At 64.6% G+C, this 46892-nt stretch carries 38 protein-coding genes; 17 read left to right on the plus strand and 21 right to left on the minus strand.

What is annotated here, in order from left to right:
* The first annotated feature begins 18 nt into the window (after positions 1-18).
* A complete protein-coding gene (tdh, locus tag FJ423_RS09170) occupies positions 19-1053 on the plus strand; it encodes an L-threonine 3-dehydrogenase (protein WP_140840991.1) in 1035 nt (344 codons plus the stop codon).
* 208 nt (positions 1054-1261) lie between these two features.
* On the opposite strand, the gene FJ423_RS09180 is transcribed toward tdh, so the two are convergent.
* Complete coding sequence (locus FJ423_RS09180; protein WP_140840993.1) at positions 1262-1705, minus strand: MarR family transcriptional regulator; 444 nt, start codon at positions 1703-1705, stop codon at positions 1262-1264.
* 132 nt (positions 1706-1837) lie between these two features.
* Between FJ423_RS09180 and hmgA the strand changes: the two genes are divergently transcribed.
* The 4 genes from hmgA to FJ423_RS09200 are packed head-to-tail and all read left to right on the plus strand — an operon-like array spanning position 1838 to position 5610.
* Entirely contained in the window at positions 1838-3151 is a 1314-nt protein-coding gene (gene hmgA / locus FJ423_RS09185) for a homogentisate 1,2-dioxygenase (protein ID WP_140840995.1), read from the plus strand.
* On the plus strand, positions 3148-4047 hold the full coding sequence (locus tag FJ423_RS09190; protein WP_140840997.1) for an MBL fold metallo-hydrolase: 900 nt from the start codon (positions 3148-3150) through the stop codon (positions 4045-4047). Before hmgA ends, FJ423_RS09190 begins: the two co-directional genes overlap by 4 nt.
* Positions 4044-5057 carry a fumarylacetoacetate hydrolase family protein gene (locus FJ423_RS09195; RefSeq protein ID WP_140840999.1) on the plus strand — a complete coding sequence of 338 codons (1014 nt, stop codon included), beginning with the start codon at positions 4044-4046 and terminating at the stop codon, positions 5055-5057. The genes FJ423_RS09190 and FJ423_RS09195 overlap by 4 nt, the downstream gene beginning before the upstream one ends.
* Positions 5058-5067: 10 nt before the next feature.
* Positions 5068-5610, plus strand: a complete 543-nt coding sequence (locus FJ423_RS09200; protein WP_140841001.1) for a DinB family protein — start codon at positions 5068-5070, stop codon at positions 5608-5610.
* On the opposite strand, the gene FJ423_RS09205 is transcribed toward FJ423_RS09200, so the two are convergent.
* The 3 genes from FJ423_RS09205 to hppD all read right to left on the minus strand — a co-directional run bounded on the left by FJ423_RS09205 (position 5607) and on the right by hppD (position 7391).
* The gene (locus tag FJ423_RS09205) at positions 5607-5984 is read right to left on the minus strand and encodes a type II toxin-antitoxin system VapC family toxin (RefSeq protein WP_140841003.1); all 378 of its coding nucleotides are present in this window, start codon (positions 5982-5984) and stop codon (positions 5607-5609) included. The genes FJ423_RS09200 and FJ423_RS09205 overlap by 4 nt on opposite strands.
* Complete coding sequence (locus tag FJ423_RS09210) at positions 5981-6205, minus strand: type II toxin-antitoxin system prevent-host-death family antitoxin (protein ID WP_128259409.1); 225 nt, start codon at positions 6203-6205, stop codon at positions 5981-5983. The genes FJ423_RS09205 and FJ423_RS09210 overlap by 4 nt, the downstream gene beginning before the upstream one ends.
* Positions 6206-6275: 70 nt before the next feature.
* Positions 6276-7391 (minus strand): 4-hydroxyphenylpyruvate dioxygenase, encoded by a 1116-nt coding sequence (gene hppD / locus FJ423_RS09215; protein WP_140841005.1) that lies wholly within the window; start codon positions 7389-7391, stop codon positions 6276-6278.
* A 137-nt stretch (positions 7392-7528) separates the two neighbouring features.
* Here hppD and FJ423_RS09220 point away from each other — a divergent pair, with 137 nt between their 5' ends.
* Positions 7529-7996, plus strand: coding sequence for an Lrp/AsnC family transcriptional regulator (locus FJ423_RS09220; RefSeq protein ID WP_140841007.1), 468 nt, complete (start codon positions 7529-7531; stop codon positions 7994-7996).
* A 154-nt stretch (positions 7997-8150) separates the two neighbouring features.
* On the opposite strand, the gene FJ423_RS09225 is transcribed toward FJ423_RS09220, so the two are convergent.
* The 4 genes from FJ423_RS09225 to aztA form a co-directional block, all read right to left on the minus strand.
* Entirely contained in the window at positions 8151-8489 is a 339-nt protein-coding gene (locus FJ423_RS09225) for a TIGR01244 family sulfur transferase (protein WP_042646282.1), read from the minus strand.
* 197 nt (positions 8490-8686) lie between these two features.
* Positions 8687-9628 (minus strand): zinc ABC transporter substrate-binding protein AztC, encoded by a 942-nt coding sequence (gene aztC, locus FJ423_RS09230; protein ID WP_140841009.1) that lies wholly within the window; start codon positions 9626-9628, stop codon positions 8687-8689.
* Between the two features lie 35 nt (positions 9629-9663).
* The gene (gene aztB, locus FJ423_RS09235; protein WP_140841086.1) at positions 9664-10539 is read right to left on the minus strand and encodes a zinc ABC transporter permease AztB; all 876 of its coding nucleotides are present in this window, start codon (positions 10537-10539) and stop codon (positions 9664-9666) included.
* Positions 10539-11366: a zinc ABC transporter ATP-binding protein AztA gene (gene aztA, locus FJ423_RS09240; protein WP_140841011.1), complete on the minus strand. Its 828-nt coding sequence runs from the start codon at positions 11364-11366 to the stop codon at positions 10539-10541. The genes aztB and aztA overlap by 1 nt, the downstream gene beginning before the upstream one ends.
* A gap of 220 nt (positions 11367-11586) precedes the next feature.
* Here aztA and FJ423_RS09245 point away from each other — a divergent pair, with 220 nt between their 5' ends.
* Positions 11587-11931 (plus strand): RidA family protein, encoded by a 345-nt coding sequence (locus FJ423_RS09245; protein ID WP_140697768.1) that lies wholly within the window; start codon positions 11587-11589, stop codon positions 11929-11931.
* A gap of 164 nt (positions 11932-12095) precedes the next feature.
* Here FJ423_RS09245 and hutC read toward each other — a convergent pair whose 3' ends face one another.
* Together hutC and FJ423_RS09255 are read right to left on the minus strand one after the other, a co-directional pair.
* On the minus strand, positions 12096-12842 hold the full coding sequence (gene hutC, locus FJ423_RS09250) for a histidine utilization repressor (RefSeq protein WP_140841013.1): 747 nt from the start codon (positions 12840-12842) through the stop codon (positions 12096-12098).
* Between the two features lie 13 nt (positions 12843-12855).
* Positions 12856-14211 (minus strand): formimidoylglutamate deiminase, encoded by a 1356-nt coding sequence (locus tag FJ423_RS09255; protein ID WP_140841015.1) that lies wholly within the window; start codon positions 14209-14211, stop codon positions 12856-12858.
* 97 nt (positions 14212-14308) lie between these two features.
* Here FJ423_RS09255 and hutI point away from each other — a divergent pair, with 97 nt between their 5' ends.
* The 8 genes from hutI to FJ423_RS09300 all read left to right on the plus strand — a co-directional run bounded on the left by hutI (position 14309) and on the right by FJ423_RS09300 (position 32291).
* Positions 14309-15538: an imidazolonepropionase gene (hutI, locus tag FJ423_RS09260; protein ID WP_181174757.1), complete on the plus strand. Its 1230-nt coding sequence runs from the start codon at positions 14309-14311 to the stop codon at positions 15536-15538.
* Positions 15535-17076: a histidine ammonia-lyase gene (gene hutH, locus FJ423_RS09265; protein ID WP_140841019.1), complete on the plus strand. Its 1542-nt coding sequence runs from the start codon at positions 15535-15537 to the stop codon at positions 17074-17076. The genes hutI and hutH overlap by 4 nt, the downstream gene beginning before the upstream one ends.
* A complete protein-coding gene (gene hutG / locus FJ423_RS09270) occupies positions 17073-17894 on the plus strand; it encodes an N-formylglutamate deformylase (RefSeq protein ID WP_181174758.1) in 822 nt (273 codons plus the stop codon). The genes hutH and hutG overlap by 4 nt, the downstream gene beginning before the upstream one ends.
* Before the next feature lie 31 nt (positions 17895-17925).
* On the plus strand, positions 17926-19599 hold the full coding sequence (hutU, locus tag FJ423_RS09275) for a urocanate hydratase (RefSeq protein ID WP_181174759.1): 1674 nt from the start codon (positions 17926-17928) through the stop codon (positions 19597-19599).
* A 115-nt stretch (positions 19600-19714) separates the two neighbouring features.
* Positions 19715-20302 carry a HutD family protein gene (locus FJ423_RS09280; RefSeq protein ID WP_140841023.1) on the plus strand — a complete coding sequence of 196 codons (588 nt, stop codon included), beginning with the start codon at positions 19715-19717 and terminating at the stop codon, positions 20300-20302.
* 270 nt (positions 20303-20572) lie between these two features.
* Positions 20573-29152, plus strand: a complete 8580-nt coding sequence (locus FJ423_RS09285) for a glucoamylase family protein (protein ID WP_140841025.1) — start codon at positions 20573-20575, stop codon at positions 29150-29152.
* A 374-nt stretch (positions 29153-29526) separates the two neighbouring features.
* A complete protein-coding gene (locus tag FJ423_RS09290; RefSeq protein ID WP_095767781.1) occupies positions 29527-31296 on the plus strand; it encodes a glucan ABC transporter ATP-binding protein/ permease in 1770 nt (589 codons plus the stop codon).
* A gap of 215 nt (positions 31297-31511) precedes the next feature.
* Entirely contained in the window at positions 31512-32291 is a 780-nt protein-coding gene (locus FJ423_RS09300; protein ID WP_140841026.1) for a heme ABC transporter permease, read from the plus strand.
* A 217-nt stretch (positions 32292-32508) separates the two neighbouring features.
* Here FJ423_RS09300 and FJ423_RS09305 read toward each other — a convergent pair whose 3' ends face one another.
* Entirely contained in the window at positions 32509-33567 is a 1059-nt protein-coding gene (locus tag FJ423_RS09305) for a D-TA family PLP-dependent enzyme (RefSeq protein ID WP_140841028.1), read from the minus strand.
* Between the two features lie 204 nt (positions 33568-33771).
* On the opposite strand from FJ423_RS09305, the gene FJ423_RS09310 reads away from it, so the two are divergent.
* On the plus strand, positions 33772-34458 hold the full coding sequence (locus tag FJ423_RS09310; protein WP_140841030.1) for a D-lyxose/D-mannose family sugar isomerase: 687 nt from the start codon (positions 33772-33774) through the stop codon (positions 34456-34458).
* 15 nt (positions 34459-34473) lie between these two features.
* On the opposite strand, the gene FJ423_RS09315 is transcribed toward FJ423_RS09310, so the two are convergent.
* From FJ423_RS09315 to FJ423_RS09340, 6 genes are read right to left on the minus strand one after another with little or no spacing between them, the layout of a single operon-like run.
* Complete coding sequence (locus FJ423_RS09315; RefSeq protein ID WP_140841033.1) at positions 34474-35352, minus strand: RDD family protein; 879 nt, start codon at positions 35350-35352, stop codon at positions 34474-34476.
* The gene (locus tag FJ423_RS09320) at positions 35339-36355 is read right to left on the minus strand and encodes a stage II sporulation protein M (protein WP_140841035.1); all 1017 of its coding nucleotides are present in this window, start codon (positions 36353-36355) and stop codon (positions 35339-35341) included. Before FJ423_RS09320 ends, FJ423_RS09315 begins: the two co-directional genes overlap by 14 nt.
* On the minus strand, positions 36352-37656 hold the full coding sequence (locus tag FJ423_RS09325) for a DUF58 domain-containing protein (protein ID WP_140841037.1): 1305 nt from the start codon (positions 37654-37656) through the stop codon (positions 36352-36354). The genes FJ423_RS09320 and FJ423_RS09325 overlap by 4 nt, the downstream gene beginning before the upstream one ends.
* Positions 37653-38609, minus strand: a complete 957-nt coding sequence (locus FJ423_RS09330) for a MoxR family ATPase (RefSeq protein ID WP_095767774.1) — start codon at positions 38607-38609, stop codon at positions 37653-37655. Before FJ423_RS09330 ends, FJ423_RS09325 begins: the two co-directional genes overlap by 4 nt.
* Entirely contained in the window at positions 38596-39810 is a 1215-nt protein-coding gene (locus FJ423_RS09335) for a DUF4350 domain-containing protein (RefSeq protein ID WP_140841039.1), read from the minus strand. The genes FJ423_RS09330 and FJ423_RS09335 overlap by 14 nt, the downstream gene beginning before the upstream one ends.
* Entirely contained in the window at positions 39807-40433 is a 627-nt protein-coding gene (locus FJ423_RS09340; protein WP_140841041.1) for a DUF4129 domain-containing protein, read from the minus strand. Before FJ423_RS09340 ends, FJ423_RS09335 begins: the two co-directional genes overlap by 4 nt.
* Before the next feature lie 149 nt (positions 40434-40582).
* Here FJ423_RS09340 and FJ423_RS09345 point away from each other — a divergent pair, with 149 nt between their 5' ends.
* The gene (locus tag FJ423_RS09345; protein ID WP_140841043.1) at positions 40583-41365 is read left to right on the plus strand and encodes a hypothetical protein; all 783 of its coding nucleotides are present in this window, start codon (positions 40583-40585) and stop codon (positions 41363-41365) included.
* Positions 41366-41695: 330 nt separating this feature from the next.
* On the opposite strand, the gene FJ423_RS09350 is transcribed toward FJ423_RS09345, so the two are convergent.
* The 4 genes from FJ423_RS09350 to FJ423_RS09365 form a co-directional block, all read right to left on the minus strand.
* Positions 41696-43336 carry an ABC transporter substrate-binding protein gene (locus FJ423_RS09350; protein WP_140841045.1) on the minus strand — a complete coding sequence of 547 codons (1641 nt, stop codon included), beginning with the start codon at positions 43334-43336 and terminating at the stop codon, positions 41696-41698.
* Positions 43337-43701: 365 nt separating this feature from the next.
* Positions 43702-44670 (minus strand): alpha/beta hydrolase, encoded by a 969-nt coding sequence (locus FJ423_RS09355; protein ID WP_140841047.1) that lies wholly within the window; start codon positions 44668-44670, stop codon positions 43702-43704.
* Positions 44671-44675: 5 nt separating this feature from the next.
* A complete protein-coding gene (locus FJ423_RS09360) occupies positions 44676-45353 on the minus strand; it encodes an isochorismatase family protein (protein ID WP_140841049.1) in 678 nt (225 codons plus the stop codon).
* A 27-nt stretch (positions 45354-45380) separates the two neighbouring features.
* Positions 45381-46679, minus strand: coding sequence for a Xaa-Pro peptidase family protein (locus tag FJ423_RS09365; protein ID WP_140841051.1), 1299 nt, complete (start codon positions 46677-46679; stop codon positions 45381-45383).
* Between the last annotated feature and the right edge of the window lie 213 nt (positions 46680-46892).

Raw genomic sequence — 46892 nt, forward strand, 5'->3', positions numbered from 1 at the left:
ATTTTTGAGGAGCGTCTGATGTCGAACATGATGAAGGCGCTGGTGAAGGCCAAGGCCGAGCCGGGCATCTGGATGGAAGAGGTGCCGGTGCCGGAGATCGGCCCCAACGACGTGCTGATCAAGGTCAAGAAGACCGCGATCTGCGGCACCGACGTCCATATCTACAATTGGGACCAGTGGGCGCAGAAGACGGTGCCCGTGCCGATGGTGACGGGCCACGAATTCGTCGGCACGGTCGCTGATTTCGGCTCCGCGGTCACCGAATACAAGGTCGGCCAGCGCGTGTCGGGCGAAGGCCACATCGTCTGCGGCCATTGCCGCAACTGCCGCGCCGGGCGAGGGCATCTCTGCCGCAACACGCTCGGCGTCGGCGTCAACCGTCCCGGCGCCTTCGGCGAGTATCTGGCGATCCCACAGCACAATGTCGTGCCGATCCCCGACGATGTGCCGGACGAGATCGCCGCTATCTTCGATCCGCTGGGCAATGCCGTGCACACAGCCTTGTCCTTTGATCTGGTCGGCGAGGACGTGCTGGTCACCGGCGCCGGGCCGATCGGCATCATGGGTGCGCTGGTGGCGCAATGCGTCGGCGCGCGAAAGGTCGTCATCACCGATATCAACCCGGTGCGACTGGATCTGGCGCGAAAACTCGGTGTCCAGCATGTCGTCGACGCCTCGAAGGAAAAGCTGCGCGACGTTATGCCGTCGATCGGCATGAGCGAAGGTTTCGACGTCGGGCTGGAGATGTCGGGCGCGGCTCCCGCTTTCCGCGACATGATCGACACCATGAACAATGGCGGCAAGATCGCCATCCTCGGCATCGCGCCGACCGGCTTCGAGATCGACTGGAATAAGGTCATCTTCAAGATGCTGCATCTCAAAGGCATCTACGGCCGCGAGATGTTCGAGACCTGGTACAAGATGATCGCCCTGGTGCAAGGCCCGCTGGATGTCTCGGGGCTGATCACCCATCGCATCGGGATCGACGATTTCCAGGTGGGGTTCGATGCGATGAGGAGTGGGAGTTCTGGGAAGGTTGTGATGGATTGGTGAGAGCCTCTGGAGAGATGTCGAGTTCCTTCGCTCCCCTCTCTGTCCTGCTGGACATCTCCCCCTCAAGGAGGGAGATCAGCCGTCACATCGGCCTTCGCCAATCGCGGACCTTGCAAGACGAGCGCCGTCGCCAAAGCTGCCAATCTCCCCCCAAGAGGGGGAGATGTCCGGCAGGACAGAGGGGGGCGCTGTCCCGCCGGCCTCTCATCTACTTTCTCTCCAAAGCCCCCTCCAGCGCCGCCACCCCTCTCGTAATCGCCGCGCGCTCCTCCACACTCAGCTTCCCCAGCAACTCCCTCTCAAACGCCTTCGCCAGCGGCACCATCTCGCGATAGGCGGCGAGCCCCGCCTTGGTCAGCGCCAGATGCTCGACACGGCGATCGCTCTCATCCGGCGTGCGCGTCAACCACCGCCGCCGTTCCAACTCCGCCACCGCCCGCGACACCTTCGTCTTGTGCATGGCCGATTGTTCGCCGAGTTCCGTCGCCGTCATCGTGCCGCATTCACCCAGCCCGGACAGCGTGCGCCATTCCGGCCGCGTCAGGCCGTGGCGTTCCTTGTAGATGCGCGAGAACTCGCGGCTGACGGTGTCGGCAAGCCGGTAGAGCCGGTAGGGCAGGAAGCTTTCCAGCTCAAGGATATCCGGTTCCATGAAGCGCTCCCGGGATGCATCGTGGCCGTTGATAGTTACATTTTAGATGGTTACAAATGAAACCAGTTTTGGTCAACATCGCCGGCGGGCCGCGTCTCGGGACGCTCGCAAGCCGGGATCAGGGAGGATCGGATGGGCTTTTCCTACATGCCGGGTTTCGGCAATGATTTCGAAACCGAGACGCTGCCCGGATCGCTGCCGCAGGGCCGCAACTCGCCGCAGCGGCCGGCCTACGGCCTCTATGCCGAGCAGCTTTCGGGCTCGCCCTTCACCGCGCCGCGCGGCACCAACGAGCGCTCCTGGCTTTATCGAATTCGCCCGAGCGTAAAGCACACCGGCCGATTCAAGGGCGCCAGCTACCTCTTGTGGAAGACCGGGCCTAATATCGGCGACCACGGGCTCGCGCTCGGCCAATACCGCTGGAACCCGACGCCCATGCCGACCGAGCCGACCGACTTCATTTCCGGCATGCGTACCTTCACCACGGCCGGCGATGCGGTCGGCCAGTCGGGCATGGCCGCGCATGTTTATGTCGCCAACCGGTCGATGGTGGACGACCATTTCTTCAACGCCGACGGCGAATTGCTGGTCGTGCCGCAGGTGGGCGCGCTGCGCTTCGTCACCGAGATGGGGGTGATCGAGCTTCGCCCCGGCGAGATCGCGGTGCTGCCGCGCGGCCTCGTCTTCAAGGTCGAGCTCGCCGACAAGGAGGTGCGCGGCTATGTCTGCGAGAATTACGGCGCCAAGTTCACCATGCCCGACCGCGGCCCGATCGGCGCCAATTGCCTGGCCAATCCGCGCGACTTCAAGACGCCCTGCGCCTGGTTCGAGGAGAAGGAGACGCCCTGCCGGCTGATCGTCAAATGGTGCGGCGCATTCCACGTCACCGAACTCGGCCATTCGCCGCTCGACGTCGTCGCCTGGCATGGCAACTACGCGCCCTACAAATATGATCTGGCGACGTTTTCGCCCGTCGGCGCCATCCTGTTCGACCACCCGGACCCGTCGATCTTCACCGTGCTGACAGCGCCGAGCGGCGAGGAGGGCACAGCCAACGTCGACTTCGTCATCTTCCCGCCGCGCTGGCTGGTGGCGGAAAACACGTTCCGGCCGCCCTGGTACCATCGCAACATCATGAGCGAGTTCATGGGCCTGATCCACGGCCAGTACGACGCCAAGGAGGAAGGTTTCGTGCCCGGCGGCATCAGCCTGCACAACCAGATGCTGGCGCATGGCCCGGACGCTTCCGGCTTCGAGAAGGCGACGCGCGCCGACCTGAAGCCGGTCAAGCTCGACAACACCATGGCCTTCATGTTCGAGACGCGCTTTCCTCAGATGCTGACGCGCTACGCCGCCGAGCTCGGCACCTTGCAGGAGAACTACATCGACTGCTGGGCCGACCTGAAGAAGCGTTTCAACGGCACTCCGGAAGGCGACTGGTCTTGAATACCGAAAACGTGGACCGGCTCGTCCTGCTCGGCTCCAAGGGTGGCCCGGCAGTCCGGCCAGGCGGACCCTGGCCGAGTTCGTCGCTGCTTGAAATCGGCGGGCGCACCATCGTCGTCGATTGCGGACTTGGCGTCACGCGTGCGCTGACTGATGCCGGCGTCAGCCTGAAGGCGCTCGACCTGATCTTCGTCACGCAACTTCATTCGGACCACGTTCTGGAACTCGGGCCGCTGATCCACACCGCCTGGACGGCGGGTCTGGCGACGCCGGTGACCGTTTTTGGCCCACCCGGCACGGGGCATTACTGGCAATGCTTCTGTCAGGCGATGGAGTTCGACATCGAGATCCGCATCATCGACGAAGGCAGGCCGGACATCCGCGACCTGATCACCGTCGAGGAGTTCGGCGAAGGGTCGGTTCTGGACGAGCGAGGTCTGACGGTGGCTTCGTTGCGCGTCGACCATCCGCCGGTCACCGACTGCTTTGCGCTGCGTTTCGAGCAGGGCGGCAAGAGCGTGGTGTTTTCCGCCGACACTGCCTTCTTTCCGCCACTGGCTGAGTTTGCCAAAGCTGCCGACATCCTTGTCCATGAGGCCATGCTGGAGGAAGGCGTGGAGCGACTGGTCGCCCGGACCGGCAACGGCGCGCGGCTGCGCGAGCATCTCCTAGCCAGCCACAGTTTTGCCGACGAAGCAGGCCGCATCGCCAGCGATGCCGGGGTGAAGCGGCTGGTGCTCAACCATCTCATTCCAGCCGACGATCCGGCGATCGGCGAGGACGACTGGATCGACGCCGTCAGGAAAACTTGGTCCGGCGACTTGACGATTGCCCGCGACGGCCTTGTTGTGGGGCTAAGCGGTCAGAAGGCCGCATCAGGAGAGGAAACCGCATGAAGCTTGCCACATTGAAGAACGGGACGCGCGACGGAAAACTGGTCGTGGTCTCGCGCGATCTGACGCGGTTCACCGACGCTTCCTTCCTGGTGCCGACGCTGCAGGCTGCGCTCGACGATTGGCGCCGCATCTCGCCGCATCTGGCGGCCATGGCCGAATCGCTTGAGACCAACGCGGTTCCCTCGGCGCGTTTCCATGAACATGATGCCCATTCGCCGCTGCCGCGCGCCTATCAATGGGCGGACGGCTCCGCCTATGTGAACCATGTCGAGCTGGTGCGGAAGGCACGCGGCGCGGAGATGCCGGCAAGCTTCTGGACCGACCCGCTGATCTACCAGGGCGGCTCGGACTCCTTCATTGCGCCGCGCGATCCGATCCGCATGGCCGACGAGGCCTTCGGCATCGACATGGAGGCCGAGGTCGCGGTCATCGTCGACGATGTGCCGATGGGCGCCAGTCTGGAAGAAGCGAAGGAGGCAATCCGCCTCGTCATGCTGGTCAACGACGTCACGCTGCGCGCCGTCACCGGGCCGGAACTGGCAAAAGGGTTTGGCTTCTTCCAATCGAAACCCTCTTCGGCCTTCTCGCCGGTCGCGGTCACCCCCGACGAGTTGGGCGATGCCTGGGACGGCGGCAAGGTCAATCTCTCGCTGCTGGTCGACGTCAACGGCAAGCCGTTCGGCCGCGCCAATGCCGGGGTCGACATGACCTTCGACTTCCCGACGCTGATCGCGCATGCCGCGAGAACCCGGCCGCTCGCCGCCGGCAGTATCGTCGGCTCGGGGACCGTCTCCAACAAGCTCGACGGCGGGCCGGGCAAACCCGTCTCGGCCGGCGGCCCCGGCTATTCCTGCATCGCCGAGCTGCGCATGATCGAAACCATCGAGTCCGGCGAACCGAAAACGCCCTTCCTGCGTTTTGGCGACATCGTGCGCATCGAGATGAAGGACAAGGCCGGCCATTCGATCTTTGGCGCCATCGAGCAGAAGGTCGAGAAATACGGGGGGTGAGAACCCGACGGTGACCTTGCTCGAGCACCTGCGCCGCATGGCCCGCAACAATCTGTGGTCGAACGACCGGCTCTACCGCGCGGTGCTCGCGCTCAAGCCCGGCGAGTTCGAGGCCGGGCGCGTCAGCTTCTTCCCTTCGATCAGGGAGACGCTCAATCACATCTTGGCGGTCGACCTTCTCTATTTCGACTTCCTGACCGATGGCGGCATGGGTGCCGCGGCTTACGACGACTTCATACCGTTAGACGCCGCCGCAAGCCTGGCAGCGGCACAGGCTGATTTCGACCGCAAGCTCATCGCTTTCTGCGACGGCCTGTCGGAAGCCGATCTCGACCGGCGCGTCGTCACCGACCGGCGCGAGGACGGCATGATCCCCGAACGGATCGGCGACATTCTCGCCCACGTCTTCCTGCACGACATTCACCATCGCGGCCAAGTGCATGCGATGCTCTCCGGCACTTCGGTGGCGCCGCCGCAATTGGATGAGTTTCTGCTCGACTACGACGTCAAGCTGAGGAAGGACGAGGTGGAGCGGCTAGGGCTGGAAAGTTAGGCAAGCGCAATGCTGTATCGAGCGAAATGCGAGTCGGATGTCAGGATGGTCAGGTTCTCCACCTGTGCTTGCGCAATCAGCAACCTATCGAATGGATCGCCGTGGTGCGGAGGTAAGTCGCCGACGGCGTGCGCATGCTGCAAGGTAACGGCGAGGGGCTGAAACCGCATCCTCGGAAGCAATCCCGGCAGGTCATCTGGCGCCTGAAGTTTTCCAATTGACCGTTTGATGGCGATTTCCCAAACGCTTGCCGCGCTCGCGAACACCATGGCTTCCGAGTTCAGGATGGCGCGGTGCTGTTCGCTGAGACGTCGGTCGTCCGAAATCGACCAGAGGATAATGTGCGTATCGGCGAGAAACGGACCTGTCGTCATTTGACGTACTCGTCCCATTCGGGACCGAGTTCGTCAAAGTCGTCCGCAATCCATATCTTCCCTTTCAGGGCGCCGATACGCGGAAGCGGCTCGACCACCTCTGGAGGTACAATACGCGCGGCAACCTTGCCATGGCGCGTAAGCACAATCTCCTCGCCGGCTTCGGCGCGGCTTACGAGTTCCGACAATTTGGCCTTGGCTTCGGCGATGGAGACATTCATGGATGCGATCCTTTATGACCATAATTTAGGTCATAATTGATCGCGTCGCAAGCTATCCGAATCGGATCGTCTAAGCCGCCTTGCCGTCCAGCTTGATCACGCCGCGCTTGATCTGGTCCTGCTCGATCGATTCGAAGAGCGCGCGGAAATTGCCTTCGCCAAAACCTTCATCGCCCTTGCGCTGGATGAACTCGAAGAAGATCGGGCCGATCACGGTTTTGGAAAAGATCTGCAGCAGGATCTTGGTCGTGCCGCCGTCGACGACGCCTTCGCCGTCGATCAGGATGCCGTGCTTCTTCATGCGCTCGATCGGCTCGTCGTGGCCGTGCACGCGCTCATGTGACATCTCATAATAAGTGTCGGGCGGGCCGGGCATGAATTTCAGCCCGTTGGCGGCGAGCTTGTCGGTGGCCTCGTAGATCGCATCGGTGCCGACCGCGATGTGCTGGATGCCCTCGCCATTGTACTTCTTCAGATACTCGGCGATCTGGCTGGTCTCGTCCTTGGACTCATTCAGCGGAATGCGGATCTTGCCGCAGGGCGAGGTGATGGCGCGGCTGACAAGGCCGGTGATCTTACCGTCGATGTCGAAGAAATGGATCTGCTTGAAGCCGAACAGATCGCGGTAGAAATCCCACCATTTGTCCATGTTGCCGCGATAGACGTTGTGGGTGAGGTGGTCGAGATAATAGAAGCCGACGCCTTCGGGCTTCGGGTCGCGCTCGCCCAGCCACTCGAACTCGGCGTCATAAGCCGAGCCTTTTTCGCCATTGGCTTCGATGAAATAAAGCAGCGAGCCGCCAATGCCGACGATCGCCGGCACGTCGAGCGCTTTGTCGCTTCCCTCATAGGGCGTGGCACCCTTTGAGACGGCATGGTCGAAGGCATGTTTGGCATCGACCACGCGCCACGCCATCGAGGCGGCGCAGGGGCCGTGCTTTTCAACGAACTTCATCGCATGCGAGCCGGGCTCGGCATTGACGACATAGTTGATGTCCCCCTGGCGCCAGACGGTGATGTCCTTGCTGCGGTGCCTTGCGACCGCGACATAGCCCATGCGGGTGAACAAATCGGCGAGCTTTTCGGGCTCTGAATGCGCAAACTCGACGAATTCGAAGCCGTCGGTGCCAGCGGGATTTTGCTTACTGATCCTGGCGGGCGGGGCGTCGTGCGGGAAGGGGCCCATGGCAGTCCTCCGAAAGCTGTTGCGGCCGAGCTTGGCCATCTTTCCCATGATAGCGCGGACCCGCCGCACGGTGCTTGCATTCAACCGCTTGAAATGGTCATCATGTGCGCAAATTATGCACGAATGGAGGATTGTTCGTGGATGATACGCGTCTTGATCAATTTGACCGCAAGATAATGGCGCTTCTGCAGGAGGATGCGCGCTTCACCAACAACGACCTTTCCGAGCGCGTGAACCTCTCGCCCTCGCAATGTTCGCGCCGCCGCCAGCGGCTGGAGGATGATGGCTACATCAAAGGCTACCGCGCCGTGCTCGACCGCGATCGTCTGGGCTTTTCGCTGGTCAACGTCATCTCGGTGACTTTAGCCACCCACAACCGCGACAATGCCCGCCGCTTCGGCGAGCTGGTGGCCCGCCTGCCCGAGGTGCAGGAGGCGCACGCGCTAACCGGCGAGATGGATTACATCCTGAAGGTGGTGACGCCCGACCTCAAGTCACTGTCCGAGTTCGTCAACGGCGTGCTCCTGCCGCACGAATCCGTGCAGCATGTGAAGACCGCGATCGTGCTGGAGACGCTGAAGGAAACCGGCGCGCTGCCGATTTAAAGTGTGCCGATATTCAGGTGAGGCCGGCCTGCAAATGCGGCTTCCTGCGCTTCCGGTGCTCACGTACTTTAAGTACGCTCCGCTCCGGTTCTCGGAAGCCACGATTTTCGGCTCGGCCTGACCTGAATCTCAGCACACTTTCGCGGCAAATCCGTCACCCCCGCTGCTGCTGGATCAGCCCATAGAGGTTGGTGCAGCGTGCGCCTGAGCGGCAATAGGCGAAGACCGGGCCTTCGAGCTCGTCGAGCGCGGCGGCCTGGTCCTCGACATTGTCCATGGTGATCTGGCCGCTGATGACCGGGATATAGCGGAAGGCAAGGCCGGCCGCCTCGGCCGCTGCCTTGACGCTATCGGCCGAAGGCTGGCCCGGCTGCTCGTCGTCCGGCCGGTTGCAGATCACGCTTTTGAAGCCGGCGTCCTTGATGGCGGCAATATCCTGCGGCTGGATCTGGCCGGAGACCGAATAGTCGTCGCTGATCTGGCGGTATTCCATGATGTGGTCCTCGCAATCTCTTTGGCGCAGTCATGCCACCCCGGGGCATGAGCGGCAATCCGTACGAGCGGATTTCTCTGCCAAATAGAGAATGTGCGCCGGAAAATCCAACCGGCTCCCGCAGCGCCGCGTACCTCTTGGATACGCAATGGACGCTGCGGCAACCCAAGATGCCGGGCCGGTTGACGCCTCGCCGCTCAGCTGCCGAGGATCGCGCCTTTGATCTGCGTGATGTTGTTGTGCATCATGTCGATATAGGTCGAGGCGGGACCATCGGGCTGAGACAGCGCGTCCGAATAGAGCGTGCCGCCGACCTTGATGCCGGTCTCGCCGGCGATCTGCTCGATGAGCCGCGGATTGGTGATGTTTTCCACGAAGATCGCCGCCGCCTTGTCCTGCTTCACTTGGCTAACCAGCTTGGCGACATCGGCCGCCGAGGGCTCGGATTCGGTCGAGATGCCTTCCGGCGCGAGGAAGGTCAGCCCGTATTCATGTTCGAAATAGCCGAAGGCATCATGCGAGGTGATGACCACGCGCTTGGCTTCCGGGATCGACTGGATCGCCGCCTTCACTTCGCCCTCCAGCGCATCGAGCTTGGTAGTGTAGGCGGCGGCGTTGGCCTTGTAGCTGTCGCAGCCCTCGCTGTCGGCCGTGCAGAACGCGTCGGCGATGTTCTTCACATAGATCTTGGCGTTGGCGATCGACTGGAAGGCGTGCGGATCGGTGACAGTCTTGCCACCGCCGGTGCCAGCACCTTCGGCGGCGTCCGCGTCGGCGAATTCCGGCTTGAAGTCGATCGGCGTCACGCCCTTGGTCAGCGTCACGATCGCGGCCTTGGTGGCGCTGGCATCGACCAGGCGCTGCAGGAAACCCTCGAAATGCAGGCCGTTGACCAGCACGACATCGGCTTTGGCCATCGCCACCGCGTCCGCCGGGCTCGGCTCATAGACATGCGCGTCGCCGTCCGGCCCGACAATGGTGGTGATGTTGACCCGGTCGCCGCCGACATTTTTCGCGAAGTCGGCAATCACAGTGAAACTCGCCACGACCTTGAGCGGCGCCGCGAAGGCTGACGAGGTTGCGAAGACGCTTAATGTTATAACGCTCAACGCCAGGGCGGCTCGGAAGGATTTCAGCATTGGCAACGTCTCCTTTTAAGGGGTGGGAATGAGGGTCAGGCGGTGCGGTGCCGGTGATGCACGATGCGGGCGCGCAGCACGCCGCGCGTGCCGAACAGGATCGAGCAGAAATAGACGACGCCGGACGAAAGGATGATCGCCGGGCCGGACGGCAGCGACGCGTGGTAGGACAGGAGCAGTCCGGCGATGCAGGAGGCGAAGCCGATCAGCACCGCCAACGCGCACATCGGCTCCACGCGCGCCGTCCAGAAGCGGGCCGCGGCGGCAGGCAGCATCATCAGCCCGACCGACAGCAGCGTGCCCAACGCCTGGAAGCCGCCGACGAGGTTGAGCACGACAAGGCCCAAGAAAATGAAATGCACCGGGCTGCCCATGCGGCTCACCGAGCGCAGGAACAGCGGGTCAAGGCACTCGGCGACAAGCGCGCGCCAGAAGATGGCGAGACAGGCGAGCGTCACCGCCACGATTCCGCCGATCAGGATGAGCGCCTCATCGTTGAGCGCCAGCACCGTGCCGAACAGCACATGCATCAGGTCGACGCTGGAGCCGCGGATCGACACCATCAGCACGCCGACGGCCAGCGAGATGAGGTAGAAGGCCGCCATCGAGGCGTCCTCGCGCTGGATGGTGAAGCGAGAGACGGCACCCGCGCCGAGCGCCACGATGATGCCGGCGATCAGCCCGCCGATGGTCATCGGCAGGATTTCGAGGCCATAAAGCAGGAAGCCGGCGGCAGCGCCGGGCAGGATGGCATGCGCCATCGCGTCGCCCGACAGGCTCATGCGCCTGAGCATCAGGAAGACGCCGACCGGGCAGGCGCCGAGCGACAGCATCAGCGAGCCGAACAGCGCCCGCTGCATGAAGGCGAAGTCGGCGAAGGGCGCGATGAACAGGCCGTAGAGGAAATCCATCATGCCGCCCTCGGTCCGGAGCCGTGATGATGGTCGTGTCGGTGGTCATGCCCATGATCATGATCGTGCGCGCGATCATGGCTGTGTTCATGCTCACTCGGCTCGCACCACGGCGCGTTTTCTTCCCACGCCTCGTGGAAGCGCCTTGCCTTGAGCAGATTTTCCGGCCGCAGCGTGTCCTTGGTGTCGCCCCAGGCGACAGGCTGGCGGGCAAGCAGCAGCGTCTCGGGGAAATTCTGCCGCACCAGATCGAGATCGTGAATCACGACCATGATCGTGCGCTCTTCGCCATGCCAGCGCTTTATCAACTGGATGAGGTCGCCAACGGTCTTGGCGTCGACCGCGTTGAATGGCTCGTCGAGCAGGATGAGGTCGGCGTCCTGCAACAGCACGCGGGCAAACAGCGTGCGCTGCAGCTGTCCGCCGGACAGCGTGTCGATCGGCCGCTTCTCGAAGCCGCCGAGCCCGACCGCCATCAGCGCCTTGCTGACGGATTCTCGGTCCTCTTTGGTGTAGCGCCCGAGCATGCCGCGCTTTGGCCATAGGCCGAGCGAGACCAGATCGACGACGCGCGCCGGAAAGGAGCGGTCGAGCTCCGACTGCTGCGGAAGATAGGCGGTGCGGACACCCGGCATGCGGACCACCGCGCCTTCCATCGGCTTCAGCACGCCGACGATGCCCTTCATCAGCGTCGATTTGCCCGAGCCGTTGGCGCCGACCACCGCGGTCAGCGAACCTTTGCGGACGGTGCCGTTCAAATGATGGATGGCCGCGTGGCTGTTGTAGCCCAGCGTCAGGTCGCGGAAAGTCAGGCAGGCATTGGTCATCGGGCGGCGGTCCGCGAAATCGAGTGAGCTGTCGATATGTGATGTTATTACATTAGTCAACACGCCAGGCTGGCGCAATTGTGTCACGACCGGTCAACTCGCCGTGTAGGTGGGCGGCAGAGATCGGACACTTGGCTCAATTGGTTTCGCGTCCGCCGGCCTTGCCCCGCGTCCGCCCGGACTCTAAAGAGCAGCGACCCCCATAACGAAGGAACCTCCAATGAGCATTCGTCGCATCGATGTCGGCCCGCGCATGAGCCAGATCGTCATCCATGGCAACACCGTCTATCTGGCCGGCCAGGTCGGCGAGCCCGGCGGCAACGTCGCCTCGCAGACCCGCGACATCCTCAAGACCATCGACGAATTGCTCGCCAAGGCCGGCACCGACAAGACCAAGATCGTCCAGGCGATCATCTGGCTGGCCGACATGGGCACCTTCGCCGAAATGAACTCGGAATGGGACAAGTGGGTGCCGCAAGGCCATACCCCGGCACGCGCCACCGGCGAAGCCAAGCTCGCCGCCCCGGAATATCTGGTCGAGATTATTGTGACTGCGGCGATCTGAGGCGCCGACTTTCCCTTCTCCCCTTGTGGGAGAAGGTGGCCGCGAAGCGGCCGGATGAGGGGTGCTCCAGGGAATGCCAGCGTCTCACTCCGCTGGAACACCCCTCATCCGTCTCGGCGCTGCGCGCCGATCCACCTTCTCCCACAAGGGGGGAGGAGAAGAGCTCACCCCTGCGACGGGGTAAATCGCGCCACCAGCGTGTGGCTCTCCGCCGGATAGATGAACCGAACATGCGTCACCGCATGCTCGGCGCTCCAGGTGCGGCGTTCGACCACCAGGCAGGGCGCGCCCACGTCGATGTCTAGCGCATCGGCGATCGTCTCGTCGGCGGCCATGGCGCGGATGCGGTGCTCGGCCTCGCTCCACGGAACGCGGCCGATCAGCCACGGGCCTGGCGCGATGTCGAGAAATTCCTCCTCGGCTGCCTCGGCCACCGCAGAAAGATTGATCAGCCGCTGCTCCAGCGCGAACGGCCGTTCGCCGGCAAAATGCAAGCCCTCCAGCGCCAGCACCGGACCTGATCGGGAAAGCCCGAGCAGCGCGCGGTCCTCGGCGCCACTGCGCCGCTTCAGGCGTTCCAGCCGCTCATAGCGATAGGGCAGGCCGAGCGCCTCGACCTCGATTCTGATGTCATGCAGCTCAAGCACCGCCGCTTGCGACTGCGGCTGGCGCACGAAACTACCGGAGCGGCGGCGGCGCTCGATCAGCCCGGCCTTGGCCAACTGCGACAGCGCCTTGTTCACCGTCATGCGCGAGCAATTGTAGTGAGCCGTCAGCTCATGCTCGAAGGGGATGCGATGTCCGGGCGCCCAGGCGCCCGACAGGATCTTTTCGCGGATATCCGACAGGATGCGTTGATGCAGCGAGAGGATCTCGCCGCCCTCGACATCGTCTGTCTCGACAAGACTCATCGGATGTTCCTGTTCAGCCTTGCGACAGCGCGGTCATGACTTTGCGGAACCGCGCGGCGATGGCATCGCGCTTCGCATGCCTGCCGCCGCTGACCTGCTTCTTGCCATGCACCCAGACGCAATCGATGTTGCTGCCATTGGCAAAAATCCAGGCGTCGAGGATCGCATCGCCTGTCTTGCCGGAGAGCGATGGATGATTTTGGTCGAGCGAGACGAGATCGGCAGGGCAGCCGGCGGCAATTTGCGCCGGACCGGCGCCGAGCGCCTGGCTGCCGCCGTCGAGCGAAGCATCGAACAGGGCACGCCCCGTCGATCCGCCAGCGCGGGCTAGCACGTTGCGGGCGCGATGGGCGAGGCGCTGCGAATATTCGAGCTGCCGAAGCTCGTCCGGCAGGCCGATCAGCACATTGGAGTCGGAGCCGACGCCAAAGCGGCCGCCATGCTCGATGAACAGTGGCGCCGCGAACGTACCGTCACCGAGATTGGCTTCGGTGATCGGACAGAGTCCGGCGACGGCGCCGGTCCGGGCCATGGCAATCGTCTCGGCCTCGGTCATATGGGTGGCGTGGATCAGGCACCAGCGCTTGTCGACTTTGGCGTTGGCCAGCAGGAATTCGACCGGACGCTTGCCCGACCAGGCGACGCAGTCCTCGACTTCCTTCATCTGTTCGGCGACATGGATATGGATCGGTCCGTCCGGTGCCATCGCGGCGACCGCATCGAGCTCGTCCGGCGTCGCGGCGCGCAGGCTGTGCGGCGCGACGCCGACGACGACCTGCTCCAACGAGCGAACGCCCTCGCGGCTTTTCTCAAGCAGGCGCCCGAAGCGCTCGACATCATTGATGAATCGCCGCTGGCCTTCGTTGGGCGCGGCGCCGCCGAAGGCGGAATGGGCATAGAAGACCGGCAACAGTGTCAGGCCAATGCCGGTATCTGCGGCGGCAGCCGCGATCCGCTCCGCCATTTCGGCGATATTGGCGTAAGGCTTTCCGTCGCGATCATGGTGGAGGTAGTGGAACTCGCCGACGCGCGAAAAGCCGGCCTCCAGCATTTCGACATAGAGCTGTGAGGCGACTGCCTCGACCTGGTCCGGCGTCATCGACAGCGCGAAGCGGTACATCACCTCGCGCCAGCTCCAGAAACTGTCGGCCGAAGGGCCGCGCAATTCGGCCAAACCCGCCATGCCGCGCTGGAAGGCGTGGCTGTGCAGATTGGGCATGCCCGGCAGGACGATGGCGTGGCGTTCGTCGCCGGCCCGAGCGGCAGCGCCGGTCTCGACCTTCGAGATACGGCCATCCTCGAAGGCGATCCTGACATTGCTTTGCCAGCCCTCGGGCAGAAGCGCCTGTTCCGCAAAGATCGCCGTCACCTGCGTCTCCAAATCTCGATGCGTGAGCGACGATATTGCTTGCGTCGCGTTTCAATATGTATATACATAACCAGCATCCTTTCAAATGGAAAAAATGATGGGTGGAGCAAACAACAGGAGCGGCCATCGGGTTTGGCGCAATGCGCGCCTGGCGACCATGGCCGAGGGTGCGGCCGGTCTCGGCATCGTCGAGAAAGGCGCGGTCGCCGCGCGAGACGGGCTTATTCTCTATGCCGGCCCCGAGGTCGACATGCCGGCTGCGGCCGGGCAGGGCGCCGGGACCGTCGATTGTGTTGGACGCTGGATCACCCCCGGCCTGATCGACTGTCACACGCATCTTGTCTATGCGGGAAACCGCGCCAACGAGTTCGAGATGCGGCTGGCCGGCGCCACATATGAGGAAGTGGCACGCGCCGGCGGCGGCATCGTCTCCTCGGTCAAGTCGCTGCGCGCAGCGAGCGAGGATGACCTGGTCGCCCAGACGCTGCCGCGGCTCGACGCGCTGATTGCCGAAGGCGTCACCACCGTCGAGGTCAAGTCCGGCTACGGTCTAGACCTCGAGAACGAGAAGAAGTCGCTGCGCGCCGCCCGCCGGCTGAGCAACGAGCGCCCCGTCATGGTCCGCACGACATGTCTCGCCGCCCACGCGCTGCCGCCGGAAGCCAAGGGCGACAAGGACGCCTTCATCGATCTCGTCGCCGGCACGATCCTGCCGCAGGTCGCTGCCGAAAAGCTCGCCGATGCCGTCGATGGGTTCTGCGAGGGCATCGCCTTCTCTCCGGAGCAAATGGCGCGCGTGTTCGACAAGGCGAAGGCGCTCGGCCTGCCCGTAAAACTCCACGCCGACCAACTCTCCAACCTGCATGGCGCAGCGCTTGCCGCCCGCTATGGCGCGTTGTCCGCCGACCACCTCGAATATACGGACGAGGAAGGAGCCGAAGCCATGGCCAAGGCCGGCACCGTGGCGACGATCCTGCCCGGCGCTTACTACTTCATCCGTGAGACGAAGAAGCCGCCCGTCGATCTCTTTCGCCGCCACGGCGTGAAGATGGCTGTCGCCACCGACTCCAATCCCGGCACCTCGCCGCTTACTTCGCTGCTGCTCACCCTGAACATGGCCGCGACGCTGTTCGGCATGACTGTCGACGAGTGTCTCGCCGGCGTCACCCGCGAGGCCGCGCGGGCGTTGGGCTTGCTTGAACAGACCGGCACGTTGGAAGCCGGCAAATCGGCCGATCTCGCCATCTGGGATATCGAGCGTCCGGCCGAACTCGTCTACCGCATGGGCTTCAACCCGCTCCATGCCCGTATCTGGAGAGGACAATGACGGAACTTACCCTGACGCCCGGCAACGCCACGCTAGCCGACTGGCGCGCCATCTATCGCGGCGCCGTGCCGAAGCTCGACGATGCCTGCCGGCCGAAGATCAAGGCCAGCGCCGAGGCGGTCGCCCGCATCCTCGCCAAGGGCGAGCCGGTCTATGGCATCAACACCGGCTTCGGTAAGCTCGCCAGCGTCCGCATCCCGGCAAACGACCTCGAAACGCTCCAGCGCAACATCGTGCTCTCGCATGCCGCCGGCGTCGGCGAGCCGATGCCCGTCGCCGTGGTGCGGCTAATGATGGCGCTGAAGCTTGCCAGCCTAGCCCAGGGCGCATCCGGCGTGCGGCCCCAGACCATCGAATTGCTGGAAGCAATGCTCGCCAACGACGTCATTCCGGTGGTGCCGGCGCAAGGCTCGGTCGGCGCTTCCGGCGACCTCGCGCCGCTTTCGCATATGACCGCCGTCATGATCGGCGTCGGCGAATGCTTTACCCCGCATGGCCGGTTCCCGGCCAAGGTGGCCTTCGTCTCGCATGGACTGGAGGCGGTGACATTAGGCGCCAAGGAGGGTCTCGCGCTGCTCAACGGCACGCAGTTCTCCACCGCCTTCGCGCTCGCCGGCCTGTTCGAGGCCGAGGTTCTTTACCAGTCGGCGCTGGTCGCCGGCGCGCTGTCGACCGATGCCGCCAAGGGTTCGGACGCCCCCTTCGACCCGCGCATCCATCTGTTGCGCAAGCATCGTGGCCAGATCGAGACCGCGGACGCGCTGCGTAATCTCATGGCCGGCAGCGCCATTCGTGAATCACACCGTGTCGGCGACGAGCGCGTACAGGATCCGTACTGCCTGCGCTGCCAGCCGCAGGTGATGGGCGCTGCGCTCGACGTGCTGCGCAAGGCCGCCGACACGCTCGAGACGGAAGCCAACGGCGTCACAGACAACCCGCTGATCTTCGCGGAGGACGACACCGCGCTGTCAGGCGGCAATTTCCACGCCGAGCCGGTGGCCTTCGCCGCCGACATGATTGCGCTTGCCGTCTGCGAGATCGGCTCGCTGTCGGAGCGTCGCATTGCCATGCTGGTCGACCCGGCATTGTCCGGCATGCCGGCCTTCCTCACGCCGAAGCCCGGTCTGAACTCGGGTTTCATGATCCCGCAGGTGACGGCGGCGGCGCTCGTTTCCGAAAACAAGCAGAAGGCCTACCCGGCGAGCGTCGATTCCATTCCGACGTCGGCCAACCAGGAAGATCATGTCTCGATGGCCGCCCACGGCGCGCGCCGGCTGCTCGGCATGATCGAGAATGCGACCGCCGTCATCGGCATCGAATTGCTGGCCGCCGCGCAAGGCTGCGATTTTCACGCGCCGCTTGCATCCAGCGAGGCGCTGGAGGCGGTGCGCAGATTGGTCCGGGCCGAAGTCCCGCATCTCGACAATGATCGCCATTTCCATCCCGACATGGAGAAGGCCATCGCCATGGTCCGCAGCGGCGCCGCGGTGAATGCGGCGGGTGCCGTGAAGCTGCCGGGGATCGCGGGAGCGGCATGATGGCTTCGCCAAGCTGGCTCACCGTCACCCAGGGCACCGCGCCGCTGCTGGTTTCGATCCCGCACACCGGCATCGACCTCGCCGGCCTCGACTCGCGCCTCGTCTCGACTTGGCTCGGGCGGCGCGACTGCGACTGGTGGATCGACAAGCTCTATGATTTCGCCGCCGACCTCGGCGCAACCGTCGTGCACACCGCCATCTCGCGTACCGTTATCGACGTCAACCGCGATCCGTCGGGCGTTTCGCTCTATCCCGGGCAGGCGACGACCACCCTTTGCCCGACAGACACGTTTGACGGCGATCCGCTCTACCGCATCGGTGAGGAGCCGAGCCCATCCGAGATCGACCAGCGCCGCGAGACCTATTTCGAGCCTTACCATGCCGCCCTGCAGGCCGAGATCGACCGGCTGCGCGGCATACATGACAAGATCGTGCTCTATGACTGCCATTCGATCCGCTCGGTGCTGCCGCGCCTGTTCGACGGCACGCTGCCGGTCTTCAACCTTGGCACGAATGACGGCAAGAGCACCGATCCCGTGCTGCAGGAAAAAGTGGCCGCCATCCTGGCCGCGACCGGCGAGACCTGGGTGGTCAACGGCCGCTTCAAGGGCGGCTGGATCACCAGAAGCTTCGGCCAGCCCGGGAACGGCGTGCATGCGCTGCAGATGGAGCTCTCCAACCGCGGCTACATGCGCGAGCCTGCGGAAAAAGGTTCGCCGGAAAATTGGCCGGTGCCTTACGACCCAAGCTATGCCGCGCCGATCCGCGCCACGCTGAAAACAATCCTCGAAACCGCCATTGACTGGGCCGGGCGCTGACCCGCGCCGCCCGCCTTGCTTGAAAGGGACAATGATGACCGATCCTCGTCACAACATACGTGAAGTGCGCGCCCCGCGCGGCGACAAGCTCAATGCTCGCTACTGGACGACGGAAGCGCCGCTGCGCATGCTGATGAACAACCTCGATCCCGAGGTCGCCGAGAACCCGAACGAGCTCGTCGTCTATGGCGGCATCGGCAGGGCGGCGCGCACCTGGAACGATTTCGACCGTATCGTCGCTTCGCTGAAGACGCTGGGCGAGGACGAGACGCTGCTGGTGCAGTCGGGCAAGCCGGTCGGTGTCTTCAAGACCCATTCCAACGCGCCGCGCGTGCTCATCGCCAACTCCAACATCGTGCCGCACTGGGCGACCTGGGAGAAGTTCAACGAGCTCGATAGGAAGGGCCTGATGATGTACGGCCAGATGACGGCCGGCTCCTGGATCTATATCGGCACGCAAGGCATCGTGCAGGGCACCTACGAGACTTTCGTGGAGGCCGGCCGCCAGCACTACAATGGCGACCTCAAGGGCAAGTGGATCCTGACCGGCGGCCTCGGCGGCATGGGTGGCGCCCAGCCCTTGGCGGCAGTCATGGCCGGCGCTTCCTGCCTCGCGATCGAGTGCAACCCGGACTCGATCGACTTCCGCTTGCGCACCCGCTATGTCGACGAGAAGGCCGAGACGCTCGACGAAGCGATGGAGATGATTGATCGCTGGACCAAGGCCGGCGAAGCAAAATCGGTCGGGCTTCTCGGCAACGCCGCCGAGATCGTGCCTGAGATGTTCAAACGCGGCATCCGCCCCGACATTCTTACCGACCAGACCTCGGCGCATGACCCGATCAACGGCTATCTGCCGAAGGGCTGGACGATGGCCGAGTGGCGCGAGAAGCGCATCTCGGATCCGAGGGCCGTCGAAAAGGCCGCCCGCGCTTCGATGCGCGAGCATGTCGAGGCGATGGTGGCGTTCTGGAACGCCGGCGTGCCGACACTCGACTACGGCAACAACATCCGCCAGGTCGCCAAGGATGAGGGTTTCGAGAACGCCTTTGCATTCCCGGGCTTCGTGCCGGCCTATATCCGGCCGCTGTTCTGCCGCGGTATCGGCCCGTTCCGCTGGGCCGCTCTCTCGGGTGATCCGGAAGATATCTACAAGACCGACGCCAAGGTGCGCGAGCTCACTCCCGGTAATACGCATCTCCACAACTGGTTGGACATGGCGCGCGAGCGCATCTCGTTCCAGGGATTGCCGGCGCGCATCTGCTGGGTCGGTCTCGGCGACCGCCACCGGCTCGGCCTCGCCTTCAACGAAATGGTCGCCAAGGGCGAGCTCAAGGCGCCTGTCGTCATCGGCCGCGACCATCTCGATTCCGGCTCGGTCGCCTCGCCGAACCGCGAGACGGAAGCAATGAAGGATGGTTCCGACGCCGTTTCCGACTGGCCGCTGCTCAACGCGCTGCTCAACACCGCGTCGGGCGCGACCTGGGTGTCGCTGCACCATGGCGGCGGCGTCGGCATGGGCTTCTCGCAGCATGCCGGCATGGTCATCGTCGCCGACGGCACGGCTGACGCGGCAAAGCGCCTGGAGCGCGTATTGTGGAACGATCCGGCGACCGGCGTCATGCGCCATGCCGATGCCGGCTACGACATCGCCATCCAGTGCGCCAAGGAGCACCAACTGAACCTGCCGGGCATCCTGGGCTGAGCATGATGCCGAAAAGTGTGAGGCGGTTTTCGGGCAACATCATGCTCCTCACCAAAAAGACAGAGCTGGATGATTTCAGGTCGAATCGACCTGAAATCGTCTGGGTTTGAGCCGAATGCGCATCCTTCGTGCCGCCGATTACCGCGTCATGCCGTGGAAGAATGGCGGCGGCACGACGACCGAAATCGCCGTTTCGCCCGACGGCGCCGGGCTCGACGATTTCGACTGGCGCATCTCCATGGCCCGGGTCGAGACGAGCGGGCCGTTCTCAAGCTTCGCAGGCATAGATCGAACACTGTCGGTGCTGGAAGGCGAGGGGATCATTCTCGACATTGCCGGCCAGGCGCCGGCGCGGTTGACCATGGCCTCGGCGCCGCTCGCCTTTCCGGGCGATGTGCCGACTGGCGCAGCGCTGATCGGCGGCCCGATCACCGATCTCAACATCATGACCCGGCGTGGCCGCATGGCCCATGAGGTCGAGCGCCGGTCTTTCACCACCGAGATTCGGATTGCGCCGCGCGCCGACACCACGCTCGTTCTTGCCGTCGGTGCCGGCGCCACGCTCCTCACGCACGATGGGCCGAGCCTCGGACCGCTCGACACGCTGATCCTCGACCGCGACAGCCCGGAAATGCGGCTTCAGCCCAAGGGGCCGGGCCTGCTTTTCGTGATCGGGCTCCACCGCCTCGCCGCCAACCATTAACGGCTGTTGCCAAACATGATCGCGGCTTGGGCGAATTATCGCCCGGCCCCTTGCATGTACCACGAAAAAGCCTGAATCCTTGCCCTGATCCAACCGGGGGCGGAGAGCGAGGGGCGTTCGCCCAAAAGCTGTCGAAAGGGCACGCCCCGGTTGTGGTGCGCAAAACAAACTTTCGGCCGATCAGTGATGCAACCAATTGCAATTGAACCGGTTTTAGGGCCATTGCCGTGGCGGTGACGCCGCATTGCGCCCCCGCTTACGGAATTTTCAATGAACATTCAGACCAATCCCAACAAGATCGAACAGACAAGCGCCGGCTTCCCGGCGGCGGCGGACGCGCCGATACGCTCCAATTTCCTGCCTGAGGACCGGCTGCGCGCCTTGGGCGTCGCGCTCGCCAAGGGCGAGGTCAAGGAATTGTTCGGCCTCGCTCCGTTCGAGTTCCAGGCCCGCATCCGCGACAGCGCCAAGAAGATTCTCGAAGTCTACCGCTCGACCAATGCCGCGCAGGCCAAGGGCGAGACCATCACGCCGGCCGCGCAATGGCTGCTGGACAACAATTACCTGGTCGAGGAGACCATCTTCCAGGTCAAGCGAGACCTGCCGCGCCGCTTCTACCGGCAGTTGCCGACACTCACGCTCGGCGACGGCACGGTGCTGCCGCGCGCCTTCGTCGTCGCCTGGAGCTATGTCGAGCATTCCGACAGCTCCGTCTCGGCCAGCATGTTCAAGGCTATCGTCGAGGGCTTCCAGTCGGTCGAGCCGATGAAGATCGGCGAGCTCTGGGCGCTGCCGTCGCTGCTGCGCTTCGTGCTGATCGAGAATCTGCGCCGCATCGCCGTGCGCGTCGAGCGCACCAGGCAGATGCGCCAGACCGCCAACGAGGTCGCCGACCGGGTTCTGGCGACCGACGATAATGCCGACCGCACCAGGATCCTGTCGCACTACAGCGCGCATGCGCAGGACACCACTTTCGCCACCCAACTGCTCTATCGCCTGCGCGACGGGTCGCAGAACGCCGGCCGCGCGCTGGAATGGCTGGAAGGCGAGCTCGAAAAGACCGGTTCCGATGCCGAGGAGATCATCATCTCCGAGCATCAGACGCTGTCCTCGGGCAATGTCACCACCGGCAATATCATTCGCGGTCTGCGCCTCATCAATGACGTCGACTGGACGGTCTGGTTCGAGGGCGTCAGCCGCATCGACACGCTGCTGCGCGACAAGACCGATTTCGCCAACCTCGATTTCTTCTCGCGCGACCAGTACCGCACCGCGATCGAACAGCTGGCGCGCCGCTCGCATCTTTCCGAGTACCGCGTCGCCGAAAAGGCGATCGAGCTTGCCGGCCACACGCCCGGCCTCACCGATGCGTCCGGCGTGCCGGAAACAGCGGACCCCGCCGTGCACACCGATGTCGGCTTCTTCCTGGTCGGCCCGCGCCGGCAGGAGCTGGAAAGGGCGATCGGCTACCGGCCGCCTTTCTATGTGACCTTCAAACGAGGCTTTGCCAGCGCCGGCTGGCTGGGCATCGTCGTGCCGGTTTTCCTGTTGACGGCGCTGCTGCTGGTGCTGTCGGGCAAAGCGCTCGCCAATCTCGGCCTGTCGGTGGAATCGATCACGCTGATGCTGGCGCTGTTCGCCGTTCCGGCCAGCGAAGGCGCGCTGGCCTTCTTCAACACCGTGGTGGCGCTGTTCCTGAAACCGACCAGGCTTGTCGGCTACGATTACAACAAGCACGGCATCCCGGCCGAATCGCGCACCTTGGTCGTGGTGCCTTCGCTGATCGGCTCGCGCGACGACGTCGAGGAAAACATCCGCAACATCGAGGTGCACCACCTCGCCAACACGGCGGACGAGATCCGTTTCGCGCTGTTGTCCGACTGGCCGGATTCCAAGACCGAGATCGACGTCGCCGACATCGAGATCCTGCAATATGCCCGCGACGAGATCGCCAGGCTCAACGCCCGCTATCCGTCCGAAGGTTCGCCGCGCTTCTACCTCTTGCATCGCCGCCGGCTCTACAACCAGGCGCAGGGCTGCTGGATGGGTTGGGAGCGCAAGCGCGGCAAGCTGCATGAGCTGAACCTTCTTTTGCGTGGCGACAGCGATACGACCTTCCTGCCGCTCGATGTGCCGCTGCCGGAAAACGTCGTCTATGTGATGACGCTCGACGCCGACACGCGCACCACGCGCGACGCGGTTTCGGACCTGGTCGGCAAGCTCGCCCATCCGCTGAACCGCCCGCATTTCGATCCGGTCAAGCGTATCGTCACCGCCGGCTACACCATCCTGCAGCCGCGCATCACCGCTTCGCTCACCAGCGGCGACGACGCCTCCTTCTTCCAGCGCGTCTTCTCGGCCAATCGCGGCCTCGACCCCTATGTCTTCGCAGTCTCCGACCTCTACCAGGACGTCTTCGGCGACGGCTCCTTCACCGGCAAGGGCCTCTACCATATCGACGCCTTCGAAGCGGCGCTGAAGAACCGCATCGACGAAAACACCATCCTCAGCCACGATCTGCTCGAAGGCGCGCTGGCACGCGCCGCGCTGGTCACCGACGTCGAGCTGGTCGAAGACTATCCGACCCGCTACTCGGTCGACGCCTCGCGCCACCACCGCTGGGCGCGCGGCGACTGGCAGCTGCTCGGCTATATCTTCGATCCGCGCTCCGGCGTGCCTGCGCTGTCGCGCTGGAAGATGGTCGACAATCTGCGCCGCTCGGTCACCCCGATCTTCTGGGTCATGGCCTGCATTGCCGGCTGGACGCTGCTGCCCTTCACCCAGGCGGCGCAGTGGCAGGCTCTTATGATCCTCAGCCTGTTCATGGCGCCGACCTTCGACATCGTGAACGGCATCCTGCCGAAGAGCGGCGACCAGACGCCGCGCGGCCATTTCTCCGCCTTGGCCCGCGATACCGTGTTCGGCACAGCGCTTGTGGCGCTCAAGGTGCTTCTGATGGCGCATCTCGCCTGGATGATGGGCGATGCCATCATCCGCACCATCTATCGGCTCTTCGTCAGCCGGCAAAATCTTTTGGAATGGCGTACCGCCTCGCAAGCCGCCAAGGGCGGCAACGATCTCGGCGCCTATTACGGCATGATGTACGGCGCGGTGATCATCGGCGTCGTTGGCCTGGCGATTCCGGTGCTGGCCGATTCCACCGGCGCCTTCGTCGCCTTCTTCTTCGCCATCTTCTGGATCGCTTCGCCCGCCGTCGCCTGCTGGATCAGCCGCTCGGCCGAGACCGAGGACAGGCTGCGCATCTCGACCGCCGACATCCACGCGCTGCGCACCTTCGCGCGCCGCACCTGGCACTATTTCGAGACCTTCGTGACGGCCGAGCAGCATCACCTGCCGCCGGACAATTTCCAGGAAAGCCCGGCGCCGGTTGTGGCGCCGCGCACCTCGCCGACCAATATCGGCGTCTATCTGCTCTCGGTTGTATCGGCGCGCGATTTCGGCTGGATCAGCCTGTCGGACGCCATCACCCGCATCGACGCCACGATGACGACCATTGAGAACATGCCGCGCGACCGCGGCCATCTCTACAACTGGTATGACACCACGACACTGAAGCCGCTCTATCCGCTCTACATCTCGGCGGTCGACAGCGGCAATCTCGCTGGACATCTCGTCGCGGTGGCGGCGTCCTGCGCCGAATGGGCCGAGGCGCCTTCCGTGCATCTGCAGGGCGATTTCGAAGGCATCATCGACACCGTCACCATCCTTGACGAGAGCCTGGACGAGCTGCCGGACGACCGTCGGCAACTGCGGCCGCTGCGCCAGCGCCTTGCCGACCGTCTCGACGGCATGCGTCGCGCGGTGGCGACCATCAAGGCGCAGCCCGAGATGGCGTCGATCCGCACCATCAACCTTGCGGTACTGGCGGGCGAAATCCGCAAGCTCGCCACCGCCATCCACACCGAGGCGGCATCGCCGAAGAGCGATGTCATCGCCGATTGGGCGGCCAGGCTGGAAGCGACCTGCGAGGCGCATGTGCACGACTCGCACAATGACGATAGCGCGGTCGCCGCTCTGCGCGCCAAGCTGCTCGCCTTGCGCGAGCGCTGTCGCCGCTACGCCTTCGAGATGGATTTTTCCTTCCTGATGCGGCAGGAGCGCAAGCTGCTCTCGATCGGTTACCGCGTCGAGGAGCGCCAGCTCGACGAGAGTTGCTACGATCTGCTTGCTTCCGAGGCGCGGCTCACCAGCCTGTTCGCCATCGCCAAGGGCGACCTGCCGACCGAACACTGGTTCCGTCTGGGACGGCCAATCGTCGAGATCGGCTTCCAGGGCGCGCTGATGTCCTGGTCGGGCTCGATGTTCGAGTATCTGATGCCGCCGCTGGTGATGAAGGAGCCGCAGGGTTCGATCCTCAACCAGACCAGCAAGCTCATCATCAAGCGCCAGATCCAGTATGCGCGTTCCAAGAACGTGCCCTGGGGCATTTCGGAAGCGGCCTACAACGCCCGCGACCGCGAGCTCACCTATCAGTACACCAATTTCGGCGTGCCCGGGCTCGGCCTGAAGCGCGGCCTTGGCCAGAACACCGTGATTGCGCCCTACGCGACGATCCTGGCCGCACAGTTCAATCCGCGCGAGGCGGTGCAGAACCTGCAGCGGCTGCGTTCGATCGGCGCGCTTGGCCGTCACGGCTTCTACGACGCGGTCGATTTCACGCCGCAACGCGTGCCCGAAGGCACCGACCACGCTGTGGTGCAGAACTATATGGCGCACCATTCCGGCATGACGATCGCGGCAGTAGCCGACGCTATTTTCGAGGGCCGGCTGCGCGAGCGTTTCCACAGCGACCCGGTGATCGAATCGGCCGAGCTTCTGCTGCAGGAGAAGGCGCCGCGCGACATTCCGACGGCGACCGTTAGGACGGAAGCCGACGAGCGCTCCAAGGACGAGACCGAGGCCGAGAGCCCGGATAGCCGTGTCGTGCTCGATCCGATCAAGGCGCTGCGGGCGACCAACGTCATGTCCAACGGCCGCTATTCGGTCATGGTCACCGCCACCGGCTCCGGCTACAGCCGCTTCGGCGAGCTTGCCGTCACCCGCTGGCAGCCGGATCCGAGCGAGGATCGCCTCGGCTCCTATATCTTCCTGCGCGACGCGGCGACCGGCGACTGGTGGTCCGCCACCGCGGAGCCGAAGCGCGCCGAGGGCGAGCGCGTCCAGACGCTGTTTGGCGACGACAAGGCGAGCTTCACCAAGACGGTGGGTTCGCTGCGTTCGGAAGTCGAATGCATCGTCATTTCAGAAGGCAATGGCGAAGGCCGCCGCATCACGCTCTACAATGACGGCGCCACCGACCGGCACATCGAAGTGACCTCCTTCGCCGAGCTGGTGCTCGGCAACGAGACGTCCGACAACGCGCATCCGGCGTTCTCCAAGATGTTCGTCGAGACCGAGATCGCGCCGAACAACAGCGCGATCTTCGCCACAAGGCGCAAGCGCGACAACAACGATCCCGACCTCACCATGGTGCATTTCGTCACCGACCCGTCCGGCCCGTCGCGCGATGCCGAGGCCGAGACCGACCGGCGCGCCTTCATCGGCCGTGGCCGCACCATCGCCGATGCCGTCGCCTTCGACCCCGGCGTCAGGCTTTCGGGCAGCCAGGGCTTCACCCTCGACCCGGTAGCGGCGCTGCGCCGCCAGGTGCGCGTTCCGGCCAACAAGAAGATATCGCTGACCTTCTGGACCGCCGTCGGCGCCAATCGCGGCGAGCTCGACGAGGCGATCGCCCGTCTCGACCACCAGGAGAGCTTCGCCCGCCAGGCCATGCTTGCCTGGACGCGCAGCCAGGTGCAGACGCGCCATCTGGGGCTCAGCCTCACCGACGCCGCCAATGTGCAGAAGCTGGCGCGCTATTTGATCTATCCCGATCCGTTCCTGCGCCTGCCGGCGGAATCTATCGCGTCGGGCCTCGGCCGCCAGTCGAGCCTGTGGCCGACCAGCATCTCTGGCGATTTCCCGATCTTCCTCGTGCGCATCGGCGACGTCGCCGATCTCGAGATCGTTGCCCAGGCGCTCCGCTTCCAGGAATATATGCGGGCGCGGGGCATGATGATCGACTTCGTCGTCGTCAACGAGCAGGCCTCGTCCTATGTGCAGGACCTGCAGCGCGCGGTGGAGACGCTGTGCGAGAACAGCCGCCTGCGCGGCCGTGAGCTCGGGCCCCGCCAGCATATCTTCGCGGTGCGCCGCGACCTGATGGACGAGCCGACCTACAAGACCTTGCTGTCGGTGGCGCGGGTCGTGCTGCACACCCGCAACGGCACGATCTTCGATCAGCTCGAACGTGCCGAGACGGCGGCGCTCCAGGCCCGCGACGCCTTGATGCAGGCCGAGGGCGGCACACCGCGCGAACCCGTTCCGCCGCTCCCCTTGCCGGTGCCGGCAAGCCGAAGCGGAGCCGATATCGCCGCCGACGGCAGCGGTCTCAGCCTCTGGAACGGCTTTGGCGGCTTCGACGGCGACGGCCGCCACTATGTGACGCGGCTGACCGGCCGGCGTTCGACGCCGCAGCCCTGGATCAACGTCATCTCCAACGCCTCGTTCGGCTTCCACGTCTCGGCCGAAGGCGCCGGCTTCACCTGGAGCCGCAACAGCCGCGACTACCAGCTGACGCCGTGGTCGAACGACCCGGTGTCGAACCGGCCAGGCGAAGGCTTCTATATTTTCGACCAATTGAGCGGCAAGGCCTTCTCGCCGATGGCTGCGACGGTTCGCGATCCGTCGATGACCTATGAGACCTGGCACGGCCAGGGCTTCTCGACCTTCCGCTCCAAGCGCGGTTCGCTGTCGATGGACCTGACGCAGGTGGTCGATCCCACCGATCCCGTGAAGATCACCCGGCTGCGCATCCAGAATGCCGGCCCGGCGCCGGCGCGGCTGCGCATTTACGCCTATGCCGAATGGGTGCTGGGCGGCCATCGCTCGCGCACGGCGGCGACCATCGTGCCGTCGCGCGACGCCGCCACCGGCGCCATGCTGGCGCAGAATCCCTATGGCCTCGACTTCGGCGAGCGTGTCGCCTTCCTGGCAGCCAGCCATCCTGTCCATTCGGTAACCGCCGACCGCAGCGAGTTCATCGGCAGGCACGGCACGACCGAATATCCGCAGGCCGTGCTTGGCGGGCTTGCGCTTTCGGGCCGTATCGAGGCGGGCGACGATCCCTGCGCTGTCGTCGCCAGTGACATCGACATTCCCGCCGGCGGCGACGTGACACTGTCCTGGCTGCTTGGCGACGCCGCCACGCCCGCCGAGGCGAGCGCACTGGTGCAGACCCATCGCAGCAAGGATTTCGATCAGCGCCTGGCCGATAACGAGCGCGTCTGGCGCGGCTTCCTCGACACCATTCAGGTCGAGACGCCCGACGAAGCGATGAACGCCATGGTCAACCATTGGCTGCCTTACCAGAGCCTGGCCTGCCGCATCCGCGCGCGCTCGGCCTTCTACCAGGCGAGCGGCGCGTTCGGCTTCCGCGACCAGTTGCAGGACACGCTCTCGCTTCTGGCGCATGACTCGAAGCTGGCGCGCGACCAGATCCTCAACGCGGCGCGCCGGCAATTCCCGGAAGGCGACGTGCAGCATTGGTGGCTGCCGCGCACCGATGCCGGGGTGCGCACGATGATCTCGGACGACGTAGTCTGGCTGGCGCATGCGACGGCCCGCTACATCGAGGTGACGGGCGACGCCGGTATCCTCAAGGAGCAGTTGCCCTTCATCGACGGGCAGCAGCTCGGCGAGGGCGAGCACGACGCCTTCTTCACGCCGGAGATCACCAAGAACACCGCGCCGCTCTATGAACATTGCGCGCGGGCGCTCGATCTCGCGATCAAGCGCAGCAGCCCCGCCGGCCTGCCGCTCATCCTTGGCGGCGACTGGAACGACGGCATGAACCGTGTCGGCGAGGGCGGCAAGGGCGAGAGCGTGTGGCTGGGCTGGTTCCTGCTGAAGACGCTCACCGACTTCGCGCCTGTCGCTAAAGGGCAGGGCGACACCAAGCGGGCACAGGCCTGGACCAAGCACGCGGACGCGCTGAAACGGGCCCTGGAAAGCACCGCTTGGGACGGCCAGTGGTACCGGCGCGGCAGCTTCGACGACGGCACGCCGCTCGGCTCGCACAATTCGGACGAGTGCAGGATCGATTCGATCGCCCAGTCCTGGAGCGTGCTGTCGGGCGAGGGCGATCCTGCCCGTTCGACGACGGCCATGGAACAGGCGACCAAGATGCTGGTCGATGACGAGCTCAAGATCGTCAAGCTGTTCACGCCGCCCTTCTCCAAGAGCGAGAAGGACCCGGGCTATATCAAGAGCTATCCGCCGGGGGTGCGCGAGAATGGCGGCCAATACACCCATGCCGCGACCTGGTTCGTCATCGCGCTGGCTGAAATGGGCCGCACCGACGAGGCTTATCGCTGCTTCTCGATGCTGAACCCGGTCAACCACGCTTCGGACGAGGCGGCGGCCGAGCACTATCGCGTGGAACCGTATGTCGTGGCCGCCGACATTTATGCCGGCGAAGGCAAGGGCGGCCGCGGCGGCTGGACCTGGTACACGGGCTCGGCCGGCTGGCTTTACCGCGCCGCGGTGGAGGGCATTCTCGGTATCGAGCGGCGCAGCAAGGAGATCACGTTTAGGCCGAAGCTGCCCGGGCACTGGGACGGCTACGCCGCGACGCTCAAGATGTTCGACGGCGAGATCAAGCTTCGTGTTATCCGCGACAAAAAGACCAAGTCGATCTCGCTAGAAGTCGATGGTTCGAAGAAAAAATCGGCCTCTTTCGAGCCGAAAGCTGGCGACAAGACCGAGGTCGTCGTCAGGATACCTGCGTAAAATCAAAGGTTTGGTTCGTCGGCCGCGCGTCTTTCGGGGTGCGCGGCCGACGCCCCTTTTACTTGGCGCGGCCTCTCACGCCCGATCGCGCGCCTTCCTTTAGGGCAGCCTAAGCAAGCAGCTTGTGATTAAAAATGTGGCAGCGCGAGGCAGGTGCCATTATTTTGCCGCAAGCCTGACATTTCACCTTTTATCTCAAACCGTTAGGTGATCACGTCAGATTTCGTACCGTCGTCATCTTTTGTTCGCTAAATGGGAACGGAAGCGATAGACGACGCATTGTTTCGCGACACGTTAACCGATACGTGTCAGAAAATGGTGCGGTGCACAATTCGGGCATTGAGCACAGACAAGAGTTTGGCGGAGTAGCTGAAGTGTCACTTCTGCAGATCTACTTTAGAGCGCTGGGTTATCTGGCGTCCGACAAGAAGCGCGTTGCGCTGATTTGCGGCGCCAATGTCGCGCTCGCGGCGATCGCGATCCTTGAGCCCATCCTCCTGGGCCGGGTGATCGGTGCCATCTCCGAAAAAGGCGCGGTGTTTTCGACGCTCGCCGTCTGGGCCGCTCTTGGTGCCTTCAACGTCGTCGCCTTCGTGCTGGTGGCGCGCGGCGCCGACCGCTTCGCCCATGCCCGCCGCTCCGAGGTGCTGTGCCAGTCCTTCGAGCGTGTCATCACCATGCCGCTTGCCTGGCACCATCAGCGCGGCACATCCAATTCGCTGCACACGCTGCTGCGCGCGGTCGAGACCCTGTTCAGCCTGTGGCTCGAATTCATGCGCGTGCATCTCTCGACGGCCATCGCGCTGGTGCTGCTGGTTCCGACCGCGCTGTCCATGGACATCCGCATGTCCGTCGTGCTGCTTGGCCTGGGCGTGCTCTATGTCGGTATCGGCCGCCTCGTCATGCGCCGCACCAAGTCGGGGCAGACTGCCGTCGAACGCCACTACCATACCGTGTTTGCCCACGTGACCGACAGCGTCAGCAACGTTGCCGTGCTGCAGAGCTACAATCGCATCGGCCACGAGACTGCGACGCTGAAGCGCTATGTGAAGGATCTGCTCGACGCCCAGAACCCGGTGCTCGACTGGTGGGCGATCGCCAATGCGCTGAACCGTCTGTCGTCGACCATCTCGATGATGATCGTGCTCTCGATCGGCGCTTATCTCGTCACCCGTGGCCAGCTCCGCGTCGGCGATGTCGTTGCCTTCACCGGCTTTGCCGGAATGCTGATCGCCCGTCTCGACCAGATGTCGGCCTTCACCACTCAGATTTCCGAGGCTCGTGCCAAGCTCGAGGAGTTCTATCGCCTCGAGGATTCGGCTGCCGAGACCGCCGAGCCCGACGGATTGCGCGAGTTGACCAACGTCACCGGCCACGTCCGCTTCGAGGATGTCAGCTTCGAGTTCGCCAATTCGGGCCACGGCATCGAGGACGTCTCCTTCGAGGTCCAGGCCGGCCAGACGGTCGCCATCGTCGGCCCGACCGGCGCCGGCAAGACGACGCTCATCAATCTCTTGCAGCGCGTCTTCACGCCCGCCAGCGGCCGCATCCTGATCGACGGCATCGACACCCGCACGGTGACCCGCAAGTCGCTACGCCATTCGATCGCCACCGTCTTCCAGGACGCCGGCCTGCTCAACCGCTCGATCGAGGACAACATCCGTGTCGGCCGCGCCGATGCCAGCAATGACGAGGTTCACGCCGCCGCCAATGCCGCCGCCGCCCAGGACTTCATCCTGGCCAAGAGCGGCGGCTACGATACCGTCGTCGGCGAGCGCGGCGGCCAGCTCTCGGGCGGCGAGCGCCAGCGTATCGCCATCGCCCGCGCGGTGCTCAAGGATGCGCCGATCCTGGTGCTCGACGAGGCGACCAGCGCGCTCGACGTCGAAACCGAGGATCGCGTCAAGGAGGCCATCGACGAGCTGCGCCGCAACCGCACGACCTTCATCATCGCCCACCGCCTGACCACGGTCCGCGACGCCGACCTCGTCGTCTTCATGGACAAGGGCAGGGTGGTCGAGATGGGCGGCTTCACCGAGCTGTCGCTGCGCAACGGCCGCTTCGCCGCCCTGCTGCGCGCCGGCGGCCTGCTCAACGACGAGGAAGTCCGCCGCCTCAGCCGCCCGGTGACGGAAGCGGCGTAATCAGCGCCTTTTCCCTTCTCCCCTTGTGGGAGAAGGTGGATCGGCCCGATAGCGCCGAGACGGATGAGGGGTGTTCCAGCGGAGTGAGACGCTGGCTTTTCCTGGAACACCCCTCATCCGTCGCCTTCGGCGACACCTTCTCCCACAAGGGGAGAAGGGAAAGCGCGACACTCCCCCGATTGCCCCAGGCCAATCTCCGGTCTATTTAGGTCGGCATGAGCGACACCACCTCACGCTTGAGCGCCTGGGCCGATCTCGCCAATCCGACGCGCTTCGTCGGCTTGGCGGACAAAGTCGTTCCATGGCTGGCGGCGGTCGCGGCGATCCTGCTCGCCGTCGGCCTCTACATGAGCTTCACCGCGCCGGAGGATTTCCAGCAGGGCATCACCGTGCGCATCATGTATATTCACGTGCCTTTCGCCTGGCTCGCCATGATGTGCTACACGATCATGGCGATCTCGGCGCTGGGCACGCTGGTCTGGCGCCATCCGCTGGCCGATGTGGCCCTGAAAGCGGCGGCCCCGATCGGCGCCACCTTCACCGCGCTGGCGCTGATCACCGGCTCCATCTGGGGCAAGCCGATGTGGGGCACCTGGTGGGTATGGGACGCGCGGCTGACCTCGGTCTTCGTGCTTTTCCTGATGTATCTCGGCATCATCGCGCTCACCCGCGCGCTGGATGATGCCGGCCGCGCGGCCTGGGCCGCCGCCATCATCACGCTGGTCGGCTTCATCAACATCCCAATCATCAAATTCTCGGTCGACTGGTGGAACACGCTGCACCAACCGGCCTCCGTGTTCCGGCTCGGCGGCCCGACCATCGATCCCTCGATGCTGTGGCCGTTGGCCGTGATGGCGCTCGGCTTCACCGTGCTGTTCTTCGCGCTGCACCTGATGGCGATGCGCACGGAGATATTCCGCCGCCGCGTGACCGCGATGCGCAGAGTTGCCGCGCGGCAGGCGGAGCGGGCTCCCCCTTCTCCCCCTGTGGGGTGAGAAGCGGTCCGCATTTGCGGACGAAAAGCCAATTGCTTGGCTTTTCGAGCTTTGAACGCCCTGAGCCTGCGAAGGGCCGGGCGGTGTCGCCGAAGGCGACGGATGAGGGGTGTTCCAGGGAAAGCCAGCGTCTCACTCCGCTGGAGCACCCCTCATCCGTCTCGGCGCTAACGCGCCGATCCACCTTCTCCCCAAGGGGGGAAGGGAAGGGCGCGTTTCACCCCATCCGTCCCCTTGCCGCTACCGGCAGCGTTTCCAGCACCTTGTCGCCGTCGATCAGATGCACCTGGTCGAACAAATTCGTCACCACGCAGCAATGATCGGGAACGACGCGCACGCGTTCGCCGATGCGCAGCTTGGCGCCGTCCGAAAGCGTGACGGTGCCGTGCTCTTCGCTCAAGACCGTGACGCGGGCGCCCGGCACACCGAGCAGCTCGCCGAACTCCGGCAGGCCGAGCGTATCGGACGACAGCGCCTTGCTGCCGCTGTCGAGGATGGCGCGCGTCGCCGTGGGATGGCTGACTACGGTTGCCAGCACGGTCAACGCGCAGTCGTCCAGCGTGCCGACGCCTTTGGCGACCTGGTAGCGGTCGAGATAGATGTAGGTGCCGGGCCGGTATTCGGTGACGACGCTGTCCTCGCCGGAGCGCCACATGTCCGGCGTGCCGCCGCTGGAGATGCGTTCGCATTCGAGCCCGGCCGTGGCAAGCGCGCCGCGCGCTGCCTTCAGCCATGCCTCCGCTTCGGCGGCGCGCCCCGCCGCCGGATAGGTCATCAGCCCGCCGAAGGCGAGACCCTTGGCTTGGTCGATGATCTTCGCCAGCGCCAGCGCTTCGTCGGCGCTCTGCACGCCGCAGCGGCCCATGCCGGTGTCGCACTCGACCAGAACGGACAACGGATGGCCGGCATCGGTGAAAGTGGCGGCAAGCCCTTCCAGCGTCTCGTGGCTGTCCGCCGTCACCGAAAGCGCGACGCGGCCATGCAACGCCTTCAGCCGCCCCAGCTTGGCGCGGCCAAGGATGTTGTAGGGCAGGAAAATATCCTCAAGCCCGGCATCGGCCATCACCTCGGCCTCGCCAATCTTCTGGCAGGTGATGCCGACGGCGCCCGCCGCCACCTGCTTCTTCGCCCAGTAAGGCAGCTTGTGCGTCTTGATATGCGGGCGGAGCTTCAGCCCGTGAGCATCCGCATGGGCCTGCGCTTTCTTGATGTTCGCCTCGGCGCGGGCAGCATCGATGAGGATCGCCGGTGTGTCGAGATCGGCTATGCTTGCCATGAGATCACCCGTCCGAGCATGTCTTCCGCGCGGCGATCCGCTGTGGGACAAAGACATTGCGTTAAAACAAATCAGTTGGGTTATGGCCCCGAACGAAGCCCATGTCACGGGGCCAGATCCGCCGGTTTGCGTCGACAGAGGACCGGCATTGGGCTATTCGGAAGGACGGATTTCAGCAGGCGGCGGCCGGAAAGAAGAGAACCCATGAAGCGCTCCAAGATCAACGACATCATCCGCGAAGCCGACGCCTTCATCCGCTCCTTCGGCTATATCATGCCGCCCTTCGCCTATTGGTCGCCGGAAGAGATGAAGGCGCATAAGGGCGACTCCCCGGCCATCTTCACCTCCCGTCTCGGCTGGGACATCACCGACTACGGCCAGGAGAAGTTCGACGAGCTCGGCCTGTTCCTGTTCACAGTGCGCAACGGTCGTTACGAGGACATGAAGCTCGGCATGGGCATGCTTTATGCCGAGAAGATCATGATCTCGCGCAAGGACCAGCTCTCGCCCATGCACCGCCACAACATCAAGGCCGAGGACATCATCAACCGAGGCGGCGGCAAGCTGGTGCTGGAATTGTTCATGCACGACCGCGACGGCGGCATCGACCTCAAGGCCGAAGTCTCGGTGCCGGTCGACGGCACCATGACCAGACTGCCGGCAGGCGGGCTGCTGAAGCTCGATCCGGGCCAGAGCGTGACGCTGCTGCCCGGCGTCTGGCACGCCTTCTGGGCCGAGGGCAAGGATGTGCTGATCGGCGAGGTCTCGACGGTCAACGACGACCTCACCGACAACGTCTTCCGCGATCCGATCGGCCGCTTCTCCAACATCGACGAGGACGTGGCGCCGCTGCACCTGCTGGTGTCAGATTATGAGAAGTGGGTGGGGTAGGCGAGGGACGCTCCGCTACCGCGCATACTTATCCGCCTTGCGGTTTCCGAGCAGCAGCTTGCGCTCCAGATGCGCCCGGAGCTCGCCGTAATAGGCGGTGAGGAAAGCCTTTGAATCGATCGGCTCGACTCCGGCGCCGATCTTGCGCGCGATGGTCTCGGCCACCGCCTTCAGCGCCGAATAATCGTCGCGGCGCAGCACTTCCTCCAGCTTCTGCAACTCGGCGATGCCATAGGCGTCGAGCTGCGCGGGGCTGAACTGAAAGCGGGCCGCGACCGGATCCTTGCGCAGCGACAGGTCCTCGAGCAGCGCCACTTTCGGCGCCTCGACCACCCAGGTGCCCGCAAGCAGGTCACCGATCCTGAGCCGGTCGCGGTTGAAGAGCGGAAACAGCGAGAACAGCAGCGCCCAGACCAGGCCGAAGATGGTCGTCAGCGTGTCGGCGACATCGGCGCTGGCGCGCGCGGCGAGGATCGATAGCGGTAGAAAAACTTCGATCTCGCGCATCAGGTTGCGCGCGATGACCTGGTCGAGCGTAAGGCCGGCGCCGCTGCGCGACGCGACCCTGACGCCAACCATGCGCTTGCCCGGTGTGGCTGCCCGCCGTCCCGCCTCGAAGGCGATGAAATAGACGTTGCGCAGGAAGAAGATGAAGATGATCCAGACGATGAACAGTGGCTGCGCATCCTGGATACCAAGCCCGGCAAGGCCGAAGATCATCACCAGCGAGACGACCACGGCCGCGACGACGATGATCACCACGTCGAGCAGGAATCCGGAAGCGCGGGTGCCGGCATCCGCCAGCTTGACCCGCAGGTCCACGCCTTCCGGCGTCACCAGCGGACGTGTCAGCGCGGCAGGGTTCTTTACCTTGGCTGTCCTAGCGGTCGCCATGCCGCACCATCCGCAACAGGTAGAAATATGAGATCCAGAGCGCCAGCATGCCGCCGCCGATCGAATAGCGGGCGAGGTCGCTGGTGATCGTCTGCCGGCCGATGCCTTCCAACAGTCCGGCGAAAAGCAGCATCACCGTGACGCCGATCATGGCGGTCGCCGCCACGCGCCCGGCTTGGGCGGCGGCGGCCATGCGGGTCAGTTCGCCGGGAAAGGCGATGCTGGTGCCGATGCGCATGCCGGCCGCGCCCGCAATGGCGATGGCGAACAGCTCCGTCGTGCCGTGGATCGAAAGCCAGCCGCCGAGCTCGAAGCCCAGGCCCTTGGCGGCATAGATCTGGAAAATGGCGCCGAGCATGCAGCCATTCATCAGGATGATCAGCACGCTCGGCACGGCGAAGGCGAAGCCCAGCGCGAACGCCAGGATCGAGACCTGCGTGTTGTGCGTGAAGAGATAGGCGGCAAAGCCCGACAGGAAATGATCGCCGCCGCCGTAAAGCACGCTGCGCAGCGTCTCGGCCGACGAATCCGGATTGCGCCCGCCCGCCAGGCTCGGTGCGATGATGGCGTCGTACCAGCGCTTGTCCGAAGCGACCACCCAATAGCCGGCAATGGCACCGATGACGGTGAGCCCGACCGATGTCCATACTTCGCGCCAAAGGTCGCGGATCGCCGCCGGCCAGTCGTGCAGGAAGAAGTCGCCGATGCGCGTTCTCAAGCTCCGCCGCGCGCCATAGAGATAGAAATAGCCGCGCAGGCAGAGTGCCTCGAGATAGGCGATCAGCGCGCTGTCGAGCGAGGTCGCGCGCGCCACCGAAAGCGACGACAGCGCCGAACGGTAGAGGAGCGGCAACGACAGCAATTCGTCTTCCGACAGCGCGCGCGGCGCGCGCTTCTCGACGCGCGCAAGCAGCGCCTCGAAGGCTTTCCAGTCGGCCTCGCGCTCCTGGCGGAAGCTTGCCAGCGACTGGCGCACGGAATCGGTGCCGGCGGACAACGTCATAAGAGGTTCTCCTCCTTGAGCTGGATATAGCGCTCGACCAGCGCCGGGCCGAGCCGCTGGTGGTCGGCCTCGATGACATGCGCGCCGAGCAGCCTGAGCCTGCCGATCACCACCTGCCGCTGCCGCAACAGATCGCCGGCGGTGACGGAGCGGGCGACATCCTCGGGCGCCGCCGGCGCCATGTCGGCCAGCGTTTCGAGTTCCACATCCTTCATCAGCATGAACAGCACCAGATGCCGCTCGGTCAGCCGGCCGACGGTGCGCAACATCAATTCGGCGCTGATCGGGTCGACGAAATCGGTGAAGATGATGACCAGCGAGCGCCGGTCGAGCTTCGCCGAAAGCGTGGTCAGCGCCAAGGTGAAGTTGGTCTCCTCGGTTGAATAGTCGATCTCGGCGGCGCGCTTCTGGATCATCGTGAAGCTCGGCGAGCCGCGCACCGCGCCGCTCGACACGCGCGGCCTGGCGTCGAAGGAGAACAGGCTGACGAGGTCGCCGCCCTTGAGCGCGATGAAGGCCGACAGAAGCGCCGCCGTCACCGCGCGGTCGACCTTCGGCACCCCGTCGACCGGCTCGCACATCAGCCGGCCGCTGTCGATGGCCAGAACGATGTTGTTGTTCTCCTCGATCCGGAACTCGCGCGTCAGAAGCTTGCCGTGCCGGGCGCTGCGCTTCCAGTCGATCATGCGGCGCCCCATGCCAGGCTGGTAATCCTTCAGCGCCTCGAACTCGCGGCCCTGGCCGGCGCGCTTCCGCGTATGGCCGTCGGCAAGGGCCGAGCGCTGCAAGAGCGTGATCGCCTCGTCGCGCGCGCTGTTGACATTTGGCAGCACCGCGACCTTGCGGTCGACCGGCAACACGACCTGGTTCCAGATCAGTCCGAACGGACCCTGCCAGCGCAGCCACAGACGGTCGAAGCCGGCGATGCCGCGGCGGATGGCCTCGAATTCGAGATCGAGCGTGCCGCCATTGGCCGGCAGCGCGCCGCCGGTGCCGGCCAATGGCTGGACCCGCTGGTCGTGCCCGACACGCGCCTGCAGGCGGCGCAGCCTTGCGCCGGCACCGGCCGCCACGTGCAGCGTGAAGCGCCCGCCGACGCCGACCTGCGGCGGCGCCGTCAGCGTGGCGTTGAGCGAGGCGCGACCCCTGCCTGCGGCTGCGTCCACCGCCAGGAATGCAAGCAGCAGGCAGATCCACAACAGGCCGAGATACCAGACATGCGGCAATGCGAGCGCGATCAGGAAGGCGGGGATCGCCCCCGCCGCAGCTGCCCAGACCGCTCGGCCGCTCGGATAGATCAACGCGGCGCTTCCGTATTGTCGACGAGGTCTGAGACGATCTGCTCGACCAGCCGCCCGTCGATCTGCGCGGCCGGCGAGAGAACGACACGGTGACGCAGCGCCGGTACTGCCAGCGCCTTGACGTCGTCGGGGATGACATAGTTGCGGCCGTCGAGCGTCGCCCGGGCGCGCGCGGCTCTCGCCAGCATGGCGCCCGCGCGTGGACTCGCTCCCACTTCCAGGTCAGGGCTTTCGCGCGTGCCGCGCACAAGTGCCGCGATATAGCCGACGACGTCGTCGACCAGCGTGACGTCGCCGACCGTGGCCAGCGCCGCTTCCAGCGTCTCGCGGTCGGTCCGCGCCTTGATGCCGTATTGCTCGATATCGTGCGAGGCCGAGCCGCCGCCGTGATGGACGATGATGGCGCGCTCTTCGGTGAGATCCGGATAGCTCACCCGATGCTTGAACAGGAAGCGGTCGAGCTGCGCTTCGGGCAGCGGATAGACGCCCTGATGCTCGATGGGGTTCTGCGTCGCCACCACCATGAAATTCCGGCCGAGCGAATGCGTGGTGCCGTCGAAGGTGACGGCATGCTCCTGCATGGCCTCGAGCAGCGCGGCTTGCGTCTTCGGAGGCGTGCGGTTGATTTCGTCGGCGAGCAAAAGGTCGCAGAAGATCGGGCCGCGCGTCAGCGTGAACTGCCCGGTCTGGAAGTTATAGATGTTGGCGCCGACGATATCGCCGGGCATCAAGTCGGGCGTGAACTGGATGCGGCCATAGGCGACGCCAAGCGCCTGCGCGAAGCAGCGCGCCGTCATCGTCTTGGCGGTGCCGGGCGGGCCTTCGAGCAGGATATGCCCGCCGGCAAACAGCGCCGTCAGCATCAGGTCGACCGTGTCGCGCTGGCCGGTGATCGCTTTTGCCACTTCTTCCCTGATCGCGTTCGCCAGGGTCTTCACTTCATCGACGTTCAATGAGCCTCCTTGCCGTCCAGTCATGCAGCTTTTCGGCTGCTTCGTGCATTGCGGCCAGCTTGTTGGAATCGTGTACTGCCCTGAAGCGGGCGGTGAAGCCGTGCTGTTCTTCCTTGTCGCGGGAATCGAGCCAGCGGTCGAGCGCCTCGCCCTGCAGCCCGTGCGGCGCGCCGAGCAGGGCGGCCGCCCGCTGGCGCATCAGCGCTGCATAGCGGTCGCCAAGCTCCTGCAGCCGCCCGGCGCGCTTCAAAAGCATCGCCGTGGTGTCGACCAGCGCCCGCTTGCCGAAGGCGATGGCGCGCCCCTCCGCGCGCGGCGGACCGAAGCGGCCGAGCCCGTGCAGGAAGGCGAGCGCGGCCGCCACAAGCACCGACAGCGTCAGCGCCAGGAAAGGCGGTTCGATCAGCAGCTTGGCAAGATCGTAGTTGCCGCCGATGCCGTGCAGCGTCAGATCGAACATGACGGCTCCCTTGGCGGGCTCCAGCATGGCGATGATGTCGAGCGCGGCGGCCGCCTTCTGCTCGTCCTTCAGCGCGGCATTGTTGAGGAAATCGGGATCGGTGAGGATGTAGAAGGGTTCGTTGTCGAGCTCGGTCAGGATAGCCCTGCCATCGCCCGCCGCGATCAGCGGATGGTCGTCCGCCACCCATTGCAGCTCCTCCGGCGCGGCCACCATGCGGCCGGCGATGTTGATCTGCGAGAGCGTGTTCTTGGCCTCGCCGAGCTTGGCTTTGGCGATGCGGCCGAGCCAGTCGTTGACGACGTTGTTGGGCAGCCGCTCGACCTTTTCCTCCCAGCCTTCGTGGCTGAACAAGGGAAAGGTCTGCCATTTGGGCAGGATAAAGAGCGTGTCCTTGCCCGCGCGAAGCTTGATGAGGCGATCGAGCGCGGCCGGGTCGCTGCCCGGCGCGATGGTGACGACGAGCAGGAAGGTCGACGCCAGGGGGGACGCGAGGTCCTTCTCGCCGCGCTCCATCGGCGGCGCCTGTCCGTTGGTGAGCTTCAGCCATTCGACAAGCCCGGCATAGCCGGTGCCGCCCTTCGAGAACGGCGTGGCACCGCCCTGGGGCTGGCGGAAATCCGGCGCATAGGTGGACAGCAGGAAAAATCCGGCCGCCGCCAGCAGGCTGGCGAAAATGCCCCAGAACAGCGTCTTGCGGCTGAACGGCTCCGCGGCCGCCTCGGTCGGTAGCGCGCTCATGCCCAGGCATCCCGGAACGCGAACCGCTCATAGGCGCCGCGCGCCTGCTGCCAGCCCTCGGCGCCGACCGGACGCCGAGCAAACAAGGCGGCCTCGACGATGCGGGCGATCTCGCTGAAGGCGGCGCGGGGCCGGGTGGGGATGGAACCGGCGGCGGCGATGTCGCGTGCGGTGAGCGATGGGCGCAGGAAATCGGGCAGCCGGGTGGCGATGTCGGAGACGCTGCGGCGCAACAGAAGATGCACCGCCTCGTCATACTCGCCGCGCGCGGCGAGCGCATCGGCCTCGGAGAGCAGGACCTGGGCAGCCCCCACGTCAGGGCGCCACTCTTCCTTCGCTTCGGTCTCTCCGCGTTTCCGCCGCCATGGCAGGCGCCAGGCAATGCCTTTCGCCTCGAGGAAAAGCAGAAAAGCAATGATCGCGACGCCGATGATGACCGCGCCCCAGAACAGATAGATCATGTAGGGACCGAGCTTCGCCAAGCCGTCCAGAAGCGGCTTCAGCCACTCCGGCGGCTCGGGCCGCGCATAGGTCGGCAAGGCGAACTGGATCGAATCGTCCCTGAGCAGTTGCTTGTGCAGCTGCGCCAGCCGTCCGGCCTCTTCCGTCCCTGCGGCTGTCACCCGCTCGTTCCCCCTGCAACCTGCGGTTCGGGGCCGACACTGGCAATACGCCATGACAATTGCAAGCGCACTGGACGTAGCCTTTCAATCTTGGCAAATTTACTTTGAAGTCGCCGATGAACGCAGCGGTGACTCGGGGGAAAATTATCATGACGACTGCAACATTGGGACGACCCGGCCGATTCGAGATCGGCAGGGTATTCAGCAACACCTTCGGAGTGATTGGCCGAAACCTCGGACTTTGCGTGGGGTTGGCGGCTTTGTTTTCGGGTCTGCCGGCATTGCTCATCAGGCTGTGGACCCAGCCGCAGATCGACGCCATGATGCAGCGCGACCCCGGCACCATGGCCGACCCAGGCGCCATGTTTCGCAATTCCTACATCACCATCATCGCCGGGTTGATTTCGTTCGTGTGCGCGCTGCTGCTGCAGTCGGCGCTGGTGCGGGCGACCATCGAGGACCTCAATGACAAGTGTCCGTCCTTTGGCGACTGCATCCAGATTGCGATCCGCTTTCTGCTGCCGACGCTTGGCATCGGCCTGCTCGTCGGTCTCGGTGCGGGTATCGGCCTGATGCTGTTGATCGTGCCGGGCATTATCCTCTGGCTCGGCTGGTCGATGTCGGTGCCGGTCCTGATCCAGGAGCGGCGTGGCGTGTTCGGCTCGATGTCGCGCAGCCGGGTCCTCACCAAGGGCAGCCGCTGGGGGCTTTTCGGTCTGTTCCTCATTCTCGTCATCGTCGCGATGATCATCCAGTGGGGGATGCTGCTCGTTCTGGTGCTGTTCGGCGGCATCATCGCCGAGATCGGCGCCGCGCTGGTGCAGACCGTGGTGTCGATGGTGCTCTCGATCGCAACCGCGGTGAGCTATGTCGAGCTGCGCCAGGCGAAGGAGGGCGCAAGCATCGACGAACTGGCGGAGATCTTCTCGTAGGCAGCAGAGATCAACCCGATGGCTTGGAAAGCCCAGGTGCAGCCGGTAAATTCCGGCTGGGCGGGGTAGTCGGCAATGCGCTCTCGTTCATCGGACGGAATCCAGTTCTCTCGCTGGCGGTCGCCGTGTGCTTTTTCGCCCTGCCATCGCGACGACCACATACATAGCCTTGCGACGGGCGAAGAAGGGCGGTGGCGTCGACGAACTGGTGGCCGTCTTTTCCTAGCAATCGGCGCCGCCGACGCAATCTGAGCTGAAGGCAAATCGCTGGCAAATGGCAAACGGCCGACGCGACGGGAAGATCGCGCCGGCCGCTCACTCCTGGGAGGATCAGGACTCCAGCCACACCGTCTCGAAATGCTGCTCAAGCGCCTGGTGCTGTTCGCAGCCCTGCACGCCCTTGCGATAGGTGCGGTAGACCGAGCGCCAATAGGGCTGGACGATGATGCCGGAGTCGCGCAGGTTGGTCTCGATCTTGGCCATGATCTCCTTGCGCTGGGTGGCATCCGGCGTTGCAAGCGCCTTGTCGAGAAGCTCGTCGAACTCCTTGTTCGCATAGGCGCTTTCGTTCCAGGCGCCGCCCGATTTGTAGGCCAAAGCCAGCACCTGCACGCCGAGCGGGCGGCCGAGCCATTCGGTGCAGGAATAGGGGAACTTGGCCCAGTCGTTCCAGAAGGTCGCGGCCGGCAGCACGGTGCGCTTGATCTTCAGGCCGGCCTCGCGGATTTGCGCGGCAATCGCGTCGGCGGTGCTCTTTTGCCATTCGACGTCGACCGAGATCAGCTCATATTCGTGGTCGGCCTTGCCGGATTCCGAAATAAGCTTCTTGGCCTGTTCGACATCGCGTTTGGCCGGGCCGATATCGGCGAATTCCGGATGCATCGGGCCGACATGGTGGTTGTCGGCGGGCTTGCCGCGGCCGTCGAGCCCGAGCTTCAGGACGGCCGCATTGTCGACGGCAAGCTGGGCGGCGCGGCGCACCTTGAGGTCGTCATAGGGCGCGTTGGAGACATTGAAGCGCGCGACGATGGTCGAGCCGGTGGCGATCTCGGAATTCTGCAGGCCCATCTGGTCGGTCTGCGACACGGCATCCGCCGTGGTCTCGTGGTCGGTGTCGATCTCTCCGGACTCGAAGGCGGACAGCGTGGCGTTGGGATCGGAGCCGTAGTCCACCCATTTTATGCCGTCCAGATAGAACTCGCCCTTCCACCACGGCTTGTCCTTGCGCTTCACCTCGGCGCCCGTCTCAGCGTCCCAACTCACCAGCTCGCAAGGGCCGGTGGTGATGGCCAACGCCTTCTTCGGATCGGCATCGCCTTCATAGGAGCGGTGCATGATCAGCGCCGGATAGTCGGCCATTCCGGCAATCAGCGAGATGTCGGGCTTGGGCAGGTTGAGCTTGACGGTGTAGTCATCGACCTTCTGGATGCCGCCGTCGACAGGTTTCTTGGTGTCGGCATTGACCAGCGCGCCCATGCGCGCGGCGACCGAATTGCCGGCGGCCGAGGCATCGCACCAGCGGTTGAGGTTGTGGATCACGTCCTCGGCGTTGAAAATGTCGCCGTTCGACCAGGTGATGCCCTTGCGCACATTGAGGGTGATCGTCTTGGCGTCGTCGCTGGTCTCCCAGCTTTCCAGCAGCCAGGGCTCGAAGGAGAAGTCGGTTTTCCAGCGCACCAGATATTCGTTGCACTGACGCGCGACATTTGACATCTCGACGCCGTCGAAGGTGCGCGGATCCTTAAAGCCCTTGACGTTCATCGCGACGCGCAGCACGCCGCCCTTTTTCGGCTCGGCGGCGCGGGCAGGCGAGGCAGCGATCCCGCCCAGGGCGAAGGCACCTGCGGTGCTGACGCCGAAGCCGGCCATCAAGGCCAGATATTCGCGCCGGCTGATCGCGCCCTTCCTGAAATCGTCGGCGATCGGCTTGGCTTGCGGATGCAGTTTTCTGTCGGTCAGCATGAATTTCATCGTCGTTCCCTCTGTTGTTGGGCGCTCCGGGCCGCCGTGCGGGGGCGGATGCGTCCGCTGGAGCGCCGTTGCCTGCGAGGGAATGATAGGTCCGCTTTCCGCCACGAAATGGTTTGGTTTCCGCAGTTCTTGTGCGCTGTTCCGCAGGTAACCAAGCTTAGGTTCCTCTCCCCCGCCGAAGGCGGGGGAGAGGTGGCCGCGAAGCGGACGGAGAGGGGGCCTTCGTAGGGCGCTCCCCTCTCCGTCTCGGCTTCGCCGAGCCACCTCTCCCCACTTCGTGGGGCGAGGAACCTTGATCTTCCGGGGCCGCGGTCCTTCACCGGCCCTCTGCCCTGCAGGATCTCTCTCAAGACTCCAGGGGAAGATCAGCGCTCCGTCGCTGCGCCGAGCGCGTGAACATCAGCAACAATCCTCGCGAACGCCTCCGCCGCGCGCGGCACCGTCATCCTTGCCCGCAAAAAGCTGTGCACCAGCCTCGGCTCCTCGCGCCACCAGGCGTGGCCGCCGGCGGCAAGGATGCGGTCGCGATAGACTTCGCCGTCCGACGACAGCGGATCGCATTCGGCGGTGACGATGATCGTCGGCGGCAGGCCGGAGAAATCGTGGTCTCGAAGCGGCGAGAACGTTGGATCGTCCTGTGACTGCCCGGGCGCGGACCGGATGCGACGGTAGAACTCGATGTCGCTTACGCTGAGCAGCGGCGCTTCGGCATGCTCGACATAAGAGCGCCCGGTCTCGTCGCCGCCCAGCTCCGGATAGATCAAGATCTGGCCAACAGCGTGCCGTTCATGGCGCCGCGTCGCTTGCGCCACCGCGGCAGCGAGATTTCCGCCGGCGCTTTCGCCGCAAAGCACGATCGGCAGTGTGCTGGCCGCGGCGACCCGTTCGAACACGGCAAGCGCATCGTCGTAAGAGGCCGGGTGCAGATGCTCCGGCGCCAGCCGGTAGTCGGCCGAGACCACCTCGAAACCGGTGCCGGCGCAGATTTCGGCGCAGATGTCGTCATGGCTATCGAGGTCGCCAAGGACAAAACCGCCGCCATGGTAATAGACGACGGTCGCCGCCGCCGCCTTGCCCGCCATGCGATAGTGCCGCACCGGTATCGGATGCGTCGCCGTCGCGACGAGGCCGTCTTTAGTCGTCACGCCTTCGGGACGAGCCTGATGAAAAGCCGCGCACATCCGATTGTAGACCGCGCGCTGCTTCGCGATCGGCGCGGCGACGATCTCCGGCGGGTACCAGCTGTTGACCTCGTCGATATAATCCCACAACTCCGGATCGAGCCGGTCGGCATATTGGCCGCGGCTCGACGGATCGGTTTGGGCTCGGGTCACTGCCGTCAAAGCTCGGCGTAGAGCTGCACAGCGTTCTCGAAGGTGAAACGCAGCGGCACCGAGCCCTCGACCTGCCACACCTTCACGGTGTCTCCCGCCAACAGCCGGCAGGCGTCGAGCGTGTTGGTGACGGCGCCGCCATAGAGGCGGTTGGCGAGGTTGAGGATGCCGGTCTGGTGCATGGCGGCACTGGCGCTGCCGCAGGCATCCTTGACCAAAAGCACGCGAAAGCCGCGCGCTACCGCGTCCTTCACCGTCGCGTCGATGCAGGCCTCGGTCCAAACGCCCGCAATCACCAGCCATTCGATGCCGGCCGCCTTGAGCTTGTCGGCGAAATCGTTCTTTCCGAAGGCGCTGGCCTCCTGCTTGACCAGCGTCGCTTCGCCGTCTCTTGGCGCGACTTCATGGCAGATCGCCGTCAGCGGATCGTCCTTGTCGGAAAAGGCAGACTTGCCGCTTTCGTCCACCGGGTGGAACGGCCGCGCCTGAGCGAGATCGACGATATAGGCCCAGTGGTAAAGCGGCACGAAATTCCGCCGCGCCGCCTCCTGCAAGCGCCGTACATTGGCGAGGATGTCGCTAAATCCCTCGACCAGATAGCGCTTGTCCTTGCGATGCTCCTCCTGGAGATCGATGAACACCGCGGCCACTGTACCGCGTCGGATGGAAATGGGTGTTTTCATGCGAAATGTGCTGTCGATGCGTCGGCGCTAATTGTCAAGAAACTCGTCTTCATACGGAAACCGCGAAAGCAGCTCGGTGCCGGTCTCGGTAATGAGAATTTCATCCTCGAGCTTGACGCCCTCGCGACCGCCTTTCTCGCCGATATAGCTTTCCACGCTCACCACCATGCCGGGCACGATGATGCCATCGCGGCCATAGGTCTCGTAGTCCATCGCGTGCGCGATGAAAGGCGTCTCACCATGCATGCCGACGCCATGCATCACAGAGGTGTAGCGCTGGTCGACGAAGCGGTCCGGGATCTTCCACGCCTTCTCGGCGATCTCGCGGAACGCCATGCCGGGCTTCACGATCGAGATGTTGTGCTGCACCTGGTCGTGCGCCATGCGGTAAAGCGATTTCTGATAGGGCGTCGGCTTGCCCGGGCCGCAGCGGAAGGTGCGCGAGAAGTCGGAATAATAGCCGTAGCAGCCGATCGTGTCGGTATCGAGCGCCAGCAACTCGCCCGGCCTGATCTTGCGCCCGCTCGCCTCGTTGAACCATGGATTGGTGCGCTGTCCCGAGGTGAGCAGCCGGGTCTCGATGAACTCGCCGCCTTGCCGGATCACCTCGCCATACATGATGGCGAAGAGCTCGTTCTCGGAAACGCCCGGCTTGATCGCCTCGCGTACGGCCGCCACCGCGGCCTCGGCGCCCGCCATCGAGGCCAGCAGGCATTTGACTTCCTCCGGCGTCTTGACCGCGCGCACCGCCAGTATCTCGCCCTGGCAGTCCTTCACCTCGCAGCCGCGCTTTTCCAGGGCCAGCGCCTGCAGATGGCTGCAGCGGTCGAGCCCGAGCTTCATCGAGCCGCCGCCATGCTTCTTCAGAAGCTCGGCGATCTCGTCGGCGAACGGCCCGGCGGTCTCGTCGTCGCGGCCCGACACCGACGACCAGACGAGCTTGGACGGCCGCGCCTCGTCGATCGTGTCGAGCACCATCGAGACATGGTAGCTCTGCGGATATTCGAACAGCACGATCGGCCCTTCGGTCGGAATGAAGAAGTAGCGGGTCGAGTTGCGCAGGAAATAGCCGAACATGTTGCGCGAGCCGGTGGCGTAGCGCTGGTTGTATGGATCGAACAAAACGACGCCGCCATAGCCAGCCTCGCGCATCCAGGCGCGTAGCTTGGCCAGCCGCCCCTTACGCAGCGCGTCGGCATCGATGAAGGACGGCTCGGTGTCTGAAAGCCACATGCCGCCGGCCGGATCGGCCGCGGCGGGGTGGCGCATGCGATCCTTGAAGTCCACATCCTCGGTGCTGTCGGGGTCGAATACGACGATGCTCATGTGGGCCTCCTGTTGTGGAGAACATAGCCGGGTACGGTTTTAGGCTTGTGCGGAATTCCGCGATTGTCGTGCCGGATGCCGCATCATAACTTCGTCATTCTAGGGCGGAGCAAGGAGCGAAGCGACGCGCGCAGACCCTAGAATCCTGTGTGTTGGTTCTGGTGTATGGTTGAAGTGGGAAGGAGACCGAATGAATCCTGGTCGTCCTTTCGG

The organism is Mesorhizobium sp. B2-8-9 (assembly GCF_006439475.1).
Classification (GTDB): Bacteria; Pseudomonadota; Alphaproteobacteria; order Rhizobiales; family Rhizobiaceae; genus Mesorhizobium.

Bases quoted from the DNA above. Each gene is read 5' to 3' on its own strand.
- FJ423_RS09365 (WP_140841051.1), bottom strand. From the start codon at position 46,679: ATGAGCATCGTCGTATTCGACCCCGACAGCACCGAGGATGTGGACTTC.
- hppD (WP_140841005.1), bottom strand. From the start codon at position 7,391: ATGGGCCCCTTCCCGCACGACGCCCCGCCCGCCAGGATCAGTAAGCAA.
- hmgA (WP_140840995.1), top strand. From the start codon at position 1,838: ATGGGCTTTTCCTACATGCCGGGTTTCGGCAATGATTTCGAAACCGAG.
- FJ423_RS09205 (WP_140841003.1), bottom strand. From the start codon at position 5,984: ATGACGACAGGTCCGTTTCTCGCCGATACGCACATTATCCTCTGGTCG.
- hutH (WP_140841019.1), top strand. From the start codon at position 15,535: ATGACGGAACTTACCCTGACGCCCGGCAACGCCACGCTAGCCGACTGG.
- FJ423_RS09300 (WP_140841026.1), top strand. From the start codon at position 31,512: ATGAGCGACACCACCTCACGCTTGAGCGCCTGGGCCGATCTCGCCAAT.
- aztC (WP_140841009.1), bottom strand. From the start codon at position 9,628: ATGCTGAAATCCTTCCGAGCCGCCCTGGCGTTGAGCGTTATAACATTA.
- aztA (WP_140841011.1), bottom strand. From the start codon at position 11,366: ATGACCAATGCCTGCCTGACTTTCCGCGACCTGACGCTGGGCTACAAC.
- FJ423_RS09310 (WP_140841030.1), top strand. From the start codon at position 33,772: ATGAAGCGCTCCAAGATCAACGACATCATCCGCGAAGCCGACGCCTTC.
- tdh (WP_140840991.1), top strand. From the start codon at position 19: ATGTCGAACATGATGAAGGCGCTGGTGAAGGCCAAGGCCGAGCCGGGC.
- FJ423_RS09245 (WP_140697768.1), top strand. From the start codon at position 11,587: ATGAGCATTCGTCGCATCGATGTCGGCCCGCGCATGAGCCAGATCGTC.
- FJ423_RS09180 (WP_140840993.1), bottom strand. From the start codon at position 1,705: ATGGAACCGGATATCCTTGAGCTGGAAAGCTTCCTGCCCTACCGGCTC.
- FJ423_RS09285 (WP_140841025.1), top strand. From the start codon at position 20,573: ATGAACATTCAGACCAATCCCAACAAGATCGAACAGACAAGCGCCGGC.
- FJ423_RS09280 (WP_140841023.1), top strand. From the start codon at position 19,715: ATGCGCATCCTTCGTGCCGCCGATTACCGCGTCATGCCGTGGAAGAAT.
- FJ423_RS09335 (WP_140841039.1), bottom strand. From the start codon at position 39,810: ATGAGCGCGCTACCGACCGAGGCGGCCGCGGAGCCGTTCAGCCGCAAG.
- hutG (WP_181174758.1), top strand. From the start codon at position 17,073: ATGATGGCTTCGCCAAGCTGGCTCACCGTCACCCAGGGCACCGCGCCG.
- FJ423_RS09350 (WP_140841045.1), bottom strand. From the start codon at position 43,336: ATGAAATTCATGCTGACCGACAGAAAACTGCATCCGCAAGCCAAGCCG.
- FJ423_RS09305 (WP_140841028.1), bottom strand. From the start codon at position 33,567: ATGGCAAGCATAGCCGATCTCGACACACCGGCGATCCTCATCGATGCT.
- hutU (WP_181174759.1), top strand. From the start codon at position 17,926: ATGATGACCGATCCTCGTCACAACATACGTGAAGTGCGCGCCCCGCGC.
- FJ423_RS09210 (WP_128259409.1), bottom strand. From the start codon at position 6,205: ATGAATGTCTCCATCGCCGAAGCCAAGGCCAAATTGTCGGAACTCGTA.
- FJ423_RS09345 (WP_140841043.1), top strand. From the start codon at position 40,583: ATGACGACTGCAACATTGGGACGACCCGGCCGATTCGAGATCGGCAGG.
- FJ423_RS09360 (WP_140841049.1), bottom strand. From the start codon at position 45,353: ATGAAAACACCCATTTCCATCCGACGCGGTACAGTGGCCGCGGTGTTC.
- hutC (WP_140841013.1), bottom strand. From the start codon at position 12,842: ATGAGTCTTGTCGAGACAGACGATGTCGAGGGCGGCGAGATCCTCTCG.
- FJ423_RS09225 (WP_042646282.1), bottom strand. From the start codon at position 8,489: ATGGAATACCGCCAGATCAGCGACGACTATTCGGTCTCCGGCCAGATC.
- FJ423_RS09320 (WP_140841035.1), bottom strand. From the start codon at position 36,355: ATGACGTTGTCCGCCGGCACCGATTCCGTGCGCCAGTCGCTGGCAAGC.
- aztB (WP_140841086.1), bottom strand. From the start codon at position 10,539: ATGGATTTCCTCTACGGCCTGTTCATCGCGCCCTTCGCCGACTTCGCC.
- FJ423_RS09195 (WP_140840999.1), top strand. From the start codon at position 4,044: ATGAAGCTTGCCACATTGAAGAACGGGACGCGCGACGGAAAACTGGTC.
- FJ423_RS09315 (WP_140841033.1), bottom strand. From the start codon at position 35,352: ATGGCGACCGCTAGGACAGCCAAGGTAAAGAACCCTGCCGCGCTGACA.
- hutI (WP_181174757.1), top strand. From the start codon at position 14,309: ATGGGTGGAGCAAACAACAGGAGCGGCCATCGGGTTTGGCGCAATGCG.